At 68.0% G+C, this 57,671-nt stretch carries 39 protein-coding genes (2 of these 39 running past the window's edge); 23 read left to right on the forward strand and 16 right to left on the reverse strand.

The genetic code is table 11. The annotated features are described in order from the left end of the window. The 3 genes from TA3x_RS22845 to TA3x_RS22855 all read left to right on the forward strand — a co-directional run. Positions 1–118 carry the end of an FdhF/YdeP family oxidoreductase gene (locus tag TA3x_RS22845; protein WP_435016983.1) on the forward strand. 2,198 nt of this gene lie to the left of the window's left edge, so only the last 118 of its 2,316 coding nucleotides appear in the window; its start codon lies off the left edge, out of view; it ends in the stop codon at positions 116–118. Between the two features lie 113 nt (positions 119–231). Further along, entirely contained in the window at positions 232–1,986 is a 1,755-nt protein-coding gene (ggt, locus tag TA3x_RS22850; RefSeq protein WP_435016984.1) for a gamma-glutamyltransferase, read from the forward strand. Positions 1,987–2,095: 109 nt separating this feature from the next. After that, positions 2,096–2,599 (forward strand): MgtC/SapB family protein, encoded by a 504-nt coding sequence (locus tag TA3x_RS22855; protein ID WP_435016985.1) that lies wholly within the window; start codon positions 2,096–2,098, stop codon positions 2,597–2,599. 41 nt (positions 2,600–2,640) lie between these two features. On the opposite strand, the gene TA3x_RS22860 is transcribed toward TA3x_RS22855, so the two are convergent. The 6 genes from TA3x_RS22860 to TA3x_RS22885 form a co-directional block, all read right to left on the reverse strand. Beyond that, positions 2,641–3,594, reverse strand: coding sequence for a beta-propeller domain-containing protein (locus TA3x_RS22860; RefSeq protein WP_435016986.1), 954 nt, complete (start codon positions 3,592–3,594; stop codon positions 2,641–2,643). A 67-nt stretch (positions 3,595–3,661) separates the two neighbouring features. Continuing rightward, on the reverse strand, positions 3,662–3,931 hold the full coding sequence (locus tag TA3x_RS22865) for a hypothetical protein (RefSeq protein WP_435016987.1): 270 nt from the start codon (positions 3,929–3,931) through the stop codon (positions 3,662–3,664). Between the two features lie 43 nt (positions 3,932–3,974). Continuing rightward, entirely contained in the window at positions 3,975–5,453 is a 1,479-nt protein-coding gene (locus TA3x_RS22870) for a DUF1501 domain-containing protein (RefSeq protein ID WP_435016988.1), read from the reverse strand. 80 nt (positions 5,454–5,533) lie between these two features. After that, entirely contained in the window at positions 5,534–8,530 is a 2,997-nt protein-coding gene (locus TA3x_RS22875) for a DUF1553 domain-containing protein (RefSeq protein WP_435016989.1), read from the reverse strand. 171 nt (positions 8,531–8,701) lie between these two features. Continuing rightward, positions 8,702–10,120, reverse strand: a complete 1,419-nt coding sequence (locus tag TA3x_RS22880; protein ID WP_435016990.1) for a DUF1501 domain-containing protein — start codon at positions 10,118–10,120, stop codon at positions 8,702–8,704. A 182-nt stretch (positions 10,121–10,302) separates the two neighbouring features. Further along, positions 10,303–10,545 carry a hypothetical protein gene (locus TA3x_RS22885; protein WP_435016991.1) on the reverse strand — a complete coding sequence of 81 codons (243 nt, stop codon included), beginning with the start codon at positions 10,543–10,545 and terminating at the stop codon, positions 10,303–10,305. A gap of 176 nt (positions 10,546–10,721) precedes the next feature. On the opposite strand from TA3x_RS22885, the gene TA3x_RS22890 reads away from it, so the two are divergent. The 4 genes from TA3x_RS22890 to TA3x_RS22905 are packed head-to-tail and all read left to right on the forward strand — an operon-like array spanning position 10,722 to position 15,149. Then, a complete protein-coding gene (locus TA3x_RS22890; RefSeq protein ID WP_435016992.1) occupies positions 10,722–11,966 on the forward strand; it encodes a PP2C family protein-serine/threonine phosphatase in 1,245 nt (414 codons plus the stop codon). Beyond that, positions 11,963–14,314, forward strand: coding sequence for a PAS domain S-box protein (locus TA3x_RS22895; protein ID WP_435016993.1), 2,352 nt, complete (start codon positions 11,963–11,965; stop codon positions 14,312–14,314). Before TA3x_RS22890 ends, TA3x_RS22895 begins: the two co-directional genes overlap by 4 nt. Before the next feature lie 26 nt (positions 14,315–14,340). Further along, positions 14,341–14,712 (forward strand): response regulator, encoded by a 372-nt coding sequence (locus TA3x_RS22900; RefSeq protein WP_435016994.1) that lies wholly within the window; start codon positions 14,341–14,343, stop codon positions 14,710–14,712. A gap of 2 nt (positions 14,713–14,714) precedes the next feature. Next, positions 14,715–15,149 carry a hypothetical protein gene (locus TA3x_RS22905; RefSeq protein ID WP_435016995.1) on the forward strand — a complete coding sequence of 145 codons (435 nt, stop codon included), beginning with the start codon at positions 14,715–14,717 and terminating at the stop codon, positions 15,147–15,149. An 8-nt stretch (positions 15,150–15,157) separates the two neighbouring features. Here TA3x_RS22905 and TA3x_RS22910 read toward each other — a convergent pair whose 3' ends face one another. Further along, positions 15,158–16,270: a hypothetical protein gene (locus TA3x_RS22910; protein ID WP_435016996.1), complete on the reverse strand. Its 1,113-nt coding sequence runs from the start codon at positions 16,268–16,270 to the stop codon at positions 15,158–15,160. A gap of 456 nt (positions 16,271–16,726) precedes the next feature. Here TA3x_RS22910 and TA3x_RS22915 point away from each other — a divergent pair, with 456 nt between their 5' ends. The 5 genes from TA3x_RS22915 (at position 16,727) to treZ (TA3x_RS22935) (ending at position 27,779) form a co-directional block, all read left to right on the forward strand. Further along, complete coding sequence (locus tag TA3x_RS22915) at positions 16,727–18,193, forward strand: MFS transporter (protein ID WP_435016997.1); 1,467 nt, start codon at positions 16,727–16,729, stop codon at positions 18,191–18,193. 107 nt (positions 18,194–18,300) lie between these two features. Further along, a complete protein-coding gene (locus tag TA3x_RS22920; protein ID WP_435016998.1) occupies positions 18,301–20,304 on the forward strand; it encodes an alpha-1,4-glucan--maltose-1-phosphate maltosyltransferase in 2,004 nt (667 codons plus the stop codon). 23 nt (positions 20,305–20,327) lie between these two features. Further along, positions 20,328–23,903 carry a 1,4-alpha-glucan branching protein GlgB gene (gene glgB / locus TA3x_RS22925; protein WP_435016999.1) on the forward strand — a complete coding sequence of 1,192 codons (3,576 nt, stop codon included), beginning with the start codon at positions 20,328–20,330 and terminating at the stop codon, positions 23,901–23,903. Then, positions 23,903–25,759 (forward strand): malto-oligosyltrehalose trehalohydrolase, encoded by a 1,857-nt coding sequence (gene treZ / locus TA3x_RS22930; protein WP_435017000.1) that lies wholly within the window; start codon positions 23,903–23,905, stop codon positions 25,757–25,759. The genes glgB and treZ (TA3x_RS22930) overlap by 1 nt, the downstream gene beginning before the upstream one ends. Before the next feature lie 178 nt (positions 25,760–25,937). Further along, a complete protein-coding gene (treZ, locus tag TA3x_RS22935) occupies positions 25,938–27,779 on the forward strand; it encodes a malto-oligosyltrehalose trehalohydrolase (RefSeq protein WP_435017001.1) in 1,842 nt (613 codons plus the stop codon). Positions 27,780–27,855: 76 nt separating this feature from the next. Here treZ (TA3x_RS22935) and TA3x_RS22940 read toward each other — a convergent pair whose 3' ends face one another. Both TA3x_RS22940 and TA3x_RS22945 read right to left on the reverse strand, forming a co-directional pair. Next, the gene (locus TA3x_RS22940) at positions 27,856–30,243 is read right to left on the reverse strand and encodes a TolC family protein (protein ID WP_435017002.1); all 2,388 of its coding nucleotides are present in this window, start codon (positions 30,241–30,243) and stop codon (positions 27,856–27,858) included. 455 nt (positions 30,244–30,698) lie between these two features. After that, a complete protein-coding gene (locus tag TA3x_RS22945) occupies positions 30,699–31,016 on the reverse strand; it encodes an Mpo1-like protein (protein WP_435017003.1) in 318 nt (105 codons plus the stop codon). Between the two features lie 194 nt (positions 31,017–31,210). Between TA3x_RS22945 and TA3x_RS22950 the strand changes: the two genes are divergently transcribed. From TA3x_RS22950 to plsY, 10 genes are all read left to right on the forward strand, one after another. Beyond that, positions 31,211–32,299, forward strand: a complete 1,089-nt coding sequence (locus TA3x_RS22950; protein WP_435017004.1) for an isocitrate/isopropylmalate dehydrogenase family protein — start codon at positions 31,211–31,213, stop codon at positions 32,297–32,299. A gap of 167 nt (positions 32,300–32,466) precedes the next feature. Then, a complete protein-coding gene (gene lpxK / locus TA3x_RS22955; RefSeq protein ID WP_435017005.1) occupies positions 32,467–33,558 on the forward strand; it encodes a tetraacyldisaccharide 4'-kinase in 1,092 nt (363 codons plus the stop codon). Then, positions 33,536–34,498, forward strand: coding sequence for a hypothetical protein (locus TA3x_RS22960; protein ID WP_435017006.1), 963 nt, complete (start codon positions 33,536–33,538; stop codon positions 34,496–34,498). The genes lpxK and TA3x_RS22960 overlap by 23 nt, the downstream gene beginning before the upstream one ends. Continuing rightward, positions 34,495–35,574: a lipopolysaccharide heptosyltransferase II gene (gene waaF / locus TA3x_RS22965; RefSeq protein WP_435017007.1), complete on the forward strand. Its 1,080-nt coding sequence runs from the start codon at positions 34,495–34,497 to the stop codon at positions 35,572–35,574. Before TA3x_RS22960 ends, waaF begins: the two co-directional genes overlap by 4 nt. Continuing rightward, a complete protein-coding gene (locus TA3x_RS22970) occupies positions 35,571–36,497 on the forward strand; it encodes an NAD-dependent epimerase/dehydratase family protein (protein ID WP_435017008.1) in 927 nt (308 codons plus the stop codon). The genes waaF and TA3x_RS22970 overlap by 4 nt, the downstream gene beginning before the upstream one ends. An 89-nt stretch (positions 36,498–36,586) precedes the next feature. Continuing rightward, positions 36,587–38,152: a glycosyltransferase family 39 protein gene (locus tag TA3x_RS22975; protein ID WP_435017009.1), complete on the forward strand. Its 1,566-nt coding sequence runs from the start codon at positions 36,587–36,589 to the stop codon at positions 38,150–38,152. After that, on the forward strand, positions 38,149–38,988 hold the full coding sequence (locus tag TA3x_RS22980; protein ID WP_435017010.1) for a lipopolysaccharide kinase InaA family protein: 840 nt from the start codon (positions 38,149–38,151) through the stop codon (positions 38,986–38,988). The genes TA3x_RS22975 and TA3x_RS22980 overlap by 4 nt, the downstream gene beginning before the upstream one ends. Before the next feature lie 13 nt (positions 38,989–39,001). Then, on the forward strand, positions 39,002–40,252 hold the full coding sequence (locus TA3x_RS22985) for a glycosyltransferase family 4 protein (protein WP_435017011.1): 1,251 nt from the start codon (positions 39,002–39,004) through the stop codon (positions 40,250–40,252). A gap of 13 nt (positions 40,253–40,265) precedes the next feature. After that, positions 40,266–41,021, forward strand: a complete 756-nt coding sequence (locus TA3x_RS22990) for a sugar phosphate nucleotidyltransferase (protein WP_435017012.1) — start codon at positions 40,266–40,268, stop codon at positions 41,019–41,021. Continuing rightward, the gene (gene plsY, locus TA3x_RS22995) at positions 41,018–42,793 is read left to right on the forward strand and encodes a glycerol-3-phosphate 1-O-acyltransferase PlsY (RefSeq protein WP_435017013.1); all 1,776 of its coding nucleotides are present in this window, start codon (positions 41,018–41,020) and stop codon (positions 42,791–42,793) included. The genes TA3x_RS22990 and plsY overlap by 4 nt, the downstream gene beginning before the upstream one ends. 13 nt (positions 42,794–42,806) lie before the next feature. Here plsY and TA3x_RS23000 read toward each other — a convergent pair whose 3' ends face one another. The 4 genes from TA3x_RS23000 to treY all read right to left on the reverse strand — a co-directional run bounded on the left by TA3x_RS23000 (position 42,807) and on the right by treY (position 52,793). Then, positions 42,807–44,432: a family 16 glycoside hydrolase gene (locus TA3x_RS23000; RefSeq protein WP_435017014.1), complete on the reverse strand. Its 1,626-nt coding sequence runs from the start codon at positions 44,430–44,432 to the stop codon at positions 42,807–42,809. A gap of 83 nt (positions 44,433–44,515) precedes the next feature. Further along, a complete protein-coding gene (gene malQ / locus TA3x_RS23005) occupies positions 44,516–46,702 on the reverse strand; it encodes a 4-alpha-glucanotransferase (protein WP_435017015.1) in 2,187 nt (728 codons plus the stop codon). Beyond that, positions 46,699–50,028: a maltose alpha-D-glucosyltransferase gene (treS, locus tag TA3x_RS23010; protein WP_435017016.1), complete on the reverse strand. Its 3,330-nt coding sequence runs from the start codon at positions 50,026–50,028 to the stop codon at positions 46,699–46,701. Before treS ends, malQ begins: the two co-directional genes overlap by 4 nt. 110 nt (positions 50,029–50,138) lie before the next feature. Next, positions 50,139–52,793, reverse strand: coding sequence for a malto-oligosyltrehalose synthase (gene treY / locus TA3x_RS23015; protein WP_435017017.1), 2,655 nt, complete (start codon positions 52,791–52,793; stop codon positions 50,139–50,141). 241 nt (positions 52,794–53,034) lie between these two features. Here treY and treZ (TA3x_RS23020) point away from each other — a divergent pair, with 241 nt between their 5' ends. Then, positions 53,035–54,852, forward strand: a complete 1,818-nt coding sequence (gene treZ / locus TA3x_RS23020) for a malto-oligosyltrehalose trehalohydrolase (protein WP_435017018.1) — start codon at positions 53,035–53,037, stop codon at positions 54,850–54,852. A gap of 87 nt (positions 54,853–54,939) precedes the next feature. Here treZ (TA3x_RS23020) and glyA read toward each other — a convergent pair whose 3' ends face one another. The 3 genes from glyA to prfB all read right to left on the reverse strand — a co-directional run. After that, positions 54,940–56,214 carry a serine hydroxymethyltransferase gene (gene glyA, locus TA3x_RS23025; protein WP_435017019.1) on the reverse strand — a complete coding sequence of 425 codons (1,275 nt, stop codon included), beginning with the start codon at positions 56,212–56,214 and terminating at the stop codon, positions 54,940–54,942. Positions 56,215–56,245: 31 nt separating this feature from the next. Beyond that, the gene (locus tag TA3x_RS23030) at positions 56,246–56,845 is read right to left on the reverse strand and encodes a hypothetical protein (protein ID WP_435017020.1); all 600 of its coding nucleotides are present in this window, start codon (positions 56,843–56,845) and stop codon (positions 56,246–56,248) included. Between the two features lie 69 nt (positions 56,846–56,914). Continuing rightward, the gene (prfB, locus tag TA3x_RS23035) for a peptide chain release factor 2 (RefSeq protein WP_435022417.1) occupies positions 56,915–57,671 on the reverse strand; it runs 357 nt beyond the window's last position. Within the gene, positions 56,915–57,671 belong to an annotated coding region that runs on past the window's edge; the region does not span the whole gene.

Consider the following 57,671-nt stretch of genomic DNA (forward strand, 5'->3'; position numbering starts at 1 on the left):
CGTGCTGGTGCCGGTCGATGACTTCGCCGACGGCAGCCGGACCCCCGCATCGAAGTCGGTCGTGATCCGGGTCGTCCCGACCCACTCGGCGGATCGAGTCGAGGCCCCGATGGCATAACTTCGCCGCCCTGATCGATGTGAGGCCGATTCCGCCCGCCCCGACCGGCTGGTAGGATGGGCTTCCGCGTGCGCATGGGTTTCGGATCGGTCGTCAGGGGTCGGGGTTTGCTGATGCGATCAAGCGTCCTGGTCGGGGTGGTGGTCGGAGGTTGGTTGGCGGTTTGGGGTCCGGTCCGGGCATCGGCCGAGGAAGGGCAATTTCGCTCGCGGGTCGTCGTGTCGCAGCAGGAAGACGCCTCGGCGGCCGGCCGGCAGGTGATGCGGGATGGCGGCAACGCCATCGACGCGGCGGTGGCCACGGCCTTCGCGCTGGCGGTCACGCACCCGGCGGCCGGCAACCTGGGCGGGGGCGGGTTCATCGTCGCCTACCTGGCCGACACCCGCGAGGTCGTCACGGTCGACTTCCGCGAGATGGCCCCGAAGGCGGCCACCGAGCGGATGTACCTGGGCGAGAACGGCCTGCCCGCCCGCGGCCATCGCGCCGGGCCGAAGGCGGCCGGCGTGCCGGGGACCGTTCGGGGGCTGGGCCTGGCCCACGCCCGCTGGGGCCGGGCCAAGTGGGCCGACCTGGTCCGTCCCGCCGAGGCGCTGGCCCGCGATGGCTTCGTGATCTCCGACACGCTCGCCCGCTCGCTCAACGCCCAGCTCGAATCCAACGACCCCAAGGACGGCGCCGGGGTCCCCGAGGACCTGGGGACGACCGGCGACCGGCTCGCCGACTTCGCCGCCTCGGTCGCCGCCTTCCGCAAGCCCGACGGCGCCCGCTGGAAAGAAGGGGATCGCCTGATCCAGCGCGACCTCGCCGACACCCTCGCCCGGATCGGCCGCGACGGGCCGGGCGAGTTCTACACGGGCGAGACCGCCCGCAAGATCGTCGCCCACATGGAGTCCCTGGGCGGGCTCGTCACCATGGACGACCTGGCCGCCTACGAGGCCAAGGCCCGCACCCCGATCCACGGCACCTACAAGGGCTACGACATCTTCGGGATGGCCCCGCCGGCCTCGGGCGGGATCCTGATCGTCCAGATGCTCAACATCCTGGAGCGGTTCGACCTCAAGGCCGACGGGGCCCAGTCCCCCCGCACGCTCCACCGGATCACCGAGGCGATGCGGCGCGGCTTCTACACCCGGGCGACCGCGATCGCCGATCCGGCCTTCTTCACGGCCCCCGTCGAGAAGCTGATCTCCAAGTCATACGCGGACGAGTTGGCCGGATCGATTGACGAGGGCAAGGCCACGCCGAGCGAAAGCCTCGCATCGTTCCCGATCATCGGGGCCGAAGGGAATCACACGACCCATTTCTCGACGCTCGATGAGAAGGGGAACGCCGTCGCCCTGACATATACGCTGGAGGAGGGCTACGGCAGCAAGTCGGTGGTGGCCGGCGCCGGGTTCCTGCTCAATAACGAGATGGGCGACTTCAACCTCGTCCCGGGCCGGACCGACACCCTGGGCCGGATCGGCACCCCGGCCAACCTAATCGCCCCGCGCAAGCGGATGCTCAGCTCGCAGTCCCCGACGATCGTCCTCAAGGACGGCAAGGTCCGGCTGGTCACGGGCTCTCCGGGCGGCCGGACCATCCCGAACACGACCCTGTGGGTGATCCTCAACGTCCTGGAATTCGGCCTGAGCCCGCGAGAGGCCGTCGATGCCCCCCGGACCCACCACCCCTGGTTCCCGGATGTCCTGAACATGGAAGGGACCGCCTGGTCCCAGGCGACCCGGGAAGCGTTGCAGGCGATGGGCCACAAGCTCCGCGTCGGCGGCATCCAGGGGGATGCCCACACGATCGTCGTGGACACGGACGGCACGATCCACGGCGTCGCCGACCCGCGTCGGAAGACGTCGCGGGCTGTCGGCGACTAATCCTCGGTCGCATATTCAGGATCCAGGATGAAGCCGCCGGCCGGCGTTCGGGATGTCACCCGATCCGCCCGCCGGCCTCCCGGTATCGATGAGCGAGGTTCGGTCTAACATGTTCGAGACGATCTTCCGATCCGTGGTCGGCGAGTTTTCCGACCTGTCCCTGCCCCACGCCGTGCGGCTGGCGGTGCGGCTGCTGGTCGCCGCTCTGATGGGCGGCCTCCTGGGGTGGGATCGCGAGCGTGCCGGCAAGGCGGCCGGGCTCCGCACCCACATCCTGGTCGCGACCGGGGCAGCTGCCTTCATGGCCATCCCCCAGCAGTCGGGGCTCGACCCCAATGGACTGTCCCGGGTCCTCCAGGGATTGATCGCAGGGATCGGCTTCTTGGGGGCCGGGTGCATCATGAAGGGGGATACCGAGAGCCAGGTGAGGGGTCTCACGACCGCCGCCGGGATCTGGCTCACGGCGGGGGTCGGCGTCGCCGCCGGGATGGGCCGGGACATGTCCGCCCTGCTGCTCGGCGGCTTCGGCTACTTCACCCTCTCCGCCATCGGACGCTGGGAGAGGAAGCTCGGCCTGGACGACCTGAGCGACGAATCAAATCGGGCCAGGTGACATCATCGGGGGGGCCTATGATCCGGCCCGCCCCCGGGCATTCAGTCGAACACGATCGCCGCGGCGAGGTCGTTCCCGAAGATCTTGTGGTCCTTGAGGGTCCAGACGACCTTCTTGTCGCGGGTCACCTCGATGAGCTGCGGATTGCCGGGCCCGGCGTGGGTGTTGCCGAAGACGAGGTTGCCGTTGGCGAGCGGCTGGAGGTTGGTGACCCAGGCCAGCTTGATGCCGGGCAGCTCGTCGTGGTCGATGCTCCAGACGAGCTTGCCGGAGGGGTCGACCTCGAACACGCGGTTGTTGTTGCCGCCGGCGATCAGGGTGTTGCCGTCCGCTTTGCGGAGGGCGTTGAAGACCTCGGTGCCGTGGCCTTCGTGGCCTGGGGTCGCCGGGCGGCCGGCGAGGTCGAGCTTGTAGCTCCACACCACCTTGCCCGCGTCATCGTACTCGCGGACCACCCCGTCCAGTTCGTGGCAGACGAGGTAGTGGCCATTGTCGAGCTTGCGGGCGCGGCGGGTGTCCCGGTGCGAGTCGGGCCGATCGACGACCAGGGGAATCTCTTTGACGATCTTGTCGTCCTGGTCGACCTCGATGATCCGCCGGTTCCCAGCCTCTGCGATCATGGTCCGGCCGTCGGCCAGGCGCTGGAAGGCGTGGATCTCGACCTTGCCGGTGTAGCCCGGCTTGGGCTTCGAGACGTGGGTCCAGACGACCTTCTTGTCCGGGGTGACCTCGACGATCGTGGTGTTGCTGGTCGGGATCAGGAAGTTGCCATTGTCCAGCGCGGACAGGTCGTGCGCCGTGTGACGGGGGGTCGGGAATTCCCAAGCGACCTGCCCCGCGGCATCGCGGAGGACGACCCGCCCGCGATCCTGGCCGAGGACGCGATGGGCGAGTTTCGCCGAGGCCGGCTCCTCGGCCCGGGTGGAACGCAGGACGATGGGGCCGATGAACGCCAGGGCGGTCATCGCGATGATCGTAGCAACTCGGGCGGTCATGAGCAGGTCGTCTCGGTGGAAAAGGGATTCTGTGACGGCAAAGGCCCGGGTTGGGCCCGCCCACCGTTCAGGCTTCGGGCACCGGCCCGGCCGGGCCTGGGGGCGTCTGGATCGGGTGGGGTTCGATCTGCTGACCTTCGGGATGCCACACGACGCCCTCGGCCCGGCTCATCTCGATCGCGCGTTCGACCATCCGCGGGACATCGATCCGCCCCGTCCCGTCGGGCTGCTCGATCATCAGGTCGCCGGTCACCGGGACGCTCACGAAGGCGTAGTCGGTCGTCGTGCGGCGAAGACGCCAGGAGATCGAGTAGGTCGGTTGGGTCGGATCGTTCAAGGAATTGCCCTCGGCGCCGGCCGGGATGATCGCGACGGATGACTCAAGCGATGATCTGGGTGATGGGGTCGGCCCCCTCCACGCCGACGAGCTTCTGGTCGAGTCCGCCGTAGAAGTAAGTCAGCGCGTTGGGGTCGAATCCCATCTGGTGCAACACGGTCGCATGAAGGTTCTTGACATGGAAGCGATCGGAGATGGCGGCCCCGCCCAGTTCGTCGGTCTCGCCCACCGAGATCCCCCCCTTGATCCCGCCGCCGGCCATCCACATCGTGAAGCCGTAGGCGTTGTGGTCGCGGCCGGTCCCCTCGGCGTACTCGGCGGTCGGCTGGCGGCCGAACTCGCCGCCCCAGATCACCAGGGTCTCGTCCAGTAGCCCCTTGCGCTTGAGGTCGGCCAGCAGCCCGGCGATCGGCTTGTCGGTCCGGCCGGCGTGGTAGTTGTGATTCTTGAGCAGGTCGCCGTGGGCGTCCCAGTTGCTGTCGTTGTGGGCGCCGCCGGCGTAAAGCTGGACGAACCGGACCCCGCGCTCGACCAGTCGGCGGGCCAGGAGGCAGCGGCGGCCGAAGTCGCGGGTGTTTTCCTGGTCGATGCCGTAGAGGGCCTTGGTCTCGTCGGTCTCGGTGTCGAGGTCCACCGCCTCCGGTGCCGAGCTTTGCATGGCATAGGCCATCTCGTAGCTGGCGATCCGCGCCGCGAGGTTCGAGTTGTCGAGCCGGTGGGCCTGATGGTCGGCGTTGAACCCGTTCAGGGCGTCGATCATCCGCCTCTGCTGTTCGGGCGAACGCCCGTCGGGGCGCCTGAGGTCGAGCACCGGCGTGCCCGCCGACCGGAGGATCGTCCCCTGGTAGGTGGCCGGCATGTAGCCGCTCGACCAGTTCTTGGCCCCGGAGATCGGCCCGCCGGTCGGGTCGAGCATGACCACGAACCCGGGCAGGTTCTCGTTCTCGCTGCCCAGCCCGTAGTTGACCCAAGAGCCGAGGCACGGGCTGCCCGAGAGGATCTTGCCCGTGTTCATCTGGAGCATGGCCGACCCATGGATCGGCGAGTCGGCCGTCATCGAGTGGATGAAGGCGATGTCGTCGACATGGTTCGCCAGGTTCGGGAACAGGTCGCTGACGTACTTGCCGCACTGGCCGTATTGCTGGAACTTCCACTTGGGGCCGACGACGCGCCCCTCGTTCTTCTTCCCGCCGCGACCGAAGGTCTTGATCGGGATCGACTTGCCGTCGAGCTTGTACAACTCGGGCTTGTAGTCGAACGTGTCCATGTGGCTCGGCCCGCCGTACATGAACAGGAAGATCACGCTCTTGGCCTTGGCAGGCAGCGGCGGCAGCTTGGGGGCGAGCGGGTTGGCAAACGCCCTGGCCTCCGCCGGGATCTCCGCACCCTTGGCGAGCCCGTCCTTGCCGAGCAGGCCGGCCATGGCCACCCCGGTGAAGCCGGCGCCGGCCTCCCACAGGAACTCGCGGCGGGTGCGGCCGCAGAACGTGCCCCGGGGCTGATCGGATCGAGGACGACTCATCGGATTCCTCTTTCGCGTGGTGTTCGGGCCGATGGCCTGCGGTGTTCGGGGGATCAGGGGGGCCGGGGCCCGCCCCGCGATCAATCGAGGTAGATGAACTCATTGAGGTTGAGCGCGACCAGGCAGAACGCCTCCAGTGCCTCGCGGGCCGAAGCGTGGTCGCGATCGCGGAGCGTCCGCATGAGGTCCAGGGCGCGGGAGATCTCGTCGGGCCGCGCGGGCCGGCAGGTGACCAGGGCGATCGCGCGGGCCGCCTGCTTCCCCGGGTCGTCGCCGACCTCTCGGGTCAGCCGGTCGGCGAGCAGGACGGCCTGCCGGTTGAGGAACGAGCCGTTGAGCATCCCCAGGGCCTGGGTCGGCTGGGTCGTCGCGAACCGGACCGGGGTCGACCGGTCGGTCTCGGCGAAGTCGAAGCTCTCCAGGATCGGATAGAGCAGGGATCGCTTGACGTGGATGTAGACGCTGCGGCGGGCCTGTTCCTCGGGCGAGGATTTGCCCCAGCCGTCGCCCGGCTTCGACTGCCCGGCGAGCACCTCGGCCGGGATCGCGGGATAAACGCCCGGCCCATACATCCGGGGATTCAGGGTCCCGGTGATCGCCAGGACCGAGTCCCGGATCTCCTCGCCCGAGAGGCGACGCATGTCGAACCGCCAGAATGCGTCGTTGGTCGGGTCGGCCTTCGCCGCCTCGGCTCGATCGCGCGAGGACATCCGGTAGGCGTTCGACAGGAGGATCGTGCGGTGGAGCGACTTCAGCCGCCAACCCCCGGCGACCAGCTCGCTGGCCAGCCAGTCGAGCAACTCGGGATGGGTGGGCGGGTCGCCCTGGGTGCCGAAGTTGTTGGGGGAACGGACGATCCCCCGGCCGAAGTGGTATTGCCACACGCGGTTGGCCATCACGCGGGCGGCCAGGGGATCGCGATCCGACACGATCCATTCGGCCAGCGCCAGCCGGCGTCCGCTGCTGTTGATCTCCGAGGACAGCTCGGGGATCCGAGGTTCGTCGGTGGAGAGGACCTGGAGGAACCCCGGATCGACCTTGTCGCCCGGCGTGTGCGGGTTGCCCCGGAGCATGACGTGGACGTCGGGCGCCTGCCGGCCGGCCTCGGTCACGCGGAGGATCCGCTCGCCGGGGGGCTGGGCCTTCTTCAGGGCATCGAGTTCACGCCTCAACTCCCGGTAGCGTGCCGCCTTCTCCGCCCCGATCAGCGAGGCGCCCTCCTCGCGGATCATCCGGGCCAGCTCTAATGGGCTGGCGAAGGTCGTCCCCTTCGCCTTGCCGTTCTCCTCGGACCGGTCCTGCATCGGGGCGGAGAGGGCTCGGTTCCGGAAGCCGGGGCCCGACCAGGCCACGGTGAGCCCGAGCCCGTGCCCCTTCTGGAAGTATTCGAGGCGGATCGGCACCTGCCCCCGGGTCAGGGTGATGGATCCGCGCTTCGGGTCGCCTTCGCCGTGGATGCCGTCGCGTTCGGCGACCTTCTTCTCATCGACGAGGAGCCGCGAGCCGTCGTCGGAGTCGAGGGTGAAGGTGTAGCGTCCGTCGGCCGGGACGATCAGCGTCCCCTCGAAGACGAAACCGAAGGCCTCGTCGCGGGTGCGGGGGGCGAGGTCGAATCGGCCGCCCGGGAGCTGGCCGGTCTGCTCGGGCTTCAACTCGTCGAAGGTCGGCAATTCGTCCCAGGTGTCCCGATAGAAACGGTAAGACAGGTCCACGATGTCCGCACGCTGGACGACCCCTCCTCGCCCCGAGGCCCGGTAGCGATCCTGGAATTCCGTCTCGATGGCGGTCAGTTCTGCCTGGGCGCGATCGCGCTTCTCCTTGATCTCCGCGATGGCCGCCTCGTGGGCCTTGCGGGCCTCGTCGTCGCGGAACATCAAGGACTCGTCGGTCGGCCCGCCGTTGCGGTAATCGTTGATGTTGCCGAAGAACGAAAGGAACCGGTAGTAGTCCTTCTGCGGGATCGGGTCGAGCTTGTGGTCGTGGCAGCGGGCGCAGTCGACCGTCAACCCCAGGAAGACCTGGCTGGTGGTCGCGACGATGTCGTCCAGCGAGTCGAAGTGGGCCTGTTCCCGGTCGGCCGGCTCGTCATCCCAGAGGCCGAGGCGATAGAAGCCGGTCGCCGTCAGGCCATCGACGCCGCCATCGGGCATCTCGTCGCCGGCGAGTTGCTCGCGGACGAACCGGTCGTAAGGCTTGTCTTCGTTGAACGATCGGATCACGTAGTCGCGGAAGCGCCAGGCATTCGGCTTGGCACCGTCACGCTCATAGCTGTTGGTCTCCGCGAAGCGGACGAGGTCGAGCCAGTGGCGTCCCCAACGCTCTCCGTAATGGGGCGAGGCCAGGAGCCGGTCCACGAGTTTCTCGTAGGCATCGGGGGCGGAATCGGCCTCGAACGCGGCGACTTCCTCGGGCGTCGGCGGCAGGCCGGTCAGGTCGTAGGTGATGCGTCGGGCCAGCTCCGACCGCGATGCGGGAGGGTTGGGGGCGAGCTTCTTCGCCTCCAGCCCCCGGGCGATGAACGCGTCGATCGGGCGGGCGGCCCAGGCGGCATCGGCGACCTTGGGGACCTCGGGGCGGACCAGCGGGCGAAATGCCCAGTGCGACCGATCGGCGTCGGTCACGGCGTAGCCGGGGCGGCGGATCGACCCATGCTCGGGCTCGGCGGCAACCTCGGCCGGGGCGGCGTCCCCGCCCGGCCAGGGGGCGCCCATGGTGATCCACTGGGCGATGGCCTCGATCTGCCGGGCCGGCAGCTTCCCCTTGGGGGGCATTTCGGGCCCCTCGTAGCGCAAGGCGGCCATCAGCAAGCTCTCGTCGGGCTTGCCGGGGACCACGCCGGGGCCCGTGTCCCCGCCGGAGATCATGGCGGACCGCGAGTCGACGCGGAAGCCCGCCTTGGGCTTGCTCGCCCCGTGGCACTTGCCGCACTGCTCCACCAGGACCGGACGCACCTGCGATTCGAAGAATCGAACCTGCTCGGCCGTCGGGGCCTGGGGCTCGGCGCCGAACGCCCAGCCGGCGGAATGCCAGCAGAGCACGGCCGCGAGCATCAGCTTCGACGAGTCGGGACGCGACATCGTGGCACCGTGTTGGAAGGGGGAGCGGTTGTGGGCGGGATCGCTTCGGGCGGGATGCAGGGAGGGAATGCCCGATATGCCAACCATCTTACGGCGTCGAACAGGCGATTGCCACCCGGTTTCCGAATCAATTCAACCAACTTTCGTGACGATTCGGTCGTTCGGCCCGATTTACAAGATGGCCCGGATCACCTCGCCGCGGCTGAGAGGAAGGGGTCGGCCCAGCGGGTCGCGGTATTCCGAATCGGGGGCATGCCCCAGGCAATGGAAGATCGTCGCGGCCAGGTCTTCCGGCCGGACCAGCCCTTCCTTCGGGTAGGCGCCGATCTTGTCGGAGGAGCCGTGGACCTGGCCTCCGCGCACGCCGCCGCCGGCCATGGCGATCGAGAAGACGGGCCCCCAGTGGCCGCGGCCGCCGTTGGCGTCGATGCGAGGGGTCCGCCCGAACTCGGCCATGCAGACGACCAGGGTCTCGTCCAGCCTGCCGCGACGGTCCAGGTCCTCGACGAGGGCCGAGAAGGCGCGATCCATGGGCGGGCCCAGATTGTCCCGGAGCCGCGATGCTTCGTTGGCGTGGCTATCCCAGCAGGGGTTGGCCGGGGGCTCGTCGACGCCCCGATACCAGTTCACCTGGACGAGGCGGACCCCGGCCTCGACCATCCGACGGGCCTGCAACACCCCTTCCCCGAAGGGGGTCCGGCCATACCGATCCCGGGTCGCGTCGTCCTCCCGGTCGATCTGGAAGGCGGCGCGGGCCTCGGCGGAGGCCAGGACGCCGAAAGCCCGGCGGGTGTGCTCGTCGAAGGCCGTGCCGACGGGGCTCCGGTCGATCTGTTCGAGGGCATGCCCTAGGCGGTCGAGGAGGTCGCGGCGGCGACCGACGCGATCGGGCCCAAGTCCTTCGGGCAGTGCGATCTCGGCGACCGCCTCGCCCCCGGCCGAGCCCGGCTTGACGTTCAGGAGCCAGGGGTCGCTGGCGCGGCCGAGGAACCCGGCATCCTGGCCGGGCCAAACGCTCCCATCGGTGTTAGAAATCCGGTGCGGCAGGGTGATCGCCGGGGGCAAGGTGCCGCGGGCGGGCGAGACCTGCCCGACCAGGGCACCCAGGCCGGGCCAATCGTTGGGTGCCCCCGGGTTGGCGTTCTCCACGTTCATGGGCTGGTGCGGGTTGCCCGTGAGCATGTAATAGCCGCTGGAGGAGTGGGCATTATCGCGGGTGCTCACCGCCCGGAGGATGCAGAGCTTGTCCGCAACCTTCGCCATGCCCGGCAGGATCGATCCGAACCGGATGCCGGGCACGGCCGTGGCGATCGGCCCGAACTCGCCGCGGATCTCCGCCGGGGCGTCGGGCTTGGGGTCCCAGGTCGAATGCTGGGGCGGGCCGCCCATCAGGAACAGGACGATGCAGGATTTGGCCCGGCCGAACGAACTCCCAGACTCGGACCGATCGGGGCGGGTGCCGGCGCCCGCGGCCTGGAGATGGGCCAGCGACAACCCACCCCCCGCCAGTCCCAGGCTCCCCAGGCGGAGGATCTCCCGGCGATTGAGCCCGTCGCACAGGGACGTTCGGGGGCCGAGGAGATGGATCATGATCGTTCCCGGGACCGGCCTTCGGCATCGGAGTCGGTTGTTCAACAACCCGAACGATAGCCGGTCCCATCGATCACCTCAAGGGACGATCGGGTCGCTGCCCCCTCGCCCCAGATCGTCCGCAACCCGGGCCGTCGATCCTCGCGGGCCCCACCGACCTCTGTCGGGGTGGTTGAACCGCCTCAGGCCGCGATCTCGTCGTCGCCGGACTCGTCGGCGTCATCACTGTGGTCCAGGTCGATTTCGAGGCGATCGTGGCGTTCCATGTTGGTCCAATCCAGCCCGAGGTCATCGAGCGAGACGGCCTCGGCGCGATCGTGGGACGATTCATGGCGGGCGTCGATCGGATCGTCGTCATACTGGTCGAGCCAATCTTCCTCGTTTTCGAAGCGGTCGGGATGGGGGACGCGATCGCGGACGCTCATGGCCAGATCTCCCGTGCGGGCGTGCTGTGCGGTACAGGTCATTCTATGCCACGGACGTCAAGGGAGCAGGATTCGGACGGCGACTTTCTCCCCGGATGGTCCACGCGTAAGATGTCAGGGATGGGGGACGAACGCGTCGGGGCAGATGGCAGGGCCCGAGGGGTCGAAGGGGTCCAATGACCAATCGGTTGGGTTCGGTCCTGGTCGTCGACGACGACGCGAATAACCGCGACATCCTGTCGCGACGTTTGCGACGCCTGGGCTATGACGTCGAGGTGGGCGCGGACGGCCAGCGGGCGTTGGACCTCGTCGCCGCCCGGCCATTCGACGTCGTCTTGCTCGACGTGATGATGCCGGGGCTGGATGGCTTCGAGGTCCTTGCGAAGATCCGCGAGGCCCATCCCCCCACGGCGTTGCCGGTCATCATGGCCACCGCCAAGGACGAGAGCGAGGATGTAATCCGGGCGCTCGGGTCGGGCGCGAACGATTACGTGACCAAGCCGCTCGATTTCCCGGTGGTCGCCGCCCGGGTCCGTTCCCAGGTCGAGTTGAAGCGCGCCGTCGATCAGGTCCGGGAACTGGAGCGGCAGCTGTCGGATCGGAATCGGGAGTTGGAGCGGGCCAATGAGAGGATGTCGCGCGACCTCCGCGCCGCCGCCCGGGTCCAGGAGGCGTTGCTGCCCCACCCCAGCCCGGACCTGCCCGGGCTCGACGTGGCCTGGGCATTCCGCCCATGCGACGAACTGGCCGGCGACGGCCTGAATGCGATCGCGTTGGATGGGCACCGCGTGGCGCTCTACGTCCTCGACGTGAGCGGCCACGGCGTCGCGGCCTCGATGATGTCGGTGAGCCTGGCGCGGCTGCTCTCGTCGCCGGCCGACGCCTCCTCGATCCTGATCCGGGGCGGCGACGGGCCCGAACGTCACGAGATCCTCTCGGCCTCGGAGGTCGCGGGACGCTTGAACCGGCTCTTCCCCTTCGAGTCCACGGCCGAGCAATATTCGACCCTGGCCTTCGGCATCCTGGATACCAAGGCCGGCACCTTGCGCTACACCCTCGCCGGGCACCCCGGCCCGATTCACCTGCCCGCCGACTCGTCCCCGCGGATCCTGGCGGGGCGCGGTTTCCCGGTCGGTCTGGCCGAGATCCCGTACCAGGAGCATGCCGTGGACCTGAAGGTTGGCGATCGCCTTTTCCTTTACTCCGACGGCATCCCCGACGCCCCCGACCTCCGGAACCAGCCCTATGGACAGGAACGGCTGATGGCGGCGATCGAGGCCCATCGCGGCGAGCCGCTCGGCGATGCGGTGGCCGCGATCATGGCCGACGTCGAGCGATGGTGCCAGGGGGAAAGCATGCGTGACGACGTGTCCCTACTGGCCGTGGAAGTTCGACAACGCGAAGAGGGCCTCGGCACATGACGGACGAGCGAGCCCCCTACGAGGACGCCGCGACCGTGGTCGTCGCGAAGAGCCGGATCACCGAGCGCAAGTTGCTCTGGGGCTTCGGGCTGGTCCTGATCGTCCTCGCCGGCAACGCCCTGATCTCCTATCGCATCCTGGGCGACATGATGGTGAGCAGCCATCGCGTCGTGAAGGCCCGCGCGATCCTCGACGAAGTCGACGAGATCGCCTCGGAACTCCGCGATGCGGAGACGGCCCGCCGGCTCTACATCAACGGCGGGGACCCGGCCGAGCTGGAGGAATTCGAAGAATCGGCCGAGCAGATCATCCAGAAGATCGACTTCCTCATCGAGCTGACGGCCGACGACCCCAAGCTTTCCGAGAAGGTCGCCCGGCTCGATGCCCTTGCCCGTTCCCACATTCATGACCCTCGACCCCATCGCGCGGCGATGGAGCTGGCACGAAAGACGGGACTTCGGGCCCGGACCCCCTGGGCGACCGGCGGCCGGTCCCACATGGGCCTGGAGGCGATGACCCGCCTGGTCACCGAGATCCACAACTCCGAGTCCCGGCTCGTGGAGGAACGGCTCTCGCGGCGGCCGAACGGGATCTATAGCGCGATGGCGACCTTCTCGGTCGCATCGACCCTGTCCCTGCTGCTGACCGGTTTGATCTATGTCCTGGTGCGTCGCTACCTGGCGGAACGATCGCGAGCCGAGCGGACGCTCCAGGAGAGCGAGACCCGGGTCCGGCTCCTCCTCGAATCCGCGGGCGAGGGGGTCTACGGGGTCGATGCGGGGGGCCGGTGCACGTTCTGCAACCCGGCGGCGCTCGACTTGCTCGGATTCGCCGACCCGTCGGAAGTGCTCGGCCGGAACATGCACGACCTGATCCACCAGAAGTGCGCGGAGGGGAAGACCCCGGGCGGCTGCGCCTGCTCGATCGATAAGGCGTTGCTCACCGGGCAGGGCGTCCTCGGCGAGGAGGAGATGTTCTGGCGCACCGACGGGACGCCGTTCCCGGTCGAATACCGAGCCCACCCGATCCGCAAGGAGGGGGAGACCCAGGGGGCCGTGGTCACGTTCGTCGACATCGCCCCGAAGCGCCAGGCCGAGGTCGCGATGAGGCTCCGCGACCGGGCCCTCCAGGCGATCGCCCAGGGCATCTTCATCACCGACCCGGCCCGTTCCGACGAGCCAATCATCTATGTCAATGATGCCTTCGAGCGCCTCACCGGCTATTCGCAGGAGGAGGTCGAGGGTCGGGACATCGGGATCCTGTTCGGGCCGCTGACCGATGCGACCGCCAAGGATCGGCTCCATCAGGCGTTCCAGGACCGCCACGAAACGTCGGTCGAGATGCTCTCGTACCGGAGAGACGGGACAGCCTTCTGGATCAGCCTGTCGGTCGCCCCGGTCTTGCGCGGCGATTGCTCGGTGTCCCACTTCGTCGGCGTGGTCACCGACATCACCGAGCGGAAGGAGGCGGAGGAAGCCCTCCGCGCCGCCAAGGAAGCGGCCGAGATGGCCAGCCGCGCCAAGAGTTCCTTCCTGGCCAACATGAGCCACGAGCTGCGCACGCCCTTGAACGCGATCATCGGCTACAGCGAGATGCTGGAGGAGGATTGCCGCGAGATCGGCCGCGAGGAGTTCATCCCCGACCTGGAGCGGATCCGGGGCGCGGGCAAGCATCTCCTCGCCCTGATCAACGACGTCCTCGACCTGAGCAAGATCGAGGCGGGCAGGATGGACCTGTTCCTCGAATCGTTCGACATCAGCGAACTGGTGCGCGGGGTCGCGAGCACGATCGGGCCGATCGCCGCCAAGGCGGGCAATTCCCTGGTGATCGACTGCCCGGACGACCTCGGCCTGATCCGGGCCGATGCGACCAAGGTCCGCCAGTCGCTGCTGAACCTGTTGAGCAACGCGGTCAAGTTCACGGAGAAAGGGACGATCATCCTCCGCGTCTCCCGGTCCGGCGACCCGGAGAACGGCCAGCTCACCATGAGCGTGATCGACAACGGGATCGGGATGTCGCCCGACGAGATCGGTCGCCTGTTCCGGCCGTTCACCCAGGCCGATGCCTCGACCACGAGGAAATACGGCGGGACGGGGCTCGGGCTGACGATCACGAGGCGATTTTGCGAGATGATGGGTGGGAGGATCGAGGTGGAGAGCCAGCCCGACCGGGGTTCGACCTTCTCGATCTTCCTCCCCACCGAAGTCGTCCCGGCCCGGGCCGTCGCGGATCAGCCGGAAGATCCCCCGTCGCGATCGGCGCCGAAGTTCGATAGCCCCCGGCCTCACCCGGAGGGCCGCCGTCGGGCCGAGGTCGACGCCACGCCGGTGGGCGGGACTTCCCCATGACGGTCCGGATTGGAGCCGCCGCGGTCATGGCAAGGATTTTGCTCGTCGAGGACAACGAGTTGAACCGAGACATGCTCTCGCGCCGGCTGCGTCGCTACGGATTCGAGGTCGAGATGGCCGCGGATGGCCTGCGAGGGCTGGAGGCGGCCCGGCTCGGCTCGTTCGACCTGATCCTGATGGACCTCAGCCTGCCGGAGATCGACGGGTGGGAAGCGACCCGTCGCCTCAAGGCTGACCCGCAGACCCAGGCCATCCCGATCATCGCACTGTCGGCCCACGCGATGTCCGGGGATCGCGAACGGGCCATCGAGGCCGGGTGCGACGACTACGATAGCAAGCCCGTGGAACTCGCCCGGTTGCTGGCCAAGATCCGGGCCACCCTCCCGCATGGGGATTGAGCATGAACCTTCCCGATCGATCCGAGCCAGGCGAGGTCGACCCCGGGGCCCGGTTTCGCCACGACCTGCTGACGCCGGTGAATCACATCCTCGGGTACTGCTCGCTCCTGATCGATTCGGCCCGGATGCGCGACGCCCGCGAGCAGCTGATCGACCTCCGGTCGCTGTTCGATGAGGGCCGGCGAGTCCTCGACGTGATCGAGGACATCTTGCCCCGGGACCCGGCCCCCGATCAGAGGCTCGACTATGCGCTCCTGGCGGTCCGCCTGGCCGGCCCGGCCGATGCGATCGTCCGGAGTTGCAATCGCCTGGAGACGATCCCCTCGGATCACCGCGACCTCGATCGCGGCGAGTATCTGGACGACCTGCTGCAAATCAAGGAAGCATCCCAGCGTCTGATCGAAATGGCCCATCGCGGCCCGTCCGCTCGAGCTTGACCGTCGGATCAGGCGTCGGCCGACTTCCTCCCCCGGCGAGCCCGGAGGAAGAGGAGGGCGGTGGCGGAGGCCGACCACAGGGCGATGGTCGTCGGCTCCGGGACGGGGGCCGGATCGACGAACTGGGCGGCCAGGAGCAGGCTGTTGTTCTTGGCCTTGAAGTCCCGGCTCAGGAGGTCGCGGACCGCCGATTCGCTGAAGACCGCATTGGGGTCGGTCATCATCCGCCAGCTGGCGTTGCGGGCATCGATGAAGTTGCCGGTGGCGTCGTGCACTTCCGGCACTCCGAAGGCCAGCATCAGCTCGTGGGCGAGGTTGTGGGCGACGATCCAGGCCAGCTGATCGACGTTGTTCGCGGCCCGCCCCGCCTGATCGATGAAGGTGAATCCGTCGCCGCCGACCTGGGTCATCCCGATGGCTTCGGGCATCTGGGGGTTCGCGGTGTTGGAGACCAGGCTGAGGGTGTGGGCAGCGGGCACGCGGCGGTCGGTCGTGAGGTCGATCGGCACGTTGGAGAGGGCGAAGGTCCGCTCGACCCGGCTCTTCACCAACCCCTCGAAGTTGGTGCGGGCCACGTCGTTGGGCGGGCCGCCGAACAGGCGATTGACCTGGGGGCTGTTCCACCAAACCTGCGCACCGCCCCGGGTCACGGCCGCTTCGGCGGCGTACGGGCCACCCCCCAGATTCAGGAATGCATCGGCGGTCGCCTGGCCGATCGGCACGGGGGCGGAGAATGTGGTGACCTCCGCCGGGGGGGCCTGCCGAGCCAACATGACCGGGGCCGGTGCCACCACCGGAGCCGGAGCCGCAACCGGGGCGGCGGCCTGGATCAGCATCGCCGGAGCTGGAGCCGGAGCCGGGGCGGCGACCACCGGGGACGAGACGGCGATCCGAAGGGGGGGCGTGGACGTCGTCGGGGCCGGAGTGTAGGCGGAGGGATTGGTCGTGCCGAGGGTGAGGCCGAGAACGGGCGAGGCGTATCTCGGGGCATACGAGACGGTCGAACCGCCCGAGGAGATCGATGAGGTGGTGGCCAGGGTCAGGATGGGAGCCGCGTGTGCGGCGGACCCGACCAGTCCGAAAATCAGTACCCCTCGGGCGACCGCTTTGGCTACGACCATGAGCGAACCTCCTTGTTCGGCGTTTGGAGCGGTCGTCTTCCGTGACGACTCACCAACGATCGCCATCCGTCACGCCGAGAGAGTGTGTCAGGCCGGGGCTTGACACGATCGAGGGGTCGTACCGAGCGTTAAGATATTTATGGAGTGCAATAAACTGCGGAGGGGCGACGACGCTGTTAACAAGCACATGGCGGGCCATCCCATAGAAGCTTCAAAGAAAGATCCGGTTCATTCTGCGCAAAATATTAAGCGATAGCGATTTAGATTTTTCAAGACCGGAACGTCCATGTTTTTCGACGCCCGATCTTCGGACGATCCGTTGTAACCCCTACCATCCGTTGTAGAACTTTCCAAACGGCCTCGTCACGGTCGTGTCATTTTTTACCTGGCATGGACTGTGCTTCGGTTCCGGCCCCAAGCGATCCCCCGGGTTGTGTCATTCCGAGGCCTGATCCAATGACTGTGGTCCCTACCGAGTTTGCACGCCCATTCAAATCCGACGTCCCCGCGCGTATGGACCGGCTTCCCTGGGGCGGTTGGCACTGGCGGGTCGTGATTGCGCTTGGCGTGACCTGGATCATCGACGGGCTGGAAGTGACGCTGATCGGATCGGTAGGGGGCGTTCTCCAGGATCGCCGCAGCCTCCACTTCACGCCGGACCAGATCGGAGCCTTGGGAACGTCCTATCTCATCGGAGCCGTCTTCGGGTCGCTGGGCTTCGGCTACCTGACCGACCGGCTCGGCCGCAAGAAGCTGTTCACGGCCACGCTGGGCCTCTACCTGGTCTCCGCGATCCTGACGGCCTTCGCCTGGGACTTCTGGAGCTTCGCCTTCTTCCGATTCCTGACCGGGGCGGGCATCGGGGGCGAATACTCGGCGATCAACTCGGCGATCGATGAACTGATCCCGGCACGGGTCCGGGGCCGCGTCGACCTCGCCATCAATGGCACTTATTGGATCGGCGCCGCGATCGGGGCCCTGTCGACGCTGGTCCTGCTGGACCCCCGATACTTTGCCGTCGACGTGGGCTGGCGCGTCGGGTTCGGGATCGGGGCCGCGCTCGGCCTGATCATCATCTTCTACCGCAATCACGTCCCGGAGAGCCCGCGATGGCTGATGACACACGGCCAGCCCGATGAGGCGGATCGTGTGGTGACCGAGATCGAGGCCCACCTGACCGGGGAAGGCAAGACGCTCGACCCGCCCCAAGGCACGATCACCGTCAAACCACGGCCGGCGATCGGCTTCGGGGAGATTGCCCGGACGATGGTGCACACCTATCCGGGACGCACCACGCTCGGCCTCACGCTGATGATTTCCCAGGCGTTCCTCTATAACGCCATCTTCTTCACCTATGCGCTGGTCCTGACCAATTTCTACATGGTGCCCGCCGATCGCACCGGGCTTTACATCGTGCCGTTCGCCGTGGGTAACTTCCTTGGGCCGATCCTGATGGGCCACCTGTTCGACACGGTGGGACGCAAGCCGATGATCGCGGCCACCTATTCGATCTCGGCGATCCTGCTCGCCGCGACCGGGTGGCTGTTCGCCAACGATTACCTGACCGCGACGACGCAGACGGCCCTGTGGTCGGTGATTTTCTTCTTCGCCTCGGCGGCGTCCAGCTCGGCCTACCTGACGGTGAGCGAGGTCTTCCCGCTGGAGATGCGGGGCATGGCGATCGCCCTGTTCTACTCGGCCGGGACGGCCGTGGGCGGTACGGCCGCCCCGTGGCTGTTCGGCTACCTGATCGGCACCAAGTCGCGCATGTTCCTGTTCTATGGCTACCTCTTCGCGTCGCTGCTGCTCGCGGTCGCCGTGGTGGTGACGCTGATCTTCGGGGTCAAGGCCGAGGGGGCATCCCTGGAATCGGTGGCCCGTCCGCTGACGTCCGGGGATCCGGAGGATGATCTCGACGCGTGATGTTCGGCGGGCGGCATGCTTGTTGCACCCGCCCATCGGCTCGAAGATGATGCGGAGATTGGACGGGCCGAGCGTGCCCCGAAGATCCGGCAACCCGAGGGTGCGTCATGACGGCGGTAGGTGGAACGGGGGGCCGACTGGCCCCATCTCGGGTCATCATCGAGGGGGTCTCCCCCGAGATCGATCAAGGACGATTCCCGATCAAGCGGACCCCGGGCGAAGACGTGGTGGTCTCCGCCGACATCTTCGCCGAAGGGCATGATGTGGTCCGCGCGGTGGTCAAGTACCGGGCGGTCGGGTCGCCGGAGTGGTCGGAAACGCCGCTCACCCTGCTGACGAACGACCGATGGACCGGATCGTTCCGGGTCGAGGGACGGGGACGGATCGAATACACGATTGAAGCGTGGGTCGACCGCTTCGATTCCTGGCACAAGGAGCTGGGCAAGAAGGCCGAGGCCCAGCAGGACGTGGCCAGCGAACTCCTCGAAGGCGCGGAACTCGTCCGAGCGGGTTCCGCCCGGGCCAAGGGGAATGATGCGGCCTGGTTGAAGTCGAGGGCCGATGTGCTGGCGCGAGGCGGCGAACAGGGCGGCCGGATCGCCGCGGCGCTCGACCCGGAACTCTCGGCCATCATGGATCGGTACCCGGACCGGAGCCGGGGTGCGACCTACGATCGGACCCTGCTGGTCCTGATCGAGCGTGAGCGCGCCCGCTATGGCGCCTGGTACGAGATGTTCCCCCGCTCGGCGTCCCCGGTCCCCGGCCAGCACGGCACGTTCAAGGACGTGGAAGCCCGCCTGCCCTATGTGGCCAGCATGGGTTTCGACGTCCTTTATCTGCCGCCCATCCACCCGATCGGGCGGTCGTTCCGCAAGGGTCCGAACAACACCCTGACGCCCGGCCCCGATGATCCGGGCAGCCCGTGGGCGATCGGCGGCCCGGAGGGGGGCCACAAGTCGGTCCACCCCCAACTCGGCACCTTCGAAGACTTCGACCATCTGGTCGCGGCGGCCAAGAAACTCGGCATCGAGATCGCGCTGGATATCGCGTTCCAGTGCTCTCCCGACCATCCCTACGTCAAGGAACACCCCGAGTGGTTCCGCCATCGTCCCGACGGGACGATCAAATACGCGGAGAACCCACCCAAGAAGTACCAGGATATCTATCCGATCGATTTCGAGTCGGACGACTGGGAGGCCCTCTACGCCGAGATGCGGGACATCTTCCTGTTCTGGATCGGGCACGGGGTTAACATCTTCCGGGTCGACAACCCCCACACCAAGCCGTTCCGATTCTGGGACTGGGTCATCGATCAGGTCCGCCAGCGGCACCCCGACACGATCTTCCTGGCCGAGGCCTTCACCCGGCCCAAGATCATGAAGAGGCTGGCCAAGGGCGGGTATCCCCAGTCCTACAGCTACTTCACCTGGCGAACCGCCAAGGGGCCGATCACCGAGTATTTCACGGAATTGACCCAGACCGATTCCGTCGAGTACATGCGGCCGAATCTGTTCGCCAACACCCCCGACATCCTCCACGAGTCTCTCCAGGTCGGCGGCCGCCCCGGCTTCCAGCTCCGGCTCGTCCTGGCGGCGACCCTGGGCGCCACCTACGGCATCTATGGCCCGCCCTTCGAACAGTGCGTGGGCCAGGCCTGGAAGCCGGGCTCGGAGGAATATCTCGACTCGGAGAAATACCAGATCCGCCACTGGGACCTGGATGCCCCGGGGAATCTGCGGGACTTCATCGCCCGGGTCAATACGATCCGCCGCGAGAATCCGGCCCTCCACCAGGATCGCAACCTGCGGTTCTACCACATCGACAACGATGAGATGATCGTTTATGGGAAGGCCACGGCCGACCTGTCCAACATCATCATCGTGGTCGTGAACCTGAACCCGCACCATGCCCAGTCGGGTTGGCTCCGCCTCCCCACCGAGGAACTGGGCCTGGGGTCCGACTACCAGGTCCACGACCTGCTCAGCGATGCCCGATACCTGTGGCATGGCGAATGGAATTACGTCCGGCTCGATCCGTTCACGGTCCCGGCCCATATCTTCCGGGTCCGACGCAAGGTGAAAAACGAGCGGGATTTCGACTATTTCGTGTGATTGGCCTGGGGGGTCAGGGAACGATGTCGGTTGCGCCAATCAGACGCGGGTGGGATGCCTTGCTGGAAGGCGAAGCCCGCCAGGTCCTGGAAAGGGATCTGCTCCCTCCCTTCCTCAACCGGCAGCGATGGTTCGCCGGCAAGGCCCGGCCCATCGATCGGGTCCGGATCGTCGATGCGGTCGGGGGGCCGGGCCTGCCCGAGACGACCCGGCTCGCCCTGATCTCGGTCACGTTCAACGACGGGGGGACGGATCGCTACTTCCTTCCCCTGGGCCTGATGTTCGGCGCCGAGGCCGAGGTCTTCTCGCGGGATCGGCCCGGCCCCTCGATCGGACGCCTGGATCGCTCCAAGGGGGGGCCGGTCCTGGTGGTCGATAGCCTGTCCCAGCCCGGGGTCGGGCAGGCCTTGCTGGAAGCGATCGCCGAGGGCCGATCCTTCCGAGGGTCCGCGGGGACCTTGCAAGCCAGCTCGACCTCGGCATTCGCGGCCGCCCGCGGGGACGATGCGAAGCCATTGCCGGCGCGGGGCGGGACGGCCGAGCAGAGTAACTCGGCGGTGATCTATGGCGATCGCCTGATCCTCAAGATCTTCCGCCGCCTCGAACCCGGCATCAATCCGGACTTCGAGATCGGCCGGTTCCTGTCCGAGCGGACCGACTTCCACGCCATCCCCCGGACGGCCGGGGCCCTGATCTTCGAGTCGGAGCAGGACGGCGGCCAGCCCTTGATGATCGGCATCCTCCAGGGGCTCGTCCCGAATCAGGGGACCGGCTGGGAGCATGCCCTTCGGGAACTGGGGGATTTCTACCGGCGTATCCCGTCCGGATCCAGCGTTCCGGCCGCCGAGGGCCTGTCCTGGACCGAACTGGCCGGAACCGAGCCCCCGGCCGAGGTCGCCGACGCGATCGGCTCTTATCTCAAGGATGCCGCGACCCTGGGCCGACGGACCGCCGAGCTGCATCGGGCCATGGCCAGCGACCCGGATGACCCGGCGTTCGCGCCGGCCCGGCTGGAACCATCCGACCTCGCCGAACTGGCCGGGGAGATCCGGACCCAGGTCGAGACCGCCCTGGACGCCCTGCGATCGACCTTCGACCGGCTGCCGGCCGAGGCGAAAGAACAGGCGACCGGCGTCCTGGCCGGCGGGCCCTCCCTGCTCGCCAAACTCGACGCCCTGCCGGGCCTGAACGTCGATTCGACCCGGATCCGGGTCCACGGCGATTACCATCTCGGCCAGGTCCTGCGGACCGACGACGACTTCGTGATCCTCGACTTCGAGGGGGAGCCGGCCAAGCCGTTCGCCCGGCGGGTGGCCAAGCAGATCCCGCTCAAGGACGTGGTCGGCATGATCCGGTCGTTCGACTACGCCGCCTTCGCCGCCTTGTTCGCGCACGAGGCCGAGTACCCCGGCTCGTTCGAGGCCCTCGCCCCCTGGGCCAAAGCGTGGCGGTCCTGGGTCTCGGCATCCTTCCTCCGCTCCTACCTCGACGTGGCCGAGGGCGCATCGTTCCTGCCCGCCGATCGATCCGCCCTGTCGGCCTTGCTCGACGCCCAGTTGCTCGACAAGGCGCTGTACGAACTGCTCTACGAACTCAACAACCGTCCCGACTGGGTCCGCATCCCGTTGCAAGGAATCGCCGCTTTGATCCCCCCGGCCGCTTCGACTTCATCCCCGCCCGCCGAAACGACCCGCAAGCCGTCCTCATCCGCGACGGACATCGGCGACTTCGACCTCCACCTGCTGGCCGAGGGCAATCACTGGCGGTCGTACGACAAGCTGGGCGCGCACCTGGTGGAGCGGGATGGAGTCTCCGGGACCCGGTTCGTGGTCTGGGCCCCTAACGCCAGGGCGGTCGGCGTGATCGGGCCGTTCAACGACTGGCATCCCGATGCCGACCCGATGTCCCGCCTCGGCCATTCCGGCCTCTGGGAGCGATTCATCCCCGGGGTCGGGCCGGGCATGGCCTACAAATATGCGATGACCTCGGCGGTGGGCGACTACAGGGCGGACAAGGCCGACCCCTACGCGTTCGCCGCAGAAGTTCGTCCCGGCACGGCATCCCGCGTCGCCGACCTCGACGCCTATGCCTGGAAGGACCAAGAATGGATGGCCAACCGGGCGGCGGTCCAGGCGTCGGGCGCCCCGCAGTCGATCTATGAGGTGCATCTCGGCTCCTGGATGCGCGGGCCGGACCACCGATGGCTGACCTATGCCGAGCTGGCCGAGAAGCTCGCCGACTACGTGCTCCGGATGGGCTTCACCCACGTCGAGCTGATGCCGATCGCCGAGCATCCGTTCGACGGGAGCTGGGGCTATCAGGTCACCGCCTACTTCGCGCCCACCAGCCGCTTCGGCACGCCCGACGAGTTCATGGGCTTCATCGACGCCCTCCACGCGAAGGGGATCGGGGTCATCCTCGACTGGGTCCCGGCGCACTTCCCCCGGGACGAGCACGGCCTGGGCTACTTCGACGGGACCCATCTCTATGAGCATTCGGACCCGCGCCAGGGGTTGCACAAGGACTGGAACACGGCGATCTTCAACTTCGGCCGCCCGCAGGTGGTCAACTTCCTGATCGCTAATGCCCTGTTCTGGCTCGACAAATATCACATCGACGGGCTCCGGGTGGATGCGGTGGCGTCGATGCTCTATCGCGACTACTCGCGACAGCCGGGGGAGTGGGTCCCCAACGAGTTCGGGGGCCGCGAGAACCTGGAAGCGATCGCCCTGCTCCGCAAGTTCAACGAGCAGGTGCATTCCGCCTTCCCCGACGTCCTGACCATCGCCGAGGAGTCCACCGCCTGGCCCATGGTCTCGAAGCCGACCAGCGTGGGCGGGCTGGGGTTCGACCTAAAGTGGGACCTGGGTTGGATGCACGACACCCTGTCCTACTTCGAGAAGGATCCGATCCACCGCCGACACCACCACAATCAGCTCACGTTCCGGGGCCTGTACGCCTACACGGAGAACTTCGTCCTGCCGCTGTCGCACGACGAGGTGGTCTATGGCAAGGGCTCGCTCCTCGCCAAGATGCCCGGCGATACCTGGCAGAGGTTCGCCAACTTGCGACTCCTGCTCGGCTACCAGTACGCCCTCCCCGGCAAGAAGCTGCTGTTCATGGGGGATGAGTTCGGCCAGTGGCGCGAGTGGGACCATGATGGCCAGCTCGACTGGGGCCTGCTGGACGACCCGATGCATTCCGGCCTGAAACGATGGGTCCGGGATCTCAACACCCTGTATCGGGGGGAGCCGGCCTGGCATGTCCTGGAGCAGAGCCCCGAGGGATTCGTCTGGGTGGATGCCAACGACGCCGAGCAGAGCGTCCTGAGCTTCATCCGCCGTGGGCCTTCGGGGGATGACCTCCTGCTGTTCGTTGCCAACTTCACCCCGGTCCCCCGCCACAATTACCGCGTCGGCGTCCCCCGATCCGGCCGCTGGGAAGAGATCCTCAACGGCGATGCCCCCCTCTACGGCGGGAGCGGCCAGGGGAACATCGGCGGTGCGAGCACCGCGCCGGTGTCGGCCCACGGCCATCACCAGTCGTTGAATCTCACCCTCCCGCCGCTGGCCATCATCGCATTCAGGGCCCCTCGGTGATGCCCTGGCGACCCTCGCTCGGGGCCTGGCCCGAAACCGGCGGGATCCGGTTCCGCGTCTGGGCCCCGAGGGCCGAGCGAGTCTCGGTCGTCCTCGAAGGGGCGTCCGAGGAGATCCCGCTCGATCGATTCGACGACGGCACCTTCGGCGCCATCACGCCGCGAGCGGGTGTCGGAGATCGCTATCGCTACCGGGTCGACGGGGCCGGCCCCTTCCCCGACCCGGCCTCCCGATCGCAACCCGAGGGGGTCCACGGCCCCTCGGAGATCCTCGATCCATCGCGGTTTGCCTGGACGGATCATGTGTGGCGCGGGCCGGATCGGGACGGCCTCTCGATCTACGAGCTGCACATCGGCAGCTTCACGCCCGAGGGGACGTACGCGGCGGCGGCCGGGCGGCTCGAAGCCTTGCGGGACCTCGGGGTGACGGCCATCGAGGTCCTGCCGCTCAACGACTTCCCCGGCCGATGGGGCTGGGGCTACGACGGCGTGGCCCTGTTCGCGCCGGCGCGGTGCTACGGGTCGACCGACGACCTGCGTCGCTTCGTCGATCATGCGCATTCCCTGGGGCTGGCGGTGCTGCTCGACGTGGTCCACAACCACCTCGGCCCGGACGGCAACTACACCGGCTGCTTCAGCGCAGACTACACGTCGCCCGGGCGGCCGACCCCCTGGGGCCCGGCGATCAACCTCCTGGACGAAGGCTCGGAGATGGTCCGGGCCTTCTTCGCGGAAAGCTGCCTGCACTGGCTGCACGAGTACCACTTCGACGGCTTCCGATTCGATGCGACCCATGCGCTGGTCGATGGGGATCGGCCCCTCTGCGCCGAGATCGTGGCGAAGGCGCGGGCCGCGATCACCGACCGCACCCTGATCTTCGTGGCCGAGGACCATCGCAACCTGGACATGATTGTCCGCCCGGCCTCCGTGGGCGGCTGGGACCTGGACGGGGTGTGGGCCGATGACTTCCATCACTTCATGCGGTGCTATCTGACCGGGGACGCCGACGGGGTGTACCAAGACTTCGAGGGGACCACGGCCAATCTCGCCGCCACGATCGGCCGGGGCTGGTTCTTCCGGGGCGAGTGGTCGGCGTATCGCGAGAAATACCGGGGCACCGACCCGACCGGGATCCCGCCCCAGCGGTTCATCTTCTGCACCCAGAATCACGATCGGATCGGCAACCGCGGGCGCGGCGAACGGCTGAACCATGACCTCGACCCCGCCACCTTCCGCGCCGCGACCGCCGCCCTGCTCTGCTCCCCCGAGACGCCGATGCTGTTCATGGGGCAGGAATGGGCCGCTTCGACGCCGTTCTTCTATTTCACCGACCACAAGGAAGAACTCGGCGTCCTGATCCACGAAGGCCGGCGGACGGAGTTCCGCAAATATCGCGACTTCGCCGATCCGGCCCGGCTCGCGCTCATCCCCGATCCCCAGGCCGAGGCGACGTTCCGCGCCGGCGTCCTGGACTGGACCGAGCGGGACCGCGAGCCGCACGCGGGCGTGTGGCGACTGCACCATGCCTTGCTTGAACTGCGGAAGGACCCGGCCTTTCGAGATGGCGGATTCGATGCCCAGCCCGTCGGCGACGATGGCCTCGCGCTCCGGCTCGGCATCGGGACGGGTCATGAGTTGCGGGCGGTGATCCGACTGCGGGGCGAGGGCGATCTGGCCCCGGGATGGCCATCCGGCGGGACCGGCGATGGCGAGGTCGTCCTGCAGACGGAGGATGCGTCCTTCGTGACCGATCCCGAGCCGATCGCGATCGTGCCCGCCCGTCTCCCGACCGCCTATCGGTTTCGCCGGCCCGGGGCGATCGTGATGCGATGGGCGACGGCGAAACCCTCCGCATGAGTCCGGCGGTTGATCGAGGGGAAATTCTTCAGCGGGATCGGGTGTTCCCGAGCAAAGGGTCCGAAAGGTGCGGTGTAGGGATTATCCCTATTTCCGTACCATTGATCGCATCTTCAGGCGTATTTAAACTCATGCCCGATGATGAGATCCTGGCCCTGATTCGCGAGGGTGGCCCGCATTGATCGATGATCCCGAAGTCCCTCCGGTCGGCGTGATTCCAATCGATGACCAGACCGCTCACTTCCGGGTGTGGGCGGATAAAGCGAAGTCTGTCGAACTCGTCCTCGGCACCGGCGAGGCGTCTCAAACCATCGCCATGGAGGACGAGGGGCGCGGTTTCTACGGCGCGACGGTCCCCAGGCCGAAGGCCGGCGACCGGTATGCCTACAAGCTCGATGGCGGCGAGCCGAAGCCCGACCCGGTCTCCCGGTGGCAGCCGGATGGCGTGGCGGCCCCCTCGGCGGTCTTCGACCCCGGCGGGTTCGTCTGGGACGAAGGGGGCTGGAACGGGATCGCCCGCGACAAGCTCGTCTTCTACGAGCTGCACGTCGGGACCTTCACGCCCGAAGGGACGTTCGATGCCGTCATCCCCCGGCTGCCCGACCTCGTGGAACTGGGCATCACCGCCATCGAGATCATGCCCGTCGCCCAGTTCCCGGGGGAGTGCAGTTGGGGCTACGACGGCGTGCATCCGTTCGCCGTCCAGAACACCTACGGGGGTCCCGAGGGGCTCCATCGGCTGGTCGAGGCGTGCCACAGGGCGGGGCTGGCGATCTTCCTGGACGTGATCTACAACCACTTCGGGCCCGAGGCGAACGTCTTCCCCGAGTTCGCCTCCTATCTCACCGAGAAGTCCAAGACCGACTGGGGCCCCGCGGTCAACTTCGACGATCGCGGCTGCGACCCGGTCCGGGCCATGGTGATCGACAATGTCCGCATGTGGATCGGTGCTTATCGGTTCGATGGGCTGAGGCTCGACGCGGCCGACCAGATCTACGATCGGGGGCCGACGCCGATCCTGGCCGACGTTTCGCGGGTGGCGCATGCCGAGGGGCTGAAGCTGGGCCGGCCGGTCTACCTGTTCGCCGAGACCGACCTCAATGATGCTCCCCGGTTCCTGGGCGATCTCGACCGGGGCGGGTACGGGCTCGATGGCCACTGGACCGATGACTTCCACCACGCCGCCCACGTGGTCCTCACCGGCGAGACCAACGGCTACTACGAGGACTTCGCCGACGGGCCCGCCGCACTGGCCAAGGCGTACCGGTCCATCTTCGTCAACGACGGCGCGTACAGCCCGTTCCGGGGTCGCAGGCACGGCACGCCCGCGACCGGGATGACCGGCGATCGGTTCGTCGCGTTCACCCAGAACCATGACCAGGTCGGCAACCGATTCAAGTCCGACCGGCATGGCACCAGCCTGCCGCCGGAGCGGGGCCGATTGGCCGCGGGGATCCTCCTCCTCGCCCCGCGCCTCCCCCTGCTGTTTATGGGCGAGGAGTATTTCGAGTCCCGGCCGTTCCCGTTCTTCTGCGACTTCAAGGATGAGGAACTGACCAGGGCCGTCCGCGAAGGGCGCAAGAAGGAGTTTGCTTACTTCGGATGGGAAGGCGAGGTGCCCGACCCGTTCGATCGGAAGACGCGCGACTCGGCGGTGCTCTCCTGGACCTGGGCCGATGATCCGACCCGCGCCGGCCTGCGACGCCTCTACCAGACCCTGATCCGGCTGCGTCGCGAGGTCCCGGCGCTGCGGGATTTCCGGACGCCGCGCGCCCGCCTGCTGGGCGAGGCCGGCCTGCCCGACGTCCTGGAACTGATCCGCGAGGCCGACGATCCGACCCGGACGTTGCGGATCCTCTACAACCTCGGCGACGAGCGGCGGGACCTGCCCGGCGAACTGGCGGGCGATGGGCCTTCCCTGCGATCCGAGGTCGGAGAGTTCGGCGGGTCGGCGGGCGAGGAGGCCGGCCCGGGTCGCCTGGCCCCTCGCGAGTTCGCGATCTTCGGCCCGCTGGCCTGATCGGCGAAATCAAAAAGGCCGGCCCCGATTGATTCGGGGCCGGCCTGGTTCGCGGTTCGATCATCCCACCCGTCGATCAGCCGGGCGGCAGCGGCGGGAGTTCCGACTCGGGCGGGAGCGGGGGCAAGGTCATCGGGATGTCCTGGATCGGCTCGCCGGCCGGCAAGGGCGGCAGGTCGTTGCCGTTGGAGACGGGGAGTTCCGGCAGCGGCGCGGGGGCCGATTCGGGGACCGGGATCATCTCCGGAGGCGAAGCCGGGGCCGGGGCCTTGGCCTGGATCACCCCAGGTTCGGTGATCCCGCCGGAGACCGGGAGGTTCTCCGAGAGCGAGTTGGGCTCGCCGGCCGGGATCGTGGGGGCGATCGGGGTGGGGGGCGGCCCGAGCGGCCCGACCGGGGCCGGGAAGAGGGCCTTCGGACCCTCCTGGATGGCGTTGGGCGGGCTCATCGGCGGTACCGGGTCGGGGATCACCGGGGCGACGACCGGGGCGGGCTTGTAGGAGCCGTCGAGCGGGACGTGGAACTGGCGATGGCCGGCCCGCTGATCCTTGGCCTGTACATAGGCCTTGCGGGGCGACGGGCCCTCGTCGACCGCGATGTTGTCGTAGGCCAGCAGGGTCCCCTTGGCCTCTTCGAGGGCCGCGATCGAGGTGTTGTAGCTGGTCTTGTACTGGGCTTCCTGGGCGATCGCGTTGGCGTACTGGCTGACGGCGTCCAGGAGGCGGTCGATGGTGATCTTCCCTTCCTCGTAGAACGCCCTCTGGGCTTCCAAACGCTGCGAGGCCGCGGCCCGGAGCCGCTTGGCGGTCCGGAACTGCTTGTAGTTGGCATCCACTTCCAGGAAGAAGCGGTGCAGCGAGTGGGTCGTCTGGTGGACGATCTGCTGGAGGAACGCACGCTGGCGAAGGAGCTGATATTGGGCCTGGCGGACGTTGGCCAGGGGGGCCCGGAAGCCGATCGTCATCGAGTAGGTCAGGCCAATCTGCCACTGGTTGAAGCCGCGGTAATCCTGGGGCTGGGCATTCAGGCCGGCGGCCCTCTGCCTCTGGGCGACCAGGGGATTGATGGCCCGCAGCGAGGCCCCTGCGGCCACGGCCTCGGCGCTGTCGAGGCTATCGCCCAGCCCGTTGAACTGGTACAGGGCGTTCAGGTTCAACTGTGGCAGGAGCTGGTTCCGCTGGAGGAGCAGCTGGAGTTCGGTGAGCCGGACCAAAAGCTGCTGCTGGACGATGTCGGGCTGGAAGGCGAGCATCTGGGCCAGGCTGGTCTCGTAGTCGGGCTCGATCCGGGCCTCGGTCGGCTCGGTGGCGGGCACGATCCGGCGATTATCCGCGGGCGGCAGGCCCAGGATGTTCCGGAGCTGACGCTCGGTGGTGACCACGTCCGAGGTGGCCGTGACGAGCTGGAGCCGGAAGTTCTCGAGTTGCTGCTCGGCCTCGGCGACGTCGGCCTGGGTGGCCCGGCCCACTTCCAATTCCGCCCGTTCGCGGCGGAGGATCTCCTCGCCGAGGTTCACCGCGGTCTCGCGGCTCCAGAGCTGGATCTGCTGCTGCGACAGGGCCCAGTACTGCTGCTCGATCGACCGGACGTGGGCCATGATCGAGGCCTTGAAGTTCCACACCGAGGCGTCGGCGTTGAGCCGGGCGATCACGATGTTGGCCCGGTTGGCTTCCAGGCCGCTCGGGTTCTGGGCGGTGCCGCCCAGCAAGGGCTGGGTGATCGAGAGGTTGGTGTTGGTCGTGTAGGCCGACGGGAAGGCGTTGGCCGGGCTGTTCGAGTAGAGGTAGCTGACGTTGTGCTGCACCTGGAGGATGGCACCGGTGGCCGCCCTCTTCTGCAACGTCGTCTGGAACGTCGCGGTGTCCTGGGTGAAGATGACCGGGAAGCGGGGCCCGGCCTCGAACACGCCCGCCGCGAGGCTGTTGTTCTGCGGGGCGGTGCTGTTGCCCCAGAGGATGCTGGTGGTGAAGTTGGCGTCGAAGTTGGCCAACGCCGTGGCGATCTGAGTCTCCTGGATCGCCGGGTCATAGACCGAGGACAGGGTGCCCGCACCCAGCGAACTGGCCACGCCGGCACCGGCCCCGGTGTTCAGCGGCGTCGGCTCGAAGCCGCCGACCGGGATCCCCTGGGCGCCCAGCGAGATCACCCGCACGACCTCGGAGTTATCCAGGCCGATCCGGATCGCCTCGGGCAGGGTGAGATGCCAGATCTCCTCCGCCTCGGGGTTCTCGGTGGTCCGGGGCGGGGCCACCTTCGGCAGCGACATCGGGAGATTGCCGGTGAACGGCTTCTCGGCGAAGTTCGCCTGCTTCACCTCGCGATCCTCGGCGGCGATCTTCGCCATCGGGTCGTGGGGGACCGCCTTGGACTGGTCGAGGTACGGGACTCTCTGGCATCCGGCCATGCCGGTCAGGGCCACGATGGTCGCCAGCGTGAGCCGGTTCGCGAGATTGGTCAATCGCATGGCCAGTCCATCCTTGACATTGAGCGCCATGTGCCGAGCGGGGCGAGGCCGCAAGGTCCCATCCCTTCGCCCGAGGCGGCCGGGACGGGCACGCCCTCCAGCGGCAGTCGGCCGTGCAGGAAAGTCCGCACCGGCCCACGTTGGTCTTTGGAACCTCACGATGACCACGCCCTCCCCATCCTTGGGCCGCCGGCCCGCATCCCGCATGTCGATCGACGCCGGTCCGCAAGGCGATCCTTCGCCGGGCGAGAACACGACCGATCGGTATCGTTGGTTTGTATCGGGCGTCGCGGGAGTGCGTCTTGAGGGGAGTTTGCGGATTGTATGGAAAGTCCGGGTCGGGGCCAGGTCAGTCCAGTCGATCCGCGCAACCAAGCAAGCGAGCCACGCCTCGAATTCACGAGGCGTGGCCGTTATCTACTCGGAATTGATCGATCGAGCAATAGCGATCGCTCTCAGGCCGCCCGCTCGGGGGCAGCCGTGAATCGCGTCTGACGCCGGCGGGCCCAGGCACGCCGCAAGGCCCGAATCTCGCCCGGCTCGCTGCCGTCGAGCGCATGCCCCAGGAACTGGAGGCAATACCCGCCCAGGAACAGGGCCACCGCCAGGAGGAAGATCCAGTAGGAGAGCAGCATCGTATAGACGGGCAACAGGAGGACGCCCAGGATCGTCGCGGGGATTCCGATCAGGTGGAGCAAGAAACTCCGGGGGTCGCGATGCCGGGCGATCCAGTCGGAGACGATCGGCGACGGCGGCTGAGGGGTGTAGATCATCGGGGGGTTCCGATCGACGATGCCGGGTGGGGGCCGATGACGCGACGCTTGACGCCGCCACGGTCCACGGTTAGGGTGGCCGTTCCGGTGGAAAACCACGATAACCGAGCGGGTTCAGTCCTTGCAACCCGTTGCCGACAAATGAAAAAGATCGCGTCCGCGGCCCGTCCGCGTGGCGCGGGGAGTTTGCTGCCATGGCGCATGATGTCACCCTGATTCCCGGCGATGGAGTTGGCCCCGAGCTGGCCGAGGCCACCAAGTTCTGCATCGAGGCCACCGGCGTCGCCATCAACTGGGAGGTGGAGGAAGCCGGCGTCGACGTGATGGCCCGGCTCGGCACGCCCGTCCCCGATTCCGTGATCGAGTCCTGCCGCCGCACCAAGGTCGCCCTGAAGGCCCCGATCACCACCCCGGTCGGCACCGGCTTCCGCTCGGTGAACGTCTACCTCCGCCAGGCGCTCGACCTCTATGCCTGCGTACGCCCGTGCAAGCAATATCCCGGCGTCCGCTCCTACTTCGACAAGAGCAAGGTCGACCTGGTGATCGTCCGCGAGAACACCGAGGACCTCTACCTCGGCGTCGAGTTCGAGAAGGGCAAGGCCGAGACGGCCGAGCTGATCGCCGACATCAAGCGGCTCAACGGCAAGGCGATCCGCCCCGACTCCGGCATCTCGATCAAGCCGATCTCGGTCACCGGCACGGAGCGGATCGTCAAGTACGCCTTCGAGTATGCCCGCAAGCACGGGCGCAAGAAGGTCACCAGCGTCCACAAGGCCAACATCCTCAAATTCTCCGACGGCCTGTTCCTCGAAGTCTCGCGCGAGGTGGCCAAGGCCTACCCGGAAATCGAATTCGAAGACCGCATCGTCGACAACATGTGCATGCAGCTCGTCCAGAAGCCGGAGCTGTATGACGTCCTGGTCCTGCCCAATCTCTATGGCGACATCCTCTCGGACCTCTGCGCCGGGCTCGTCGGCGGCCTGGGCGTCGCCCCGGGTGCCAACATCGGCGAGAACGGCGCCGTCTTCGAGGCGACCCACGGGTCGGCCCCGAAGTACAAGGGGCAGTGGAAGATGAACCCGGTCGCCCTGATCCTCTCCGGAGCCCTCATGCTGGACCACCTCGGCGAGCACGAGGCCGCCAAGAAGCTGGAAGCCGCCGTGGCCCAGGTCATCAAGGAAGGCAAGGACGTGACCTACGACCTCAAGGCCGACCGCAACGACCCGTCCGCCGTCGGCACGATGGAGATGGCCAAGGCCATCGCCAAGGCGATGGGCGCCTGATCCGATCGTCGCTCGAAGCGAAGTTCCGGTTTCAGCCGAATAGCGGCCAGGGACGAGCGGAAGACGTCGGGGATTCGCCCAAGGTCGATCCACGACGGAAACCCTCCGATCCTGGCCGTGTCTGCTACCGGCTTCATGGCCCGATCCGGCCGAACCTGAAGGAAATCATGAGTCGTCTCGACGAAGCCGCATTCCTCCGCTTGGTCCAGGGCGAGACGCGAGGGTTGATCGCCGGGGCATCTCGCCTGGGCCTGGGAATCCTCGCCGGGGGCTATCGCATTGGCGTGGCCGGCCGGGGGTTTGCCTTCGATCGGGGCTGGAAGCGGACACTCCGCGTCGGCGTCCCGGTCGTCTCGGTGGGGAATCTCACGCTCGGCGGGACGGGCAAGACCCCGATGGTGGAATGGGCGGCGCGGTGGTTTCGCGCCCGGGGGGCCCGGGTCGCCATCCTCAGCCGGGGCTACGGCGGCACCGGGGGGCTGAACGACGAGGGGCGGGCCCTGGAAGAAAACCTGCCGGATGTGCCGCATCTCCAGTCGCCCGACCGCGTGGCCCTGGCCCGGAACGCCATCGAGGAACTGGAGAGCGAGGTCCTGATCCTGGACGACGGCTTCCAGCATCGGCGGCTGGGCCGGGATCTCGACATCGTCCTGCTCGATGCGCTGGACCCGTTCGGCCTGGGCCGGATGTTCCCGCGTGGCCTGCTCCGCGAGCCTGCCTCGGCCTTGAAGCGAGCGAGCCTGGTCGTGCTCTCCCGGGCCGACCTGGTGGACGAGGCCGATCGCCGACGGATCCGGAGCCGGGCCGAGCGGGCCGCGGGGCCGTTGCGGTGGATCGAGACGCGTCACGCGCCGATCGATCTGATCGACCACGAAGGCCGGTCCGAGCCGCTGTCGACCCTGGCTGGGAAGAAGGTCGGCGCCTTCTGCGGGATCGGCAACCCGGAGGGTTTCCGGCGTACCCTGGCCGGTCTGTCGGCGGAGGTCGTCGGGTTCCGGCCCTTCCCCGATCACCATCCATATACGGCCTCGGACGTGGCCGAGATCGGCCGGTGGTTGCGGTCCTCCGGGGCGGACCTGGCCTTGACCACTCAGAAGGATTCGGTGAAGCTGCGCGCCCCGACGATCGGGTCGGTGCCCCTCCGCGCCCTGCGCATCGGCCTGGATGTGACCGAGGGGTCCGAGATCCTGGACGCTGCGTTTGCCGACCTCTGGAACCACCGGGAAAGGATTCCCCATGAGTTCGCCGGCCCTGGATGATGCGCTCGACCTGGACGCCCTCCGCTTCGAACCGCTCGCCGATCGCGCGAGCAAGGTCGCGTTGGCCGATCTCGGCCGCCCCTCCGGTCCCGGGCTGAGCCTGGCGGGATGGGTCGATCGCCTGCCCGATCAACTCGCGGGCAAGGGACTGCGGCGGCTGCGGGACGCCATCGTCCGGGCCCATGCCGGCGGTTCGACCGTGGCGGCGGCCCTGGGCGGCCACGTCATCAAGACCGGCTGCGGCCCCTACCTGATCGACTGGATGGACCGGGGCATCCTCGGCGGGCTGGCCCTGAACGGCTCGGCGGCGATCCACGACCTGGAACTGGCGATCGCCGGGCGGACCAGCGAGGACGTGGGCCCGCGCCTGATGGCCGGGACCTTCGGCTTCGCCCGCGAGACCTCGGACCTGTTCGCCCGCGCCTGCGACCGGGCCTCGGACACGCGGATCGGGCTGGGTGCGGCGCTCGGCGACGTGGTGATCGAACAGGGAGGGCCGGGGCTCGGCTCCAGCGTCTTGGCGGCCGCACGCCGCGCCGGGATCCCGCTGTCGGTCCACGTCGCCATCGGCACGGACATCGTCCACATGACGAACCAGCTCGACGGGGCCGCGCTGGGGCGGGCCACGCTCGACGACTTCCGCAACGTGACCGAGTTGATCGCCCGGATGGCCGACGGCGTCTGGCTGAACCTGGGCAGCGCGGTGGTCCTGCCCGAGGTGTTCCTCAAGGCGGTGGCGATCGTCCGCAACCTGGGCCGCTCGATCGACGGCCTGACCACGGCGAACCTTGACTTCAACCAGCAATATCGCGGGCTGCTCAACGTCCTCCAGCGCCCGGGGGCCGAGGGGATCGCCCTGACGGGGCACCATGAGTTGATGATCCCCCTGCTCCACGCCTCGGTCCTCGACGCGATCGCCGCCGGGAGCGGGAACTCGTGAGGCCGCCGCGTTCGATCGCGGTCTTCTGCCCGAACCTGGTCGGCGACACGGTCATGGCCACGCCGGCCTTCCGGGCCATCCGGGCCGGCTTCCCCGAGGCCCGCATCGCCGCCGTGGTCCGATCCCACGTCGCGCCCACGCTGGGGGGCGGCCCCTGGTTCGACGAGATCATCCCCTTCGCCCCCAAGGGGAAACGCCCCGAGGAGCGGACCTGGGCCGTGGTCGGTCGTCTTCGCAAGCATCGCCCCGACCTGGCCGTCCTGTTCCCGAACTCGCTCCGATCGGCCTGGATGGCGGTCGCGACGGGCGCCCGTCGGCGTGTCGGTTACGCCCGGGGCGGGCGGAGCCTGCTCCTGACCGATCGCCTGACGCCGCTGCGCGGGGCCGATGGAAAATACATCCCGACTCCCATCGTCGACGATTACCTCGGCCTGGCCCGGGCGGTGGGCTGCCCGGGCGACGGACCTCGCCTCGAACTGTTCACGACCCCGGACGATGAGGCCGCGGCCGACCGCGCGTGGGGCCGGCTCGGGCTGCCGCGCAGCCGCCCCGTCGTCTGCCTGAACACGGGAGGCGCCTTCGGCCCGGCCAAGAGCTGGCCCGTCGAGCATTTCGCCGCGGTCGCCCGCAGGCTGGTGGACGAGCGCGGATTGTCGGTGCTGGTGGTTTGCGGGCCGTCCGAACGCGACGCGGCCCGGGCGATCGTGGCGAATGCGGAGCGCTTCGCCGTGACCAGCCTGGCCGACGAGCCGCTCGGGATCGGCCTGACCAAAGCCTGCGTGCGTCGTTCCGCCCTGATGATCACGACCGACTCGGGCCCCCGGCATTTCGGCGTCGGGTTCGACATCCCGGTGCTGTCCCTGTTCGGGCCGACCCACATCGCCTGGACCTTGACTCACCACGGCAAGTCGCTCCATCTCCACCACCCGGTGCCGTGCGGTCCCTGCCAGCGGCCGATCTGCGTCGAGACGCACCATCGCTGCCTGCGCGACCTGGCGCCGGACGCCGTCTATCGCGCGGCCACGCGGATGCTCGACGGGATCGGGCTCGGCGTCGAGCGGACGGAGGCGGTGTGACGGCACTCACCTGGCTGGTCACCGGCGGGTCGGGGTTCCTGGGCCGCCCGTTGCTCGACCAACTTCGGGCGGACCGGCCCGGCGATCGGATCGTGGCGATCGGCCGGTCGATCTCCGAGGCGTGGCCAACCGTGGATTTCCAGGCCGCCGACCTGGAAAGCGACGACTCGCTGGCCGAGGCCGTGGCCGAGATCCGGCCGGATCGCGTGGTCCATCTCGCGGGCCGGACCCCGCCCGCCTCGGCGGATCAACTCTATCGATCCAACGTCATCGGGACGCTCAAGCTCCTGGACGCCCTGCGGGCGCTCGACCGCCCGATGCGGATCGTCCTGGCCGGTTCGGCCGCCGAGTTGGGGCCGGTCCGGGAGGCAAATCTCCCGGTCGGCGAGGACGCCCCCTGTCACCCGGTCGGGCCTTATGGGCTGAGCAAGTTCTTGGCGACCACCGCCGGGCTGGCCGCCGGCCCTCCGCTGGAGGTCGCGGTGGCCCGGGTCTTCAACCCGATCGGCCCGGGGATGCCGGTTTCGCAGGCCTTCGGCCGGTTCGCCTCCGCCCTGGCGAGCGGGACGGGGCCGATCCGCCTTCCCGTCGGGGACCTGGAGGCGCGGCGCGACTTCATCGACGTGCGCGACGTGGCGCGGGGCCTGCTCGCGATCATCGAACGCGGGCACTGCGGCCGGGTCTATCTTGTCGGCACCGGGCGATCCCGCCGCGTGGGGGATGGGCTCGACACATTGATCGCGCTGAGCGGTCGCGAGGTCACGGTGGAGGCCGGGCAGGCCCCGCCCTCGGTCCCCGCGGACTCCCGGGCCGACATCGCCAGGATCGTCCGGGAGACCGGCTGGAACCCGGCCGTCCCCTGGGAACAGAGCCTCCGCGACCTCTGGGATGAGGCCGTCCGGCAGGCCCGCCCTCGGGATTGACCGGATCGGAGGCCGCTCGTATGATGCCGGCGCGTGCGGACCAGGGACTCGGTTCGCGCTCAGGAAGTAATTGACCAGGGAGGGTCAGGATGGCCAACCGTCGATGGTTGTATGCGGTCGCCGCGATGTCGGCGGCTCTGCACCTCGCCGGCATGGCGCGCAATCCCCTGCCCGCCCAGGATGGCCTGAAATTCCTTCGGGTGGCCCGTCAGTTCCAGTCCGCCCCCTGGGTGGATGTGATCCGGGGCACCGACCAGCATCCGCTCTATCCCGCCCTGATCGCGGTGGCGGAGCCGGCCGTCTCGGCCGTGATCGGACCCGGGCCCGACGCCTGGCGGATCGCCGCCCAGGGCGTTTCCCTGATCGCCGCGATCGGCCTGCTCTGGCCCTTGCATTCGCTGGCCCGCAGCCTGTTCGGCGACGCCACGGCGAACCTGGCCGTGTTCCTCTACGCGCTCCTGCCGAAGCCAGCCGAACTCGGCCATGACACCCTGGCCGATGCCCTGGCGCTGGCCTTCCTGGTCACCGCCCTCTGCCTCGGCGAGCGAACTTTGATGGCCGGATCGTGGAGATCGGCCCTGGGATGCGGGCTCGCCCTCGGGCTGGGATTTCTCACACGCCCCGAGGTCCTGCTCGCGGCCCCCGCCATCGTCGTGGCCGGGATGGCCCGCCGGATGGACTGGGCCGGGCGGAAGGCAATGGCGGCCCGGTTGGCCTCGATGGCGGCCGTCGCCGGGTTGCTCGTCGGCGGATATGCCTTCACGAAGGGCGCCCTGTCCGAGAAGCTCTCGTTCCGGATCGGGACCAGAATCGGGGTCGATGCCTATCAGGCCCGGAAAGCCCCGCTCCGATTGCCGCCGGGCCTCGATGACGCGCGGTGGGATTTCTCGCCCAAGGAGGAGACCGGGGATGACGCGTTGAAATCGCGCCCGATCGATGCCTTCGGGGTCCTGATCCGCGACTGGATCGAAGGCCTTTCCTGGATCCTCGCGCCATTCGCCATCTGGGGCGTCATTCGTTCACGATCGATCCCGGAGTCGGCGTCCGGCCGACGTCTCGCCCTGGCCTACGTCGCCATCTTCGCTGCGATCCTGCTCCGGCATGCGACCACCCTGGGCTATGCCTCTGGGCGGCATGCTTTGGCCCTGGTGGCCGTCGCGGTCCCCTGGGCGGCCTTCGGCATCATGGCCTGGGCGGCGGGATTTTCGGCACGACGGGGCATGAGCCTGGAACGGGGCGGGCGGCTCGGCCGGGCCGCGCTGGCTGGCCTGGCCTGCGTGGCGATCGCGGTCCAGCTCAAGGCCGGGCATCCGAGCCGATGGGGCCATCAGGCAGCCGGTCGATGGCTGGCGAGCGCGGCCGGGCCGGACGAGGCCGTGCTCGATACGCGGGGTTGGGCCTCGTTCGTCCGGGGCGGGCCGAGCTACGACTACTGGCATGTCCGCCAGGCCCTGGGCGACGCGAAACTGGCCTATGTCGTGGTCGGTGCCGATGAGATGGAGGCGCCGAGTCGCCGGGCGGAGACGCTGCGGGCCGTCCTGGGCTATGCCGGCCGCCAGGTGGCGGGCTTCCCCGGGCGCGAAGGCGGGCGGGCCGATGATGTCCGCGTCTTTCGATTCGAGCGGCCGGAGTCCTGGGAGGGGCTGCGACGATGACCGTCGACCACGGAACCTTGATCCGTCGCCTGGTCCGGGGGACGCGCTGGTCGTGGCGGGCCGATCGCCATGCTCGCGCCCTCCCCGGCGATTTCGACGCGATCGTGATGGACCTCGAATCGACCGACCGCCATCACGCCAAGCAGGGCCGATCGACGGCCCGGGTCCGCTTCGATGCCGGCCTGTCCGTCTACCTGAAGCGGCATTATCGGCTGCCCTGGTCCAACCGGCTCGCCGCACTGATCCGGCCCTCGGGCCGGCATACGCCGGCCTCCGCCGAATGGGCCCACCTGGAGAGGGCCCGCGCCCTGGGGATCGCCGTCCCGGAGGTCGTCGCGGCCGGCGAGCGGATCGGCCCTTGGGGTGGCCTGAGCAGCTACTTGATGGTGGCCGAACTCGTCGACCATGAGCCTCTGCACGAGGCCTTGCCGGATTTGTCCCGGACGATGGAGCCGGCCGCATTCGCCCGGCTCAAGCGGGCGCTGGCGATCGAGATGGCCGAGATGACCGCGAGGCTCCATCGGGCCCACGCGTTCCACAAGGACCTGTACCTCTGCCATTTCTTCCTGGATGGTCGACCGGGCGTCCAGGACGGCGGTCGGCTCTGCCTGATCGACCTGCACCGGCTGGCGTTCCACCGCTGGACGGCCCCCCGCTGGCGCTGGAAGGACCTGGGGCAACTGCTGTTCTCGACCTTCGGCGTGGCCGGGATCGACGATCGCGATGTCCTGCGATTCTGGATGCATTACCGCCGGCGGATGGGCCTGAGGCGGGCCGGGTTCGAACGGGCCCGGGTCCGCGCCAAGGCCGAACGATACCGGGCCCACAACTCATGAATCGGGGTCGCTCATGCGTCTCGCTCTGAATTTCCGGAGGGTCGATCCCTCGCGAGGCGGCGCGGAGACCTATCTGGTCGACCTGTGCCGTCGCCTGATCCATGCCGGGCACCAGGTGGACCTGTTCGCCAACGCCTGGAAGGAAGGCGCCCTCCCCGGCGCGGTCGGGCTGCACAAGGTGGAGGCCCGCGGGCTGACCCGGTGGCAGGAGACCTGGGACTTCGCCCGGAACTCCGAGGCCGCCCTCCGGGCCGATGAGTGCCGCTACGACTGCACGGTGGGCTTCATCAATACCTGGCATCAGGATGTCATCATCCCCCAGGGGGGCGTCCACGGCGGCAGCCTCGATGCCAACTCCCGACGCTTCCCGGCCGGGCTGCGCCGCGGCCTCTATCGCCTGGGCAAGCAGGCCAATCCCAAGGCGTGGGTCTACCACGCGATCGAGTCGAGGCAGTACGACCCGGCCCGGAAGACGCGGGTCGTGGCGGTCTCCCACATGGTGCGGGGCCACCTGAACCGCTATCACGGCGTGCCCGACGACCGGATCGACGTGGTCCCCAACGCGATCGATGCCGGTCGGCTCGCGGTGGCCGACCCATCGGCGGCCCGCGACCGGTTCCGCGCCGAGCATGGCCTGGCCCCGGATGCCCTGGTGGCCCTGTTCGTCGGCCACAATTACCGGCTCAAGGGGTTGGAGCCACTCCTGCGTTCGCTGGCCCTGAGGATGGAACGGGATCCGGACGCCCGGCCGATCCATCTCCTCGCCTGCGGGGGGGGCCGACCGGGCCCGTTCCGGCAACTGGCCGACCGTCTGGGGCTGGGGGATTCGGTCAAGCTCCTCGGATTCCTGCCCGACATCCGCCCGGCCTTCCACGCCGCCGACTGCTTCGTCCTGCCGACTTATTACGACCCCTGCTCGCTGGTGGTCTTCGAAGCCCTGGCCTGCGGCCTCCCGGTGATCACCACGGCCTGCAACGGGGCCGGGGAACTGATCACGGGGGGGCGCGAGGGGTTCGTCGTGGAATCGCCCGACGCCATCGGCCCCTTGGCCGACGCCCTCTCCGCGATGGCCGACGACGAGGCCCGGCGGGCGATGGCGGTGCAGGCGGAACGCCTCGGCCGCGAACAGACCTTCGACCGCCACGTCGCCAGCCTGATCCGGGTTTTTGAGCGGGCCGCCGAGGAACGGCGCGGACGCGGCCGGGTCGGCCGGATCCCGGCGCCGAAATCGTCCGCTCGTCGTCCTTCCACCTCCCCTGTCTGATCGGAGTCCACCGATGCAAGCGATCCTCCTGGCGGGCGGCAAAGGGACCCGGCTCCGGCCGTACACGGCGGTGCTGCCCAAGCCATTGATGCCGATCGGCGAGGTCGACCCGCTGCCGATCATGGAGGTCGTGCTACGCCAGCTGGCCCGGCACGGGTTCCGAGACGTGAGCGTGATCACCGGCTACCTGACCGAGCTGATCGAGGCGTTCTTCGGCGACGGCCGCAAGGTCGGGACCCGGCTGACCTACCATCGCGAGGTCACTCCCCTGGGCACGGCGGGCGGGTTGACCCTGCTGGAGCGGCCCAAGGAGTCGGTCCTGGTCATCAACGGCGACATCCTCACGACGCTCGACTTCGGGGCGATGTACGAGTTCCACCGGGAGCGTGGGGCCGCCGCGACGATCGCGTCGTACCCCCGCGAGGTGAAGATCGACTTCGGCGTCCTCGACTTCGACGGCGACCCGCATGTTCTCGCGGGCTATCGCGAGAAGCCCGAGTTCTCGTTCCAGGTCAGCATGGGCGTCTACATCCTCCACCCGTCGGCCTGGGACTTCCTGACGCCGGGCCAGCCCCTGCCGATGCCGGATCTGCTGGAAAACATGCGGGGGACGGGCCACCCGATCCATTGCTTCCGCCAGCCCTGCTACTGGCTCGACATCGGTCGCCACGACGACTACGCCACGGCCAACGAGGTCTTCGAGGCGCGTCGCCATTCGTTCCTCGGCGATCCGGCCCGGCCGCTGGCGAAGATCGGGCGCGACCAGTGAATGGGGCCGCCGCGACGATCCTGACCCTGGGATTGGCTTATCTGATCGGGTCGATCCCGTTCGGCTTGCTGATCGCGCGACGGTTCGGCGGGATCGACATCCGCACGGTCGGTTCCGGGAACATCGGCGCGACCAATGTGGGCCGGACGCTGGGGCTCCGGTTCTTCTTCGCGGTGTTCCTGCTCGATTTCCTCAAGGGCCTGCTGCCGACCCTGGCGTTGCCCGGTCTCGGGATCCGGATGTCGGGCCTGCCACTCCCCCACCTGCCCGTGGGCGTGGCGGTGGCGACGATCCTGGGCCACAACTTCCCGCTCTACCTCCGGTTCCGCGGGGGCAAGGGCGTGGCCACCAGCCTGGGGGCGGTCACCGCCCTGGATGCCTGGGCCAGCCTCGCCGCGGCGTCGGGGTTCGCTGCCATGCTGGGCGTCACCCAGTATATCTCGGTCTCCTCGATCACCGGGGGATTGCTGTTCGTCCTGGTCCACTTCCTCCGGGTCGAAGGGCCCTGGCATCGGGATCATATCGCCATGAGCGTCGCCACGATCGGCCTGATGGGGCTCCTCATCGCCCGCCACCGGACCAACTTCACCCGCCTGGCCCGGGGGACCGAGCCGAAGGTCAAGTTCGGCAAGAAGAACAGGGATCGCCACCCGTCGGGGCGGATCGCGACCATCCTGATCGTGCTCTTGGCCACGGGCGGAGGCGCGACGGCCCTGGCGCTGAATGCGTCCCGCAAGGCCGAGGTCGTGGCCGGCGACTTCCGCCTCACGATCGCCGATCGGACCGTGACCGGGCATCAACGGGCAGAACGTTTGGCCTTCGCCGACGGCGGCAAGGTGCTGATCGCCACCTGCCCGCGCTATGGCCGGGTGCTGGTCTATGCGATCACCGAAGGGCGAACCCTGTCGCTCGCGCGCGACATCGTCCTGGAGGGGCGTCCGGTCGCGATCTGCCCGGCCGCCGATCGCTTCTATGTCCTGATCCGGCCCAAGGATGATGCCCGCCATGTCGAGGTGGGTTGGTGGGAAACGTTCGACTTCGCCGGCGAGCCGATCGGCTCGAAGGTCCGGCTCGACTTCTACCCGGACGATTTGGTCGTCTCGCCCGACGGCCGCCGCGTGATGGTGCTGTCCTCGGGGCGGGGCGAAGGGGGCGATCACCGCCCGATGCCCGCGCTGACCGTCTTTCAGATCGATGCATCGGCCGCAGCGGCCCCGGCCCGGCTCGCCGGTCGGCTCGAATTCGATCGGCCCGGGGATGATCCGGCCCACCTGGCCCTCGCGCCTGACGGCGTCAAGGCGGCCGTCTCCTTGCAGGGGTCGAATCAGGTGGCCTGGATCGACCTGGCCGACGCGGATCGCCCGGCCCTGATCGCGCGATGCGATTGGCCCGAGGAATCGCGCCCCGACGTCCTCCGATTCGATCGCCAGGGCGGGCTGCTCGCCGTCGACGACGGCCGCGAGGCGCTCTGGCATCAGGACGGACCCGCCGCCAGCCCCGAGATCCGGCCGATCGATGGCGGGATCGGCGATGCCCTGGAACTGACCGGAACCACCGACTTCTGGGCCTGCACGCTGCCCTTCGGCTCGGGGCTGGCCCTGGTGCCCGTCCGCGATGCGTCCGAGGAGCCGGCCGTCCTGCCGTTGAAGGGGACGGCGAACCTGTCCTCGACCCGGCCGATGGGGCTGGCCCATTCGCCCGAACGGTCGTTGATGGCGGTCGCCAACCGTTCCGGCGGGAGCATCCACCTGATCGCCATCGAGCGGGAGTGAGATCCGGCCCGGATCAGTCCGGGAGCCGGATCAACCGGACGTTGCGGTACTCGGCCGGCGCTCCGTGGTTCTGAAGGCCGATGTAGCCGCGGAGCGGCGGGGTCGGCAAGGTCGGCAAGGTCTCCGGGTGCTGATCCAGGAGGGTATCCAGGACCTGGGTGCCGTTGCTCCAGACGTCGACGCGCGTCCCCCGGGCCCGGACCGTGTATCGGTTCCACTCGCCCCCCGGGGGATGAGTGGGGTTGGTCGCGGGGGCGGCGTGGCGGTAGAGCGACCCGCTGCTGTAGCGGTTGGCGACCCCCGGATCGTCCTGGGCCTGGAGTTCCAGGCCGCTCCGCGAGGGCCAGTCCAGCCCGAGCGCCCCGACCTGCACCTTGGACCGATCGCTCGGCGCGAAGGCCCAGGGGACCGGTCGGGCCCGGAGGAAGATCCCGGCGTTCCCCTTCGGCGGGACTTTCCACTCGATCCGCAGGACGAAGTTGCCGACCTCCACGGGCAGGCGGAGCCAGCCATATTCATTCGGGCCCGGCTGGCAGCGGATCACGCCATCGGCCCAGGTCCAGGTGTCCGGTCGTTGGGCCATTTCGGCGGCCCACCCGGCCATCCCCTGCTCGGAGAGATTCAGGGCATCGGGGCCGACCTCGGGCTCGGGCTCCGGGGCGTGGCCGAGGGGGGCCGGTCCCTGGGGCCGGAATGCCTTGTCGAAGTGTTCCTGGGCGGCCATCCATTGCAGGCGGGTGGCGATCGTCTCGTGGCCGGCGAATTCGCCGTGGTGGGTGAACGCAACGCCCATCCCCTTGATGTTGGCAGACCGATACGTCCCCTTGACCGCCCGTTCGACCCGCCTGCCCGGCGAGTCATTGCGCAGGGGGATCCGTTCGCCCACGATCAGGCTCAAGGGCCTCGGCGAGCAGAGCGCGGCGAGGGCGTCGGCCCAGGTCCTGGACTCCAGTTTCTCGGCCGCTTCCGGCCCGTAGACATCGGCCACCGGCCGCCGGATCGTGTCGGCCTCCAGGCCGACCACGCCGCAGGCGATCCGCTCGTCGACGGCCATCAGGCCGAGCGCGACCGGCCCCGCCGCCCCCAGGCCGATGATCGCGATGCGGTCGGGGTCGATCTCAGTCCGCGTCAGGACGGCATCGATCGCCATTCGCAGCGTCGGTGCATCGGCCCCATCGAGCGCCAGCACCGCATAGCCGAAGCGGGCGAGCGAGAGGGCATCGGGCTGGCCGTCATGGCCCGGGACGTCGACCGCGCGACGCCCGGCGACGCCCGGATCCGAGACCAGGATGATGATCGGGACCCGAGATTCGGGGCTCGGGGCCTGTTGTTCGCCATTGGCGGGATGCCGGGGCAGGACGAGCACACCCGGCGTCCCGCCGTCGAGGGTGATCGTCTCGACGGACATGCCGTCCTTCATCTCTCGGCCCCCGACCATCAGGGACGGGGCCCGGACCGGGATGCGCTTGGGGGCCACGGCCGCCTCGGCGGCCCGGTGAAGCACCGGCCGTCGAGCCGTCCATTCGGCGGCATTCTTCGGCGGGACGAACGCCTTCGGAGCATCGGCCGACGCCGATGGGGCCAGGGCGGGCAACAGCCCGATCAGGACGAGGGACCGGCCGATGGAATGACGCACCATGTTGCGAACCCCGGGAGGAGGAGACGGATCGCGCGGAGCGAACCAGGCTAACCGCCTCCCGGGGCCAAATCCAGCGATCGCCCTCACGCCGATGGGGAGGTGACGGGGGATGCGGCGTCCGCGACGGGGGCGGGTGCGGGGGCCGGCTTCTGCGGGCGCGGGGACGAGGTGCGGAGGGCGTCGACCCGACGCAGGGCGGACAGGACGGCCGGATCCCGGCTGAATTCTTCGAAGCTCTGCCGTAGCTTCCGCCTCCAGTTCGGCCGCTCCTCGACGGTATTAGGCGTGTTCTGGGGTTCGGTCTCCAGCCAGAAATCCTCGACGTTCAGGAGGAGCACCCGCGACGGCGAGGCCGCCAGCCAATCCCACATGGCGTGGAGGATCGATCTTTCGTCGTCCGAACCCTCCGCGAGGAATCCTTCCCCCCGGAGGAAGGTGGCGATCGACCGACGGAGCAGGTCGCGAGCCTCGGTTTCCTGGGCGTAGGTCGTGTCGTCGAGCAGGCCGAGTTCGCGGCGGTCTTCGAGATCGAGCCCGCGCCAGAACGCGGCGAATGGGGGCATGTCGTGGGTGTTCACGCTGGCCACCGTCGCCTCGGGTGCGGGCGGAAGGGCGTGCTCGGGGTCCGGCCGGGCCTCGTACTGGACGACGTACATCCCGCGCACGCCGTGGCGGGTCATCGACTCTTCGACCTCGGGCGGGACCGTCCCCAGGTTCTCGCCGACGAGCCAGGCCTCCCGGCGATGCGACTCGATCGAAAGGATCGCGTAGATCTCGTCGGCCGGCGTGGACACGAAGGCGCCGTCCCTGGCCTCGGCGCCATCGGGGATCCAGAAGAGCCGGTGCAGGCCCATCACATGATCGATCCGCAACGCCCTCGCGTGCCGGAAGTGATTCCGGAACGACGCGATCAGGTAGCGATATCCATTCTCGCGCTGGCGTGCGGGGTGGAGGGGCGGGAACCCCCAGTTCTGGCCCTTGGTGAAGACCAGGTCGGGCGGACAGCCCACGCTCGCCCCGATCGCGAACGAATCCCGCTCGCGCCAGACATCGTAGCTGCCCCCGTCGACGCCGACCGGGAAGTCGAGATACCAGGATAGACCCTTGGCCCTGGCCTTGTCCGCCAGCTCGCGGAGCTGCTCATCCGCCTGCCACTGGGCGAACAGGTGATAGTTCCGGATCGAGGGGTCGACCGAGTTGCGGTCGATCGTCGAGGGCCAGGACCTCCAGTTGCGCCCCAGGCTCTCGCCGGCCGCCTGGAAGGTGGCATAGTCCTCGACGTCGGGGCGTTCTTCGAGGAATGCCCGATAGGACGCGGTGTATTCTCCCTCGCCTTCGAAGAAACCGTCCGCCATGAGGCCCAGGGCCCGGCGTTTCTGACTCATCTGGCGCCCGTAATGGACCAGGTCGCCCGAACGCAGGGCGGCGACCTCGGCCATCGTGGCACCGCCCTCCCAGGCGTCCTTCGCGGCCTCGGTGCGGATCGCCTCGGGGATCCGCTCCAGGTCGAGGTAGAACTCGTTCCAGAACAGGCGGCTGGTCGGCGAGTAGGGGCTGATGATCGGATCCTCGCCGTCGAAATGGGCGGCGAGCATCGGCAGGGTGGCGATGAGCCCGCCCCCGAGCCCGGCCGTCCAGTCCATCAGGGCGTCGAGGTCGCCGAGGTCGCCGCCGCCCCGGCTCCGCGAGCCGTGCAGGGCATAGAGCGGGCAGAATAGGCCCCAGGGCCTCTTGCCGTTCTTCTCCGGTTCGGAATACACGCGAGGAGGGGCGGCGATCACCAGCGACTCCGCCTGGACGTCCCGGGATGCGACGGTCAGGCGATGATAGCCGGTCGGCAAACCATCGGGCAGGATCAGACGTTTAGCGCTGAATGCCTCGCCCCCGATCACCTCCGAGGCGACGGTGTCGAGATCTTCCAGTCGGATCGACCAGCCTTGATCGCCGCCGGACTCGAATGTCAGGCGCACCTGGGCCGGCCCCCGGGCCTCGGCATCGCGGAGCCTGAGGAGGACGGGTGACGGAGCGCCGTGCCAGGCGACCACGACCGGTTCCAGCCGGCGGTTCCACTCCTCCATCCGATGGGCGAGGAGGGCCGCCGGCGCGTCGTCGATCGTGGCCACCGGCGCGCCCAGGACGCGGAGGACCGACAGGAGGGACCGGGCCGGCGCGGGCTGGGTCCTCCCGGACGTATCGATATATTCGACCTGGATCCCGTGGCGTCGGGCCAGGTCGCGCAACGGCTCGGGGGCGGGGGCGTCCGCGATCATTGTTCCTCCGGGCGGATCATATTCAGGACGCCGATGATCGGGATGCGGACCCAATCGGGGCGGTAATCGAGCTCGTAGCGGAGTTCGAACAGGGTCTTTTCGAGCCGGAACAGGTCGAGCAGCCGGCGGGTCGCCCCCGAGTCGGCCGGGAGGAGCGGCGCGGCCACCTCGCGGTACGATTTGAGGAAGGTCGCGGAGATCCACGACTGCCAGATCCGGGCCCACGGCTCGAGCCTCTGGAAGCTCTCGGCGTGGACCTTGGCGGTGCGGACGAGCCCGCTGTAGGCGACGTAATCGAACGAGCGGAGCATGGTCGCCACGTCCTTGAGCGGCGACTGCTTGGCACGCCGCTCTTCGAGCGATCGGCCCGGCTCCCCCTCGAAGTCGAGGATGAAGAAGTCGTTCTCCTTCCACAGGACCTGGCCCAGGTGGTAGTCGCCGTGGACGCGGATCTTGCGGAGGTCTTCGCTGGGCGACGGGAGGTTCGTGACCAGTTCCCGGAGGCGGGGCTCGGCATCGAGCACCTCCTTGGCCAGCGACCGGAGGTCTTCGGGCAGAGTGGGGAGGCGGTCCTTGAGCGACTTCAGGCTCGATCGGACCTGGGCGGCGACGCGATTCGATAGCTGGGCCATCTCATCCGCACCGATCGGCTCGGGGGCGAATGCGGGGTCCTCGGGATCGGAGGCGAGGGCCAGGTGGAGTTCGGCCGTGCGACGTCCCAGGAGCTCGGCCGCGAGCGGCGTCGTCCCCAGGATCTCGGCGACTTCCTCGGGGATCTCGCGCTCGCTCAGGTCGAAGGGTGAGGCAGGGTCGAGGTCGAGGCGGGGCAGCCGGTGCCCTTCCCCGGAGGCCTCTTCGAAGTAACGACCCACGATCTCCATGGCCTGTTCCCAGGCCTGGCCCTGGTTCGGGACGAACTCGCGGAGCATGCCCAGGCTCATCGTCTGGCCCTTGGGCAGGCGATACTCCAGGGCCCCGGCCGTCTGGGGGACGCGCGGGAAGTCGGTCTTCTCGGTCAGGAACCGGCCGATTTCGAAGTCGAGGCTCGGGCCGTCGTAGATTCGGCGGAGGATCTTCAGGTAATAGCGTTCGCCGAAGATTACGCTGGAATTGCTCTGCTCGGTCGCGGTCCTCCGGACGGGCTCGATCGCGAGATCGCCCCCCTCCAGTGATTCCAGCGCCGTGGTGGGCACGCCGACGAACTTCCCCTGCCTGGCCTTGACCGTCTGCCCCTCGACGATGAGCTGGAGGAGCCGATGGCACATGGCGTCGCTGTGCAGGGCGTCGCAGAGGATGCCCTCCCCTTCCGTGCAGGAGACGTGGGCCAGCACTGACCCCGGCCGGGTCTGCAACATTTGCTCGGCATCCGCCCCGGTCAGCACGACCAGCGGCAGCTGGTATTTCTCGAACTTGCCGTCGGCGTCGTAGGTCCGGACCAGGACGTTGACCACGGGCGTTTCCGCCACCGGGAAGTAGACCCAATCGCGGATGCTGACCGTCTCCAGCGAGCGCGACTTGGCGCCGAACCATCGCTGGCGTCGTATGAACTGCGGCAGGACGGAGCGTTCCATGATGGCCCGCTCTCGCCCCTCCAGCAGGAATTCCCAGCCGCCCACCAGGGTGAGGCGGGGGATGGGCTCGGCCTCGATCGCCGGGCTGACCTCGGTCCCGCCCAGCACCGATCCCGACACCTGCTCCAACTGGAACCAGATGCAGGAGGATGGGGCCAGCGTGAGGAAATAGGGTTGGTCCCCGATCGTCGGGAACTGGACTCGGCCGAACATCTCGAACGGGGTATATCCCTTGTATTCGGCCATATCCAGCTCGACCGGCTGGACGAACCGGGAGAGATTGGCGACCACCAGGATCAGCTCATCCTGATAGTGGCGGAAGTAAGCCAGGATCTTGCGATTGGCCGGGTGGAGGAAGGAGAGGGTGCCCCGGCCGAACGCCTTGTAGCCCTTGCGCAACGCGATGAGCCGCCGCATCCACTGGAGCAGCGACGAGGGGTCGCGCTCCTGGGCCTCGACGTTGATGGCCTGGTAGCCATAGATCGAGTCCATGATCGGCGGGGCGTAGAGCTTGGCGAAGTCGGCCCGGGAGAACCCGGCGTTGCGGTCGCCGGTCCACTGCATCGGAGTGCGGACGCCGTTGCGGTCGCCGAGGTAGATGTTGTCTCCCATCCCGATCTCGTCGCCGTAGTAGAGGACCGGCGTCCCGGGCAGGGAGAACAACATCATATTGAGGAGTTCGATCCGGCGACGGCTGTTGCCGATCAGGGGGGCCAGCCGGCGGCGGATGCCGACGTTGATCCGCATCCTTGGGTCGGCGGCGTACTCCTTGTACATGTAGTCCCGCTCCTCGTCCGTGACCATCTCGAGCGTCAGCTCGTCGTGGTTGCGGAGGAACAGGGCCCACTGGCACTCGTCGGGGATGTCCGGCGTCTGCCGCATGATCTCGACGATCGGGTGCCGGTCTTCCTGCCGGATCGCCATGTACATCCGGGGCATGAGCGGGAAGTGGAAGGTCATGTGGCATTCGTCGCCGTCGCCGAAATACGGCAGGACGTCGGCCGGCCACTGGTTCGCCTCGGCCAGGAACAGGCGATCCTGGTAGTTGTCGTCCATCTCCTTGCGGAACTGGCGGAGGATCGCGTGGCTCTCCGGAAGGTTCTCGCAGTTGGTCCCCTCGCGCTCGATGAGGTAGGGGATGGCGTCCAGCCGCATCCCGTCTACGCCCATGTCGAGCCAGAACCGCATGATCTTGAAGACGGCGGCCAGGACCTCGGGATTATCGAAGTTCAGGTCGGGCTGGTGATGGAAGAAGCGGTGCCAGAAGTAGGCCTTGGCCACCGGGTCCCAGGTCCAGTTCGACGGCTCGCTGTCGGTGAAGATGATCCGCACGTCCTTGTACTTCTGGGGCGTGTCGCTCCAGACGTAGTAGTCGCGCTTCGGGTCGCCGGGCGGGGCGTTGCGGGCGGCCTGGAACCAGGGGTGCTGGTCCGACGTGTGGTTGATGACCAGCTCGGTGATCACCCGGATGCCGCGCTTGTGGGCCTCCTGGACGAACTCGCGGAACTCCTCGATCTTGCCGTAGGAGGGATGGACTTCGTCGTAATCCGAGATGTCATACCCGTCGTCTCGCAGCGGCGACGGGTAGAACGGCAGGAGCCACAGGCAGGTGATCCCCAGTTGCTGCAGGTAGTCGAGCTTCTGGATCAGGCCCTTGAAGTCCCCGATCCCATCCTCATTGCTGTCGAAGAACGCCTTGACGTGGAGTTCGTAGATGATCGCATCTTTGTACCACTGAGGATCCGATTCGATCATGGGCGGGAGGCTCCGGCGGCGAAAGTCCCTGGGCGTTCGATCGGGCAAGATGGAGGTTCCCCGAGCCGCTACATTGCGGCCCGGGGCGTCGCGGCGTCAATGACCGCGGATTATTCAGCCCGCGAGAGGATCGCGACCGGGAAGCGGGCGAGCAGCGTGCCGAGATCCGCGTCGCCCCCAGCCACCTTCTCCCCGGTCAGCTCGTTGATCCAGGATCCGTCCGGCAGCGTGACCGTCGTGCCGCCCCAGTCGCCACCCAGGCGGATGGGCAGCCGTGGGGCGATGCAGAGGACTTCTCCCCCCCGGCCGAAGGCGACCGCGTGATCCGACTTGGGACCCGAGGCCGAGAGCGGCGAGTAGGTTCCTTCGGGCCCGAACGCATCCGGCTTGCGCCTCCGCAACCCGAGCGCCTGCTTCGTGACCCACAGCTTGGGCAACCCGGAGTCCATCCGGGACAGGATCGCTTCGGGGCCCGGGTTCGCGGCGAGCTCTTCGAGGAGCCCGCGGCGGACATCATAATCGACCGGGCGACGATTGTCCGGATCGACCAGGCTCAGATCCCAGAGTTCGTTGCCCTGGTAGATGTCCGGCACGCCCGGGGCCATCAGCTTGATCGCCGCCTGGGCCAGCGAATTGATCCGGCCGGGCCCGACCAGGGGCGCGACGAAGGCCTCGAAATCCTCCAGGAAGTCCGCATCTTCAAGGATCGCCGCGATGAATCCCTTGAGGGCCGACTCGTACTCCTCGTTGTTCTCGTTCCACGACGTGTAGGCCTTGGCCTCGCGTGTGGCCTTGAGCATGTACTCGGTCGCCCGCTCCACCGAGATCGGCCAGGCGCCGATCAGGATCTGGTAGAGCAGGTATTCTGCGTTGCGATCCGGGAAGTTGCCGTTCTTGAATTTCTCGGTCAGTTTGGACCAGCGGGCCAGGGCCTCCCCCCACGCCTCCGGGATCTCGGCCAGCAGCGAGATCCGGGCCCGGACGTCCTCGCTCCGCTTCGTATCGTGGGTCGTGGTCGAGGTCATCGACCGCGCCCAGCGGTCCTGCATGACCCGGCATTCTTCATGGAACTGGTCCAGGGTCACCCCGAACCGGCCCGGGTCCCCGCCAACCTCATTGAGGGCCACCAGGCGGTTGAAGTTGTAGAAGACCGTATCCTCGACACCCTTGGCCATGATCGGCCCGGTGTTCTGCTGGAACCGCATGGCGAACTCGGCCTCCAACTCGCCACCTTCGACCCGGAGCAGCAGGAGGTCTCGGACGAAGTCGAGCAGATCCGTGTCGATCTCGGGCCGATTCGCCTTGGCGGCCTCGATGGCCTCTTCGACATAGGCGATGTCCATCGGGCTGACCTGGCCCTGCTTCGCGCGGACATAGGTCCGATAGACCGGGAAGCAGGCGATCACCTCGCGAAGGACCGCGATCAGCTCTCGTCGCGTATAGTCGCGATATCGTTTCTGCCGCTCGCAGACGTTCATCAACAAGGAGGACAACCGGTAGACGTCGCTGGCGAACAGTTCCTTGAGGACGTAATGCTTCTTGTCCCGGACCATCCCCTTGTAGTCGACGGGCTGCCCGGTGAAATCGACGTAGATCTCGTTGATGGACGCCTCGGCATCGGCGGGGACCAGCAGGCCGGCCAGGCGATTCATGAAGTCGTAGCCGGTCGTGCCGGCCACCGGCCAGTCCTCGGGCAGGGCCTCGCCCGGTTCGAGGATCTTCTCCACGACCAGCCAACCATTTGGCACCGACCGGTTGAGCCTCTGGAAGTATTCGGCCGGGTCTCGGAGCCCGTCGGGATGGTCGACACGGAGGCCGTCGAGCACGCCCTCCCGGACCCATTCGAGGATCTTGACGTGCGTGTCGCGGAACACGCGCTCCTGTTCCATCCTCATGCTGACGAGCGTATTGATGTCGAAGAAGCGGCGATAGTCGAGTTCCTGGACGGCCGTCTTCCAGAACGCCAGGCGATAGTTTTGCCGCTCCAGCAGGGCATCGATCTTGGATGGATCGGCGTTGTAGCCGCCGATCACGGCATCGATCGACGAACCGACCTCGGGGTGGTCGGCGATCAGGCGGGCCAGGGCGTTGCGGATCACCTCCTTGTCGCGGTGCCGCAACGCCACGCTTTCCAGGTCCGTGAACGTGGAATGCGGGAGCCTGGCCAGCGAGTCGGCCAGGAAGGCAAGGTCATCCGACCCGACCCGCTCGGCGGCCTCGTTGAGCAGGTCGTTGAGCGATCGGGGCGCGACCGGCATGACATGGTCGCTGTAATGAAAGGTGAACGTCCCCCCGACGCGGCGGAGCGTGATCTGCCCCGCCTCGATGATCCGGCCGTAGTGATCCCCCAGGATCGGCATCAGGACCGTATCGCGGAGCTTGGCCTCCATCGGATGCCAGTCGACGTCGAAATAGTTGGCGAACCGGCTGGATGGGCCGTTCTCCAGGACATCCCACCACCAGGCATTCTCGCGGCTGGCGATGCTCATGTGGTTGGGTACGATATCCAGGATCTGCCCCAGCCCCGCCTCGCCGAGCTTCTGGCACAGGCGGGCGTGGGCCTCGGACCCGCCCAGTTCATCGTTGGGCTTGGAGTGGTTCAGGACGTCGTAGCCGTGAGTGCTGCCCTTGCCTGCCTGCAGATAGGGGGAAGAGTAGAGGTGGGTCACGCCCAGTTCGCGAAGATAAGGCGCAATCGACGCGGCCTTATCAAAACCGAAGCCGGCGTGCATCTGGACCCGGTAGGTGGAAAGCGGCGCGGGCATGCAAGTTCCCATCGGTCGAATTGGGGCCATCGCCGCCGCCCCTCATACCGGGGGCCAATCGTTCCGGCGACGGCAGGCCCGTCGAATTCGCCAGCCGAATCTGCGAACAGCGTGCCATGTCCGGATCTCATTGCCCGTTTGCGTGACGGCCCCTGGGCATACAACTTGCTGGCGACGCCACATCTTCCCGCTCCGCTCCCGGCCTCGTTTCGCCGGCATCATGTTCAAGGACCGAAAAGTCATGGCCATCCATCACGTCTGGGCCCCCACCGCCCAAAGCGTGGAGATCACGATCAACGGCGAGAGGTTCCCGATGACCCTCGACCCGGAATGGGAAGGGTGGTGGGCGACGTTCGAGCGTTCCCCGCGACCCGGCGATGATTATGCCTACTCCGTGGACGGCGGCCCCGAGCGTCCCGACCCCCGATCGATGTGGCAGCCCCACGGCGTGGCCGGCCCATCGCGGGTCGTGGACCATTCCGCGTTCCGCTGGAGCGACGAGGGGTTCCAGGCACGCCCGCTGTCCTCGGCTGTGATCTACGAACTCCACATCGGGACATTCACGCCTGAGGGCACGTTCGACTCGGCCATCGGCCGGCTCGATCACCTCAAGGAACTGGGCATCACCCACGTCGAGATCATGCCGGTGGCCGACTTCCCCGGCAACTTCGGCTGGGGCTATGACGGCGTCTCTCTCTACGCCCCGAAGAACGAATATGGCGGGCCGGACGGGCTCAAACGGCTGGTGGACGCCTGCCATGCCCGCGGCCTCGCCGTGGTCCTTGACGTGGTCTACAACCACTTCGGCCCGTCCGGGAATTTCCTCGCCGAGTTCGGCCCCTACTTCACCGACCGCCACAAGACGCCCTGGGGATCGGCCCTCAACTTCGACGGCCCCTATAGCGACGAGGTGCGGCGCTTCTTCTGCGACAACGCCCTGATGTGGCTCCGCGACTATCACTTCGACGGTCTCCGCCTCGACGCCGTCCATGCGATCGTCGATACGTCTGCAATCCATTTCCTGGAACAGCTCGCCAACGAGGTCGATGTCCTGAAGGCGCACCTCGGCCGTCATCTGATCCTGATCGCCGAGAGCGACCTGAACGACCCGCGCGTCGTCCGGCCGTTCGAGCTGGGCGGATTCGGCATCGATGCCCAGTGGAGCGACGACTTCCACCATGCCCTCCACTCGGCGATCACCGGGGAAGTCAACGGATACTATTCGGACTTCGGGTCGCTCTCGGACCTGGCGACCGCGTTCAAGTCGTCCTACGTCTACTCAGGCCAGGTGTCCAAGTACCGCCTGCGACGCCATGGCCGCCCCCCGATCGGACTGTCGGGGCATCACTTCCTGGGATACGTCCAGAACCACGACCAGCTGGGCAACCGGGCCCAGGGCGATCGGCTCTGCCACCTGACCACCCCCGAGCGGGCCAAGATGGCGGCGGCCTTGGTCCTGACCTCGCCGTTCGTTCCGATGCTCTTCCAGGGGGAAGAATTCCGCGCAACGGCCCCGTTCCAGTACTTCGCCGATTTCTCGGACGACCCGGACCTGTCCCGCGCCGTCTCCGAGGGTCGGTGCAAGGAGTTCGGCCAGTTCGGGTGGCGGCCCGAGGACGTTCCCGATCCGGCCTCGCCCGAGACGTACCAGCGGTCCAAGCTCGACTGGTCGGAGGTCGACCACGACCTCAATCACTCGCTTTACCGATGGCATCGCGACCTGATCCGGCTGCGAAGGTCCCTTCCCCAGCTCACCGATGGCCGGCTCGACCTGGTCGGGACCCGCTTCGACGAAGAGGAGAAATGGTTGGTCATCGAACGAGGATTGGTCTCGATCGTGACCAACTTCTCCGATGAACCCCGGGCCGTCCCGATCCGCGACGGCTTCCCGACCGAGATTCTCCTGAGCAGCGCCGACGACGTCTCCATCGTCCCGACGGGCGTCATGCTCCCGGGCAACTCGGTCGCCATCCTCGGCCCCTCGACCGACGAGACGGCCCAGGCCCTGTTCCGATCCACCATCGAGGCGGCCGCCAAGCTCAACGGTTTGCCCGCCTGAGGTCCGGCCTCGCCCCTCGGGCGAACCAGCGGATCGGCGCCGGGTCCGGAGATGGGACTCGACGCCGATCCCGCTCGTGCTCGCGGATCAGACGGCGGAGAGCTGATCGCTGACCTGCCCGGCCGCGTCGGCGGGGACCGGGAAGTCGCGGGCGAACTCGCGGATGGCGGCGTGGGTCTTGGAGGCCACCGAGGCATCATCGGGGGCGGCCAGGACCGCGACGATCCAGGCGGCGACCTGGCGGATGGCGTCCTCGCGCATCCCCCGGGTGGTCAAGGCGGGCGTCCCCATCCGGATCCCGCTGGGATCCAGGGGCTTCCGCTGATCGAAGGGGATCAGGTTCTTGTTGACCGTGATGCCGGCGTTGCCCAGGGCCTTCTCGGCGATCTTGCCGGTCAACCCCTTGGAGGTCATGTCGATCAGGACGAGGTGATTGTCGGTCCCGCTGGAGATGAGGCGGAAGCCGGCGGCCATCAACTCATCGGCCAGGACCTTGGCGTTGGCGATCACCTGGGCGCCATAGGCCTTGAAGTCAGGCCGCAGGGCTTCGCCCAGGCAGACCGCCTTGCCGGCGATCACGTGCATGAGCGGCCCGCCCTGGAGGCCGGGGAAGACGGCCGAATCGAGCTTCTTGGCCCACGCCGACGTGCACATGGAGATGCCGCCGCGGGGCCCCCGAAGCGTCTTGTGCGTGGTGGTCGTGACGAAGTCGGCCACGGGGACGGGGTTCGGATGATGGCCGCCGGCGACCAGCCCGGCGATGTGGGCCATGTCCACGAAGAAGGTCGCGCCGATCTCCCGGGCGACCTCGGCGATCCGATCGAAGTCGATGATCCGGGCATAGGCGCTGGCGCCGGCCAGGATCAGCTTCGGCTTGTGCTCGCGGGCCAGCGCGGCGAGCTTGTCGTAGTCGATCCGCTCGGTCTTGGGATCCAGGCCATAGCCGATCGTGGGGTAGTACCGCCCGGAGAAGTTGAGCTTCATCCCGTGGGTCAGGTGCCCGCCCTGGGCCAGGTCCATCGCCAGCACCGTATCGCCCGGCTCCAGGGCGGCATAATAGACGGCCTGGTTGGCGGAGGCGCCGGAGTGCGGCTGGACGTTGACGTGGTCGGCGCCGAAGACCTGCATGGCCCGGTCGATGGCCAGCTGTTCGATCACGTCGACGTGTTGGCAACCGCCGTAGTAGCGCTTGCCGGGGAGGCCCTCGGCATACTTGTTGGTGAGGACCGAGCCGAGGGCTTCCATGACCGCGGCGCTGGTGTAGTTCTCGGAGGCGATCAATTCCAGTTCGTCGCGCTGGCGGTTCTCTTCGGCGACGATCGCCTCGAAGATGGCGGGATCGGATTCGCTCAGGATGCCCATCGGTGTCACGATCTCCAGATAGAGTTTGGGGTCAGCCGACGGACCAGCGCCAGCGATAGCGGAAGCGGTAGGTTTGCGAGGCCGGTTCGATGCCGGCGAGGATCTGGGCGTGGATTCGGGGGCCGGGACCGGAGGCCTCGACGATCGCCCGGGCCGATGGCACCGCCTGGAGGATAAGCCGGGCTCCGCCGGCCCGGAGGATCACCTCGGCCGAGCCGTCGCCGTCGATCTCGGTCGAGGCCGGGTCCAGCTGATAGGTGGCGGCGAGGGCGGCGATCGGTGAACGGCAACGGTCGGCCACGTCGGCATCGAACAGGGTGCCCGACTCGTCGGCCGTGACGGCGAAGGCGGCCGAGAAGTGGTGGGGTCCCGACTGGCCGACCAGCAACATCCGGACGATCCCATCCGGCCCGATCTCGACGTGGGCCTGCTGGTAGGCCGGGCTGATCACCCGGGCCGGGTCGTCGCGGTCGGGGTCAACTTCCACGGTCGCGACCGGCGGCAGCTCCGGGCAGTCGCCCACCCCTTCCATCGTATGCACCCAGCGATCCTCCCGCCAGGCGAACTCGATGCGAGCGTGGGGCGTGAGGAAGACATGCCGATCATCACCGCTCTCGATCCCGACCATCATCTCGGCTTTCTGGCTGGCGCCATGGAAAGGCGGGCGGGCCCATCAGACATGGGCCCGCCCGCGACGATCTTAGCGCTTGGTGACGTCGCCCTTGGCGAGCTTCTTCCGCAGGTAGGCGTCGATGAAGATGTCCAGCCCGCCGTCGAGGACGGCATGCGGGTTCCCCACCTTGACCTCGGTCCGCAGGTCCTTGCACCACTGGTCGGGCTGCAGGACGTAGTTGCGGATCTGGCTGCCGAAGCCGATCTCCGCCTTCTCATTGTAGGCCTTGGCGAACTCGGCCTCGCGCTTTTCTTCCTCGATCCGGATTAGCTTGGCCTTGAGGAGCTGGAGCGCCAGGTTGTCGTTCTTGTGCTGAGACCGTTCGCTCCGCGACTCGGCCGCGACGCCGGTCGGGATGTGGGTGTAACGCACCCCCGATTCGGTCTTGTTCTGGTGCTGGCCGCCGGGGCCGCCGCACCGGAACACGTCCCGCTTCAGCTCGTCGTCGCGCAGCTCGATGTCGATGGTATCATCGATCTCGGGCGTCACCTCGACGGAAGCGAACGACGTCTGACGCTTGTCGGCCGTGCCGAACGGGCTGATCCGGACCAGGCGATGCACGCCGGTCTCGCCGCGGAGGTAGCCGTAGACGTAGTCCCCCTTGACGTGGATCGTCACGGTCTGGACGCCGGCCACTTCTCCATCTTCGCGGTCGATGATCGCGGCCTTGTACCCGTGCGATTCGCACCACATGAGGTACATCCGCATCAGCATCTCGGACCAGTCGCACGCCTCGGTCCCCCCGGCGCCGGGGTGGATCGTGATGTAGGCGTTGCAGTGGTCG

This window comes from Tundrisphaera macrotermitis (assembly GCF_051175315.1).
GTDB lineage: Bacteria > Planctomycetota > Planctomycetia > Isosphaerales > Isosphaeraceae > Tundrisphaera.

What these genes read in the sequence shown, in the direction of transcription:
- ggt (WP_435016984.1), top strand. Translation starts at nt 232, where the DNA reads ATGCGATCAAGCGTCCTGGTCGGGGTGGTGGTCGGAGGTTGGTTGGCG.
- TA3x_RS22855 (WP_435016985.1), top strand. Translation starts at nt 2,096, where the DNA reads ATGTTCGAGACGATCTTCCGATCCGTGGTCGGCGAGTTTTCCGACCTG.
- TA3x_RS22860 (WP_435016986.1), bottom strand. Translation starts at nt 3,594, where the DNA reads ATGACCGCCCGAGTTGCTACGATCATCGCGATGACCGCCCTGGCGTTC.
- TA3x_RS22870 (WP_435016988.1), bottom strand. Translation starts at nt 5,453, where the DNA reads ATGAGTCGTCCTCGATCCGATCAGCCCCGGGGCACGTTCTGCGGCCGC.
- TA3x_RS22875 (WP_435016989.1), bottom strand. Translation starts at nt 8,530, where the DNA reads ATGTCGCGTCCCGACTCGTCGAAGCTGATGCTCGCGGCCGTGCTCTGC.
- TA3x_RS22880 (WP_435016990.1), bottom strand. Translation starts at nt 10,120, where the DNA reads ATGATCCATCTCCTCGGCCCCCGAACGTCCCTGTGCGACGGGCTCAAT.
- TA3x_RS22885 (WP_435016991.1), bottom strand. Translation starts at nt 10,545, where the DNA reads ATGAGCGTCCGCGATCGCGTCCCCCATCCCGACCGCTTCGAAAACGAG.
- TA3x_RS22890 (WP_435016992.1), top strand. Translation starts at nt 10,722, where the DNA reads ATGACCAATCGGTTGGGTTCGGTCCTGGTCGTCGACGACGACGCGAAT.
- TA3x_RS22895 (WP_435016993.1), top strand. Translation starts at nt 11,963, where the DNA reads ATGACGGACGAGCGAGCCCCCTACGAGGACGCCGCGACCGTGGTCGTC.
- TA3x_RS22900 (WP_435016994.1), top strand. Translation starts at nt 14,341, where the DNA reads ATGGCAAGGATTTTGCTCGTCGAGGACAACGAGTTGAACCGAGACATG.
- TA3x_RS22905 (WP_435016995.1), top strand. Translation starts at nt 14,715, where the DNA reads ATGAACCTTCCCGATCGATCCGAGCCAGGCGAGGTCGACCCCGGGGCC.
- TA3x_RS22910 (WP_435016996.1), bottom strand. Translation starts at nt 16,270, where the DNA reads ATGGTCGTAGCCAAAGCGGTCGCCCGAGGGGTACTGATTTTCGGACTG.
- TA3x_RS22915 (WP_435016997.1), top strand. Translation starts at nt 16,727, where the DNA reads ATGACTGTGGTCCCTACCGAGTTTGCACGCCCATTCAAATCCGACGTC.
- TA3x_RS22920 (WP_435016998.1), top strand. Translation starts at nt 18,301, where the DNA reads ATGACGGCGGTAGGTGGAACGGGGGGCCGACTGGCCCCATCTCGGGTC.
- glgB (WP_435016999.1), top strand. Translation starts at nt 20,328, where the DNA reads ATGTCGGTTGCGCCAATCAGACGCGGGTGGGATGCCTTGCTGGAAGGC.
- treZ (WP_435017000.1), top strand. Translation starts at nt 23,903, where the DNA reads ATGCCCTGGCGACCCTCGCTCGGGGCCTGGCCCGAAACCGGCGGGATC.
- TA3x_RS22940 (WP_435017002.1), bottom strand. Translation starts at nt 30,243, where the DNA reads ATGCGATTGACCAATCTCGCGAACCGGCTCACGCTGGCGACCATCGTG.
- TA3x_RS22945 (WP_435017003.1), bottom strand. Translation starts at nt 31,016, where the DNA reads ATGATCTACACCCCTCAGCCGCCGTCGCCGATCGTCTCCGACTGGATC.
- TA3x_RS22950 (WP_435017004.1), top strand. Translation starts at nt 31,211, where the DNA reads ATGGCGCATGATGTCACCCTGATTCCCGGCGATGGAGTTGGCCCCGAG.
- lpxK (WP_435017005.1), top strand. Translation starts at nt 32,467, where the DNA reads ATGAGTCGTCTCGACGAAGCCGCATTCCTCCGCTTGGTCCAGGGCGAG.
- TA3x_RS22960 (WP_435017006.1), top strand. Translation starts at nt 33,536, where the DNA reads ATGAGTTCGCCGGCCCTGGATGATGCGCTCGACCTGGACGCCCTCCGC.
- TA3x_RS22975 (WP_435017009.1), top strand. Translation starts at nt 36,587, where the DNA reads ATGGCCAACCGTCGATGGTTGTATGCGGTCGCCGCGATGTCGGCGGCT.
- TA3x_RS22980 (WP_435017010.1), top strand. Translation starts at nt 38,149, where the DNA reads ATGACCGTCGACCACGGAACCTTGATCCGTCGCCTGGTCCGGGGGACG.
- TA3x_RS22985 (WP_435017011.1), top strand. Translation starts at nt 39,002, where the DNA reads ATGCGTCTCGCTCTGAATTTCCGGAGGGTCGATCCCTCGCGAGGCGGC.
- TA3x_RS22990 (WP_435017012.1), top strand. Translation starts at nt 40,266, where the DNA reads ATGCAAGCGATCCTCCTGGCGGGCGGCAAAGGGACCCGGCTCCGGCCG.
- TA3x_RS23000 (WP_435017014.1), bottom strand. Translation starts at nt 44,432, where the DNA reads ATGGTGCGTCATTCCATCGGCCGGTCCCTCGTCCTGATCGGGCTGTTG.
- malQ (WP_435017015.1), bottom strand. Translation starts at nt 46,702, where the DNA reads ATGATCGCGGACGCCCCCGCCCCCGAGCCGTTGCGCGACCTGGCCCGA.
- treS (WP_435017016.1), bottom strand. Translation starts at nt 50,028, where the DNA reads ATGATCGAATCGGATCCTCAGTGGTACAAAGATGCGATCATCTACGAA.
- treY (WP_435017017.1), bottom strand. Translation starts at nt 52,793, where the DNA reads ATGCCCGCGCCGCTTTCCACCTACCGGGTCCAGATGCACGCCGGCTTC.
- treZ (WP_435017018.1), top strand. Translation starts at nt 53,035, where the DNA reads ATGGCCATCCATCACGTCTGGGCCCCCACCGCCCAAAGCGTGGAGATC.
- glyA (WP_435017019.1), bottom strand. Translation starts at nt 56,214, where the DNA reads ATGGGCATCCTGAGCGAATCCGATCCCGCCATCTTCGAGGCGATCGTC.
- TA3x_RS23030 (WP_435017020.1), bottom strand. Translation starts at nt 56,845, where the DNA reads ATGATGGTCGGGATCGAGAGCGGTGATGATCGGCATGTCTTCCTCACG.